Source organism: Ruania zhangjianzhongii (assembly GCF_008000995.1).
Lineage (GTDB): Bacteria > Actinomycetota > Actinomycetes > Actinomycetales > Beutenbergiaceae > Ruania > Ruania zhangjianzhongii.
In genome coordinates, this window is record NZ_CP042828.1 from 2514386 (window position 1) to 2570222 (window position 55837).

At 67.8% G+C, this 55837-nt stretch carries 62 protein-coding genes (2 of these 62 cut by a window edge); 32 read left to right on the top strand and 30 right to left on the bottom strand.

The window, feature by feature from the left end; translation table 11 throughout:
- The 4 genes from FU260_RS11665 to FU260_RS11680 all read left to right on the top strand — a co-directional run.
- A protein-coding gene (locus FU260_RS11665) for an ABC transporter substrate-binding protein (RefSeq protein WP_147917215.1) crosses the window boundary here: on the top strand, positions 1–414 show its final stretch. 870 nt of this gene lie to the left of the window's left edge; only the last 414 of its 1284 coding nucleotides appear in the window; its start codon lies beyond the left edge, outside the window; the stop codon is at positions 412–414.
- Positions 411–1340 (top strand): carbohydrate ABC transporter permease, encoded by a 930-nt coding sequence (locus FU260_RS11670; protein WP_147917216.1) that lies wholly within the window; start codon positions 411–413, stop codon positions 1338–1340. Before FU260_RS11665 ends, FU260_RS11670 begins: the two co-directional genes overlap by 4 nt.
- 13 nt (positions 1341–1353) lie before the next feature.
- On the top strand, positions 1354–2262 hold the full coding sequence (locus FU260_RS11675) for a carbohydrate ABC transporter permease (protein WP_210418266.1): 909 nt from the start codon (positions 1354–1356) through the stop codon (positions 2260–2262).
- Positions 2263–2337: 75 nt separating this feature from the next.
- A complete protein-coding gene (locus FU260_RS11680) occupies positions 2338–4524 on the top strand; it encodes an alpha-amylase family protein (RefSeq protein WP_147917217.1) in 2187 nt (728 codons plus the stop codon).
- 127 nt (positions 4525–4651) lie between these two features.
- On the opposite strand, the gene FU260_RS11685 is transcribed toward FU260_RS11680, so the two are convergent.
- Complete coding sequence (locus FU260_RS11685) at positions 4652–5236, bottom strand: VOC family protein (RefSeq protein ID WP_147917218.1); 585 nt, start codon at positions 5234–5236, stop codon at positions 4652–4654.
- Between the two features lie 358 nt (positions 5237–5594).
- Between FU260_RS11685 and FU260_RS24145 the strand changes: the two genes are divergently transcribed.
- Genes FU260_RS24145 through FU260_RS11710 form a run of 5 tightly spaced genes read left to right on the top strand, consistent with a single transcriptional unit; the run spans position 5595 to position 8146 of the window.
- Positions 5595–6221 carry a hypothetical protein gene (locus tag FU260_RS24145; protein WP_147917219.1) on the top strand — a complete coding sequence of 209 codons (627 nt, stop codon included), beginning with the start codon at positions 5595–5597 and terminating at the stop codon, positions 6219–6221.
- Between the two features lie 22 nt (positions 6222–6243).
- Positions 6244–6582, top strand: a complete 339-nt coding sequence (locus tag FU260_RS11695) for an ArsR/SmtB family transcription factor (RefSeq protein WP_147917220.1) — start codon at positions 6244–6246, stop codon at positions 6580–6582.
- Entirely contained in the window at positions 6579–7196 is a 618-nt protein-coding gene (locus FU260_RS11700; RefSeq protein WP_168211754.1) for an SRPBCC family protein, read from the top strand. The genes FU260_RS11695 and FU260_RS11700 overlap by 4 nt, the downstream gene beginning before the upstream one ends.
- A gap of 52 nt (positions 7197–7248) precedes the next feature.
- Complete coding sequence (locus tag FU260_RS11705) at positions 7249–7611, top strand: iron chaperone (RefSeq protein WP_168211755.1); 363 nt, start codon at positions 7249–7251, stop codon at positions 7609–7611.
- Between the two features lie 46 nt (positions 7612–7657).
- Positions 7658–8146, top strand: a complete 489-nt coding sequence (locus FU260_RS11710; protein WP_147917223.1) for an SRPBCC family protein — start codon at positions 7658–7660, stop codon at positions 8144–8146.
- Between the two features lie 57 nt (positions 8147–8203).
- On the opposite strand, the gene FU260_RS11715 is transcribed toward FU260_RS11710, so the two are convergent.
- Positions 8204–8554 (bottom strand): GNAT family N-acetyltransferase, encoded by a 351-nt coding sequence (locus FU260_RS11715; protein WP_235912208.1) that lies wholly within the window; start codon positions 8552–8554, stop codon positions 8204–8206.
- Positions 8555–8817: 263 nt separating this feature from the next.
- Here FU260_RS11715 and FU260_RS11720 point away from each other — a divergent pair, with 263 nt between their 5' ends.
- From FU260_RS11720 to FU260_RS11735, 4 genes are all read left to right on the top strand, one after another.
- Positions 8818–9321 carry a hypothetical protein gene (locus tag FU260_RS11720; RefSeq protein WP_147917225.1) on the top strand — a complete coding sequence of 168 codons (504 nt, stop codon included), beginning with the start codon at positions 8818–8820 and terminating at the stop codon, positions 9319–9321.
- Between the two features lie 435 nt (positions 9322–9756).
- Positions 9757–10524, top strand: a complete 768-nt coding sequence (locus tag FU260_RS11725) for an SDR family NAD(P)-dependent oxidoreductase (protein ID WP_147917226.1) — start codon at positions 9757–9759, stop codon at positions 10522–10524.
- 123 nt (positions 10525–10647) lie between these two features.
- Positions 10648–11580 carry an NAD-dependent epimerase/dehydratase family protein gene (locus tag FU260_RS11730; protein WP_147917227.1) on the top strand — a complete coding sequence of 311 codons (933 nt, stop codon included), beginning with the start codon at positions 10648–10650 and terminating at the stop codon, positions 11578–11580.
- Positions 11577–12509, top strand: coding sequence for an RNA polymerase sigma-70 factor (locus FU260_RS11735; protein ID WP_147917228.1), 933 nt, complete (start codon positions 11577–11579; stop codon positions 12507–12509). The genes FU260_RS11730 and FU260_RS11735 overlap by 4 nt, the downstream gene beginning before the upstream one ends.
- Positions 12510–12543: 34 nt before the next feature.
- Here FU260_RS11735 and FU260_RS11740 read toward each other — a convergent pair whose 3' ends face one another.
- Together FU260_RS11740 and FU260_RS11745 are read right to left on the bottom strand one after the other, a co-directional pair.
- On the bottom strand, positions 12544–13008 hold the full coding sequence (locus FU260_RS11740; protein WP_147917229.1) for a hypothetical protein: 465 nt from the start codon (positions 13006–13008) through the stop codon (positions 12544–12546).
- Positions 13009–13082: 74 nt separating this feature from the next.
- Positions 13083–13541 carry a GNAT family N-acetyltransferase gene (locus tag FU260_RS11745; protein WP_147917230.1) on the bottom strand — a complete coding sequence of 153 codons (459 nt, stop codon included), beginning with the start codon at positions 13539–13541 and terminating at the stop codon, positions 13083–13085.
- Positions 13542–13613: 72 nt separating this feature from the next.
- Here FU260_RS11745 and FU260_RS11750 point away from each other — a divergent pair, with 72 nt between their 5' ends.
- Positions 13614–13832 (top strand): hypothetical protein, encoded by a 219-nt coding sequence (locus tag FU260_RS11750; RefSeq protein WP_147917231.1) that lies wholly within the window; start codon positions 13614–13616, stop codon positions 13830–13832.
- Positions 13833–13860: 28 nt separating this feature from the next.
- On the opposite strand, the gene FU260_RS11755 is transcribed toward FU260_RS11750, so the two are convergent.
- Together FU260_RS11755 and FU260_RS11760 are read right to left on the bottom strand one after the other, a co-directional pair.
- On the bottom strand, positions 13861–14646 hold the full coding sequence (locus tag FU260_RS11755) for an alpha/beta fold hydrolase (RefSeq protein WP_147917232.1): 786 nt from the start codon (positions 14644–14646) through the stop codon (positions 13861–13863).
- The gene (locus tag FU260_RS11760; protein WP_147917233.1) at positions 14643–15314 is read right to left on the bottom strand and encodes a winged helix-turn-helix transcriptional regulator; all 672 of its coding nucleotides are present in this window, start codon (positions 15312–15314) and stop codon (positions 14643–14645) included. Before FU260_RS11760 ends, FU260_RS11755 begins: the two co-directional genes overlap by 4 nt.
- A 183-nt stretch (positions 15315–15497) precedes the next feature.
- Here FU260_RS11760 and FU260_RS11765 point away from each other — a divergent pair, with 183 nt between their 5' ends.
- Together FU260_RS11765 and FU260_RS11770 are read left to right on the top strand one after the other, a co-directional pair.
- Entirely contained in the window at positions 15498–15713 is a 216-nt protein-coding gene (locus FU260_RS11765; RefSeq protein ID WP_235912209.1) for a DUF899 family protein, read from the top strand.
- 97 nt (positions 15714–15810) lie between these two features.
- Complete coding sequence (locus FU260_RS11770) at positions 15811–16167, top strand: META domain-containing protein (protein ID WP_147917235.1); 357 nt, start codon at positions 15811–15813, stop codon at positions 16165–16167.
- A 19-nt stretch (positions 16168–16186) separates the two neighbouring features.
- On the opposite strand, the gene FU260_RS11775 is transcribed toward FU260_RS11770, so the two are convergent.
- On the bottom strand, positions 16187–16573 hold the full coding sequence (locus FU260_RS11775) for a cupin domain-containing protein (RefSeq protein ID WP_147917236.1): 387 nt from the start codon (positions 16571–16573) through the stop codon (positions 16187–16189).
- 83 nt (positions 16574–16656) lie between these two features.
- Here FU260_RS11775 and FU260_RS11780 point away from each other — a divergent pair, with 83 nt between their 5' ends.
- The 3 genes from FU260_RS11780 to uidA all read left to right on the top strand — a co-directional run bounded on the left by FU260_RS11780 (position 16657) and on the right by uidA (position 20468).
- Positions 16657–17037, top strand: coding sequence for a hypothetical protein (locus FU260_RS11780; RefSeq protein ID WP_147917237.1), 381 nt, complete (start codon positions 16657–16659; stop codon positions 17035–17037).
- Positions 17038–17272: 235 nt separating this feature from the next.
- Positions 17273–18628 (top strand): MFS transporter, encoded by a 1356-nt coding sequence (locus tag FU260_RS11785; RefSeq protein WP_168211756.1) that lies wholly within the window; start codon positions 17273–17275, stop codon positions 18626–18628.
- A 52-nt stretch (positions 18629–18680) separates the two neighbouring features.
- The gene (gene uidA, locus FU260_RS11790) at positions 18681–20468 is read left to right on the top strand and encodes a beta-glucuronidase (protein ID WP_147917239.1); all 1788 of its coding nucleotides are present in this window, start codon (positions 18681–18683) and stop codon (positions 20466–20468) included.
- A gap of 226 nt (positions 20469–20694) precedes the next feature.
- On the opposite strand, the gene FU260_RS11795 is transcribed toward uidA, so the two are convergent.
- Positions 20695–21453 carry an SDR family NAD(P)-dependent oxidoreductase gene (locus FU260_RS11795; protein WP_147917240.1) on the bottom strand — a complete coding sequence of 253 codons (759 nt, stop codon included), beginning with the start codon at positions 21451–21453 and terminating at the stop codon, positions 20695–20697.
- A 125-nt stretch (positions 21454–21578) separates the two neighbouring features.
- Here FU260_RS11795 and FU260_RS11800 point away from each other — a divergent pair, with 125 nt between their 5' ends.
- From FU260_RS11800 to FU260_RS11820, 5 genes are all read left to right on the top strand, one after another.
- Positions 21579–21989, top strand: coding sequence for a PPOX class F420-dependent oxidoreductase (locus FU260_RS11800; RefSeq protein WP_147917241.1), 411 nt, complete (start codon positions 21579–21581; stop codon positions 21987–21989).
- Between the two features lie 150 nt (positions 21990–22139).
- The gene (locus FU260_RS11805) at positions 22140–23771 is read left to right on the top strand and encodes an ABC transporter substrate-binding protein (RefSeq protein ID WP_147917242.1); all 1632 of its coding nucleotides are present in this window, start codon (positions 22140–22142) and stop codon (positions 23769–23771) included.
- Positions 23772–23774: 3 nt separating this feature from the next.
- Complete coding sequence (locus FU260_RS11810; protein WP_222847979.1) at positions 23775–24842, top strand: ABC transporter permease; 1068 nt, start codon at positions 23775–23777, stop codon at positions 24840–24842.
- Between the two features lies 1 nt (position 24843).
- Positions 24844–25881, top strand: a complete 1038-nt coding sequence (locus tag FU260_RS11815; RefSeq protein WP_147917243.1) for an ABC transporter permease — start codon at positions 24844–24846, stop codon at positions 25879–25881.
- A complete protein-coding gene (locus FU260_RS11820; RefSeq protein WP_147917244.1) occupies positions 25878–27584 on the top strand; it encodes an ABC transporter ATP-binding protein in 1707 nt (568 codons plus the stop codon). Before FU260_RS11815 ends, FU260_RS11820 begins: the two co-directional genes overlap by 4 nt.
- A 78-nt stretch (positions 27585–27662) precedes the next feature.
- On the opposite strand, the gene FU260_RS11825 is transcribed toward FU260_RS11820, so the two are convergent.
- Genes FU260_RS11825 through FU260_RS11855 form a run of 7 tightly spaced genes read right to left on the bottom strand, consistent with a single transcriptional unit; the run spans position 27663 to position 34127 of the window.
- Positions 27663–28064, bottom strand: coding sequence for a hypothetical protein (locus FU260_RS11825; protein ID WP_147917245.1), 402 nt, complete (start codon positions 28062–28064; stop codon positions 27663–27665).
- 51 nt (positions 28065–28115) lie between these two features.
- Positions 28116–29366 (bottom strand): MFS transporter, encoded by a 1251-nt coding sequence (locus FU260_RS11830; RefSeq protein WP_147917246.1) that lies wholly within the window; start codon positions 29364–29366, stop codon positions 28116–28118.
- Entirely contained in the window at positions 29350–30198 is an 849-nt protein-coding gene (locus tag FU260_RS11835) for an ABC transporter ATP-binding protein (protein WP_147917247.1), read from the bottom strand. Before FU260_RS11835 ends, FU260_RS11830 begins: the two co-directional genes overlap by 17 nt.
- Positions 30188–30940 carry an ABC transporter ATP-binding protein gene (locus tag FU260_RS11840; RefSeq protein ID WP_147917248.1) on the bottom strand — a complete coding sequence of 251 codons (753 nt, stop codon included), beginning with the start codon at positions 30938–30940 and terminating at the stop codon, positions 30188–30190. The genes FU260_RS11835 and FU260_RS11840 overlap by 11 nt, the downstream gene beginning before the upstream one ends.
- Complete coding sequence (locus FU260_RS11845; RefSeq protein WP_235912210.1) at positions 30940–32031, bottom strand: branched-chain amino acid ABC transporter permease; 1092 nt, start codon at positions 32029–32031, stop codon at positions 30940–30942. The genes FU260_RS11840 and FU260_RS11845 overlap by 1 nt, the downstream gene beginning before the upstream one ends.
- Positions 32015–32893: a branched-chain amino acid ABC transporter permease gene (locus FU260_RS11850; protein WP_147917249.1), complete on the bottom strand. Its 879-nt coding sequence runs from the start codon at positions 32891–32893 to the stop codon at positions 32015–32017. Before FU260_RS11850 ends, FU260_RS11845 begins: the two co-directional genes overlap by 17 nt.
- Positions 32894–32897: 4 nt before the next feature.
- The gene (locus tag FU260_RS11855; RefSeq protein WP_147917250.1) at positions 32898–34127 is read right to left on the bottom strand and encodes an amino acid ABC transporter substrate-binding protein; all 1230 of its coding nucleotides are present in this window, start codon (positions 34125–34127) and stop codon (positions 32898–32900) included.
- A 246-nt stretch (positions 34128–34373) separates the two neighbouring features.
- On the opposite strand from FU260_RS11855, the gene FU260_RS11860 reads away from it, so the two are divergent.
- The 4 genes from FU260_RS11860 (at position 34374) to FU260_RS11870 (ending at position 37755) form a co-directional block, all read left to right on the top strand.
- Complete coding sequence (locus tag FU260_RS11860; protein WP_147917251.1) at positions 34374–35648, top strand: M18 family aminopeptidase; 1275 nt, start codon at positions 34374–34376, stop codon at positions 35646–35648.
- 177 nt (positions 35649–35825) lie between these two features.
- Positions 35826–36443, top strand: coding sequence for a VOC family protein (locus FU260_RS11865; RefSeq protein WP_147917252.1), 618 nt, complete (start codon positions 35826–35828; stop codon positions 36441–36443).
- 137 nt (positions 36444–36580) lie between these two features.
- Positions 36581–37285: a hypothetical protein gene (locus tag FU260_RS23590; protein WP_168211757.1), complete on the top strand. Its 705-nt coding sequence runs from the start codon at positions 36581–36583 to the stop codon at positions 37283–37285.
- 32 nt (positions 37286–37317) lie between these two features.
- On the top strand, positions 37318–37755 hold the full coding sequence (locus FU260_RS11870) for an integrase core domain-containing protein (RefSeq protein WP_168211758.1): 438 nt from the start codon (positions 37318–37320) through the stop codon (positions 37753–37755).
- A gap of 101 nt (positions 37756–37856) precedes the next feature.
- Here FU260_RS11870 and FU260_RS11875 read toward each other — a convergent pair whose 3' ends face one another.
- The 7 genes from FU260_RS11875 to FU260_RS11905 form a co-directional block, all read right to left on the bottom strand.
- Complete coding sequence (locus FU260_RS11875; RefSeq protein WP_147917254.1) at positions 37857–38435, bottom strand: DUF805 domain-containing protein; 579 nt, start codon at positions 38433–38435, stop codon at positions 37857–37859.
- A gap of 229 nt (positions 38436–38664) precedes the next feature.
- Positions 38665–38994: a cupin domain-containing protein gene (locus tag FU260_RS11880; protein WP_147917255.1), complete on the bottom strand. Its 330-nt coding sequence runs from the start codon at positions 38992–38994 to the stop codon at positions 38665–38667.
- A gap of 184 nt (positions 38995–39178) precedes the next feature.
- Positions 39179–39568 (bottom strand): hypothetical protein, encoded by a 390-nt coding sequence (locus FU260_RS11885; protein ID WP_210418076.1) that lies wholly within the window; start codon positions 39566–39568, stop codon positions 39179–39181.
- 211 nt (positions 39569–39779) lie between these two features.
- The gene (locus FU260_RS11890) at positions 39780–40175 is read right to left on the bottom strand and encodes a hypothetical protein (protein WP_147917256.1); all 396 of its coding nucleotides are present in this window, start codon (positions 40173–40175) and stop codon (positions 39780–39782) included.
- Between the two features lie 182 nt (positions 40176–40357).
- Entirely contained in the window at positions 40358–40744 is a 387-nt protein-coding gene (locus FU260_RS11895) for a hypothetical protein (RefSeq protein ID WP_147917257.1), read from the bottom strand.
- 218 nt (positions 40745–40962) lie between these two features.
- Positions 40963–41781, bottom strand: a complete 819-nt coding sequence (locus tag FU260_RS11900; protein ID WP_147917258.1) for a hypothetical protein — start codon at positions 41779–41781, stop codon at positions 40963–40965.
- Positions 41782–41928: 147 nt separating this feature from the next.
- On the bottom strand, positions 41929–42459 hold the full coding sequence (locus FU260_RS11905; RefSeq protein ID WP_168211759.1) for an Ig-like domain-containing protein: 531 nt from the start codon (positions 42457–42459) through the stop codon (positions 41929–41931).
- A 127-nt stretch (positions 42460–42586) separates the two neighbouring features.
- Here FU260_RS11905 and FU260_RS11910 point away from each other — a divergent pair, with 127 nt between their 5' ends.
- The gene (locus tag FU260_RS11910) at positions 42587–43669 is read left to right on the top strand and encodes an IS110 family RNA-guided transposase (protein WP_147915652.1); all 1083 of its coding nucleotides are present in this window, start codon (positions 42587–42589) and stop codon (positions 43667–43669) included.
- Between the two features lie 281 nt (positions 43670–43950).
- Here the strand turns inward: FU260_RS11910 and FU260_RS11915 are convergent, their stop codons facing one another.
- From FU260_RS11915 to glnA, 3 genes are all read right to left on the bottom strand, one after another.
- Positions 43951–44916 (bottom strand): hypothetical protein, encoded by a 966-nt coding sequence (locus tag FU260_RS11915; RefSeq protein ID WP_147917260.1) that lies wholly within the window; start codon positions 44914–44916, stop codon positions 43951–43953.
- Between the two features lie 188 nt (positions 44917–45104).
- On the bottom strand, positions 45105–46514 hold the full coding sequence (mtr, locus tag FU260_RS11920) for a mycothione reductase (protein ID WP_147917261.1): 1410 nt from the start codon (positions 46512–46514) through the stop codon (positions 45105–45107).
- A 289-nt stretch (positions 46515–46803) separates the two neighbouring features.
- The gene (gene glnA, locus FU260_RS11925; RefSeq protein ID WP_147917262.1) at positions 46804–48228 is read right to left on the bottom strand and encodes a type I glutamate--ammonia ligase; all 1425 of its coding nucleotides are present in this window, start codon (positions 48226–48228) and stop codon (positions 46804–46806) included.
- Between the two features lie 166 nt (positions 48229–48394).
- Here glnA and FU260_RS11930 point away from each other — a divergent pair, with 166 nt between their 5' ends.
- On the top strand, positions 48395–48799 hold the full coding sequence (locus FU260_RS11930) for an RDD family protein (protein WP_147917263.1): 405 nt from the start codon (positions 48395–48397) through the stop codon (positions 48797–48799).
- 88 nt (positions 48800–48887) lie between these two features.
- The gene (locus FU260_RS11935; protein ID WP_147917264.1) at positions 48888–50057 is read left to right on the top strand and encodes an NAD(P)/FAD-dependent oxidoreductase; all 1170 of its coding nucleotides are present in this window, start codon (positions 48888–48890) and stop codon (positions 50055–50057) included.
- Between the two features lie 34 nt (positions 50058–50091).
- On the opposite strand, the gene FU260_RS11940 is transcribed toward FU260_RS11935, so the two are convergent.
- The 5 genes from FU260_RS11940 to lipB form a co-directional block, all read right to left on the bottom strand.
- Positions 50092–52068, bottom strand: a complete 1977-nt coding sequence (locus FU260_RS11940; RefSeq protein WP_187368390.1) for an APC family permease — start codon at positions 52066–52068, stop codon at positions 50092–50094.
- Positions 52069–52239: 171 nt separating this feature from the next.
- Positions 52240–52956 (bottom strand): DUF4191 domain-containing protein, encoded by a 717-nt coding sequence (locus FU260_RS11945; RefSeq protein WP_147917265.1) that lies wholly within the window; start codon positions 52954–52956, stop codon positions 52240–52242.
- 54 nt (positions 52957–53010) lie between these two features.
- Complete coding sequence (locus FU260_RS11950) at positions 53011–53664, bottom strand: hypothetical protein (protein ID WP_147917266.1); 654 nt, start codon at positions 53662–53664, stop codon at positions 53011–53013.
- A gap of 130 nt (positions 53665–53794) precedes the next feature.
- Entirely contained in the window at positions 53795–54796 is a 1002-nt protein-coding gene (locus FU260_RS11955) for a lipoyl synthase (RefSeq protein ID WP_147917267.1), read from the bottom strand.
- Between the two features lie 176 nt (positions 54797–54972).
- The gene (gene lipB / locus FU260_RS11960; protein ID WP_147917268.1) at positions 54973–55623 is read right to left on the bottom strand and encodes a lipoyl(octanoyl) transferase LipB; all 651 of its coding nucleotides are present in this window, start codon (positions 55621–55623) and stop codon (positions 54973–54975) included.
- 61 nt (positions 55624–55684) lie between these two features.
- On the opposite strand from lipB, the gene FU260_RS11965 reads away from it, so the two are divergent.
- Positions 55685–55837, top strand: partial view of a histidine phosphatase family protein gene (locus tag FU260_RS11965; protein WP_168211760.1) — the start only. 492 nt of this gene lie beyond the right edge of the window; the window shows 153 of its 645 coding nt (coding positions 1–153); its start codon is at positions 55685–55687; the stop codon falls past the right edge of the window.

Consider the following 55837-nt stretch of genomic DNA (forward strand, 5'->3'; position numbering starts at 1 on the left):
GTCACCGAGTTCGAGTGGGACATCGCTCCCGTCCCAGGGAACGTGAACCAGTACAGCGAGTCTTCGATGGCGCTGATGGTGATCCCGACGGCGGCGGCCAACCCCGATGGCGCCTGGGAGTTCCTCAAGTACATCACCGGCCCCGACGGCGGTCAGGCGATCGCAGAGCACCGTGTGGGTGTCCCGCTGAGTCGAACAGCCGCCGAGGCGCTGGAGGCCGGCGACACCGGACCGGCGAACATCCATCTGTTCATCGAAGCGGCCAACAACAACCGCAGTGTGCACTCCACCACGGCCACGGCAGCGGCGGTGGCGATCTACCGGCCGGAATTGGAACGCGCCTTGATCGGTGAGATCACCGTGGAGGAGGCACTGACCGGCGCTCGCGACCAGGTCGAAGCGACGCTGGCGTGAGCGTCATCGAACCCGACCTGGCACCGGCGCCGCCGGCCGGACGCGCACGCCGGCGGCGCCTGCGCCGTGCCGACCTCGCCGGCTGGGCGTTCATCGCCCCGCTGATCTTCGGCATCCTGGCGTTCCAGCTGGTGCCGATCGTCGTCTCGATCGTGGCGTCCTTCACGGACTGGGACGGCATCACCCCGCCGGCGTTCATCGGTGCGGACAACTACACCGGCCTCGCCCAGGACGACCTGTTCTGGACCACCCTGCGGAACACCGTGCTGTTCACGCTCGGGGTGATCCCGCTGACCACGGCGGGGGCACTGCTGCTCGCCGTGCTCTGCCAAGGCAAGTCCCGGGTGGCCAACGTGGTGTTCCGTACGGCCTACTTCACCCCGTACGTGACCAGCATCGTGGCGATCGGCCTGGTCTGGGGCAAGCTGCTGGCCCCCAGTGGCTTCTTCAACAGCGTGCTCGGCGTGGTGGGTATCGAGGGACCCAACTGGCTCACCGATGCCAACTGGGCCCTGCCCGCCGTCATCGTGATCTCCGCCTGGCAGGGCATCGGCTACCCGATGATCATTCTGCTCGGTGGCTTGCAGGGTATCGACGGCTCGATCGAGGAAGCCGCTCGGATCGACGGAGCGGGATCGGGCCGGCGCTTCTTCAGCATCACGCTGCCGCTGCTCACCCCGCAGCTCTTCTTCGTGCTGGTGACGCAGTTCATCACCTCGTTCCAGGTGTTCGCACTGATCTTTGTGCTCACCAGCGGTGGGCCCGGGAACGCGACGAATGTCTACATCTACTACCTGTATCAGAACGCCTTCACGTTCGGCAGGCTCGGCTACGCCTCGGCGATGGCCTGGATCCTGTTCATCATCATCGGTGCCGTCACGTTCCTTCAGCTTCGGCTGCAGAAGCGTTGGGTCTTCTACAACTGATCGGAGGTAAATCGTGACGCACACCATGACACCCGAGGCGGCCGCAGCACAGGAGCGCTCTGCCCGGTCCGCGGGGGCGCACCCGCAAGGTGCCCGCAGCGGACGGCCGCTGGCCCTGGCGGGCCGTGGCGGCAAGCTCATCCTGATGACGATGCTGGCAATCAGCTTCCTCACGCCGCTGACCTGGATGCTCTCCGCCTCGCTGAAGACCGAGCAGGACATCGCCGAGAACCCGATGGGGTTCATCCCGCAGACGTGGGAGTGGCAGAACTATGCCGCAGCGTTCGAATCGATCCGCCCGTTCTTCATCAACAGCGCCATGCTGGCCGCGATCAACGTGGTGGGCGTGCTGGCGATCGCCTCGATCGCCGGCTACGCCTTCGGACGGCTCACCTTCCGAGGCCGCGACCTGGCGTTCTCGCTCGTTCTGGCGACGGCGATCATCCCCGGGATCGTGCTGATCATCCCGCAGTACATCATCTTCCAACAGATCGGCTGGGTGGATACGTTCTTCCCGCTCTGGGTGCCACGGGTCCTCACCCCGGTGTTCGGCACCTTCTTGCTCCGCCAGGCGTTCATGACGCTGCCCAAGGAGCTCGAGGAGGCGGCCAAGCTCGACGGCCTGAACACGTTCAGCATCTACGCACGGATCATGCTGCCGCAGGTGAAGCCCGCCCTCGCGGCCGTCGGAGTGTTCACGTTCGTGGAGTCCTGGAACGACCTGTTCGGTCCGCTTATCTTCATCAACTCCACCGAGCGGCAGACCCTGCCGATCGCACTGGCTCAGTTCCAGGGAGAGTTCTTCTCCACCACCAACCTGCTGATGGCGGCCTCCACGATCACCGTGGTGCCGGTGATCGTGATCTACCTGATCGCACAGAAGTACTTCGTTCAAGGCATCGCCAGCAGCGGCCTCAAGTAAGCCCGACCACGTTCCGTTCCGACCCCGTGTGGGCCAGCACGTGCTGCCCGCATGCCCAACTAAGTAAGGACACTCATGACCGCCGACCAACCGTGGTATCGCACGAGCCGACGATGGGGACAGACCAACCTCGTGGAGATCGACCCGGACCGTTACGACGATGCGTGGTGGCGCACGTACTGGCGGCAGACGAGGATCGACGGCGTCATCGTCAACGCTGGCGGGATCGTTGCCTACTACCCTTCGAAGTTCGATCTGCACCACCGCGCGGTGAACATCTCCGAGGAGAACGACCTCTACGGGCGCATCGTCGCCTCAGCGCGGGACGAGGGACTGGCAGTGATCGCCAGGATGGACTCCAACCGGGTGGCCGAGGACTTCTTCCTCGCCCACCCGGAGTGGATGGCTCGGGACGCCAGTGGCGAGCCGTACCGCGCTGCGGACAAGTGGATCACCTGTGTGAACAGCGACTACTACAACGACTACCTGCTCGAGGTACTCGCCGAGATCACCCGCCGCTCTGCCCCGGACGGCTTCGCCGACAACAGCTGGGCCGGGCTGCCGCGGCGCAACATCTGCTACTGCGAGAACTGCGCCCGGATCTTCCGGGACACCAAGGGGAGCGCGCTGCCGGCGCACACCGACTGGGACGACCCGGTCTATCGCGACTGGGTGCGGTGGAACTACGACCGCCGGGTGGAGATCTGGCGGCTGAACAACGAGGCGACCCAGGCGGCAGGCGGTGAGCACTGCATCTGGATGGGGATGCTCAGTGGCGATCTGAAGAACGCCGCAGAACGGTTCAACGACCAGCGGCGGATCCTGCGCGGGGCACCCTTCGCCATGCTCGACCACCAGTTCCGCTGGCTGGGGGAGAGCTTCCACCAGAACGCGGAGGCGGGCAAGCGCATCCACGAGCTGGTCGGCTGGAACGCCGTGATGCCGGAGAGCACCCCGATGTACAGCCTCGGCCGGCCAGCGTTCCGGATCGCAGCGATGCCGAAGGCAGAAGCGCAGCTGTGGTCGGCGAACGGCTTCGCCGGTGGGATCCAGCCGTGGTGGCACCACATCGGTTCCCACCATGAGGACCGCCGCCAGTATGAGACCGCGCCGGCGATCTTCCAGTGGCACGAAAAGAACGAGGACGTCCTCTTCGACCGCACGCCGGTAGCCGACGTCGCGGTGGTCTGGTCCACCGAGAACACCGACTTCTTCGGCCGTGACCAGGCCGAGGAGCGCACGGCGAGCCCGTACCGGGGGGCGATCACCTCGCTGGTGCAGGCAGGGCTTACCTACGTGCCGGTGCACGCCGACGACGTCCGCGGGGCCATCGGCCGGTTCAGCCTGCTGCTCCTGCCGAACGTGGGTGCCCTGAGCGCCGACCAGGTGGCGGCAGTGCGCGAGTTCCACGCCGCCGGCGGGTCCGTGGTGGCGACCGGGGATACCTCGCTGTACGACGAGGACGGTGAGCGGCGCAGCGACTACGGGCTGGCCGACCTCCTAGGCGTCTCCGCAGGTGAGGAGGTGCACGGTCGCTGGGAGGCCACCGACCCGAACATCGAGACGGCGGGCAACCACACCTACCTGCGGTTGTTACCGGCCCGCAACACCGGCGGCGGCGGCATGGACGTGAGCGGGTCTCGGCCGGCCCGGCACCAGGCCCTGGCGGGCTTCGAGGAGACCGACATCGTGCCGTTCGGGGGATTCCTGCGCGAGGCGCGGGTGCACGAGGGTTTCGAGACGGTGGGCACGTTCATCCCGCGATTCCCGATCTATCCGCCGGAGACTTCATGGATGCACACGCCGGAAACAGACATCCCGGCTCTGGTGGTCAGCGACCGGGGCGACGCACGGACGGCGATGGTGCTCGCAGACCTGGACCGCTGCGCCGACCGTGACCAGCAGCCCGACGCCCGCGAGTTGCTCGCCCAGGTGGTGCGGTGGGCGATCGGGAGTGGCTCCAAGGTCTCCGCGCAGACGCCTGGGGGAGTCGCGGTGAATGCCTACGCTCAGCCTGGCCGCACGATCGTGCACCTGACGAACTCGCTCGCGACCACCACGTTGGCGGCGCGGCAGGACCAGGTGTACCCGGTGGGCCCGATCGAGGTGCGGGTCGCGAAGCCGGAGGGCGCCAGCGCCGTGCGGGCGGTGACGCTGCGCGTCGCGGAGGCGCAGGCTGACGCGGTCGACGACGGTGCAGCCATCCGGATCAGCCTCGATACAGTCGGCGCTCACGAGGTCCTGGTGATCGACTGGGCCTGAGCCCACACCAGGCCGACACGGCACTCCGCCGCTGAGGCATTTTCAGACTCCGAGGTCACGAGCGGTGACCTCGGAGTCTGAATCCGACTTCCGCGCCAGTGGGGGACGCGCGACGCGCTCGCCCACGTCATCCGACAAGTCGTTGGTCCAGCTCGTCGAGGAACGCCCGGGCTTCCGGCATTGCCGGGTCGGCCTGGCTGGCACGGCGTACTGCGCCTCGTAGAATCTTCGCAGCCTGAGCCGCGTCGCCCTTGCTGTCGGCCAGCACGATGGCGTTGAGGAGACTCTCCCGAAGCGGCGATGCCTCGGCACGTGGCTCCGGGGTTCCGTTGCGCATGATCCGGATCCAGTTGCCGGCCGGGTCGATCAGGCTGAACCCGGACCTGCCGCCGGCATTCTTGCGGGGTCGAGGACGGGTGATCCGTGGAAAGCCCGAGACCGGCAGCTTCCCGTAGCTGGCCCGAAGACCCGCGGCGAAGGTCTCGAAGAGCGGCTCTGGGTCAGGGACCACCACGCCGCACGTACTGTGCGAATCCTCAGCGCGATGCGCCTCGAGCCCGTAGTAGTGCAGCGGGAATCCGTGACCTTCCAGAGCCAGGTACGGATTCGGCCTGACCTGTCGATAGGTGACCTTGAAGCCGAGCGGGGAGTAGAACTCTGCGATCTGGTCAATGTCTGCGCACGGAAGCATCGGAATGACCTGCGGGTGCATGACTTCAGTCTGCCACCCGCCTGGTTCGAGGCGTCATTGCCGCGATCCACAGGTATCGACTGTTCCTCGCTCGCCCCGTCAGTCGGCGATCCTCGCTCGCCCGTTCAGTCGGCGATCCTCGCTCGCCCGTTCAGTCGGCGACCAGCTCGTAGACGTTGCCGTCCGGGCTTCGCGGGCAGTGTGTCCAACCCATGGCGACACGGCCTGGTCCCGGGTGAGCTCCGCCGTCGGAGGTAGTTTCCTGCGTTCGAGGCCAGGGACGGTGACCTCAGAGTCGGAGGGCGGCCTCGGCCGCTCGAGGGCCCGGTTCCGCGGTCGGACGGAGGAGAGCACCGGGGCGGTCTGGGAGAGTTGACGCATGGCAGCAGAGGTGCAGCTTGGCTCGACGCCGGCTCCCGAGGGGTTCGGTTCGGCGGCTCGGGGCATCGCGTTCTTCCCGGTCCTGATGAGTGGCTATGCCGTCTTCTACGCCGCCTGGTGGCCGTTCGCCTGGGGCATTCCTGGTTTTGCTGGGTCCCTGGTCGTGATCGCCCTCGCCGTGCTATTCGTCATCCGCGGAGCCACGCAAATCCGTCATGCCGCACTGTTCCCGAACCACCCGACGCCCGAAGACCGACGAATCGGCAAAGCGATGGGGGTACTCAACAGCGTCACGCATCCGGTCTGGATGCTCGGCTCGATCGTGCTCCTCGTCCTTGGGCAGGGCAGGTGGGTGCTCCCGCTGATGGTGTTTGTCATCGGCGCCCACTTCGTGCCCATGGCTCGCATCCTCGGACGAAGGGTCGACTATCTGCTCGGCCCGGTCGCGATGGCCGCTGCCGTTGTCGCCGGGGTGTTCGCCCTCGATGAGCAGGTGTCGTGGCTGGTGGTGTTCGCGGTGGCGGGTACCGGTGGCACGCTGGCGACTCTCTGCTACGCGCTCTACATGTCTCGGGCGTATCGGCGGCTCTGTGAGCGCGCTGGCGTTCCGTTCCACCTTATTTAACAGAAACTGTTATATTCGTTGCGTGGAAGCTCTCGCCGTCTTAGCCGATCCGGCTCGTCGCCGCATCGTGGAGTACCTCGGGGACAGCGAGGTGCCCGCCGGTGAGCTTGCCGAGGTGATGGACGCGGAGTTCGGACTCGTTCAGCCAGCCACCTCGCGACATCTGCGGCGACTGCGTGAGGTGGGCCTCGTGCACTCCCGCCCCGACGGCTCGCGACGCCTTTACTCCCTCGATCCCAGTGCTCTGCGCGAGATCGACCGCTGGCTCGATCAGTTCCGAGGGCTGTGGAGCGATGCCCTGTCCGCTCTCGACGCCGAGGTGCGCCGAGGAAAGTCGTCAACGAGAGACCAGGCCAGTTGAATATCGTCGACGAGATCAACAGCGTGATCCGCAAGATCACGACCAGCGGCGACTCGCATCGGGTCGTTCTGGAGCGCGGCTTCGACACCGACGCCGCTGACCTGTGGGACGCGTGCACGAGTTCCCAGCGACTCTCGCGCTGGTTCGAGCCGGTGCGCGGCGATCTCGCACTTGGTGGCAGGTACTCGCTCACGAGCAGCGGCACGGAGGGCGACATCCTGCGATGCGAGCCCACTCGGCACCTGACGATCACGTGGGAGTACCAGGGGAATGTCAGCCACGTCGATGTCGACCTCATCCCGGCTGGGATAGAGCGGACGGTGCTCCGCCTGACCCACCATGTTCCGCCCGGTGACCACTGGGAGACCTATGGTCCAGCGGCAACGGGTGTCGGGTGGGAAGAGGCGCTGCGGACCCTGTCGCTGCATCTCGCCGGCGACGCCCGAGGTGCCACTGAGGAGATGGAGGAGTTCGCGGGCACACCCGAGGGTCAGCAGCTGATCCGTCGGGTGGCCGATGCTTGGGGTGGGGCAGACCATGAGGCGGGAACACCTGCTGGCGATGCGCACGCGCGAGCAGCCAGGACGGCGGCGTTCTACCTGGGGCGCGCATGAAGCCACCAGCTTCTCCTCGTAAAGCGCTCGACTACTAGAGAGGACCAGAATGATGGCTGAGAAGGCGACGAGCATTGATGAGTACCTTGACGGGATCGATCCGGCGTTCCGACCGGAGCTCGAGCGGATCCGTGCGCTGGTGACCGAGGTCGTGCCGAGCGTCGAAGAATCGATCAGTTACCGCATGCCGACACTGAAGTACAAGAACCGCGCACTGGTGTACTTCACGGCATCGAAGAACCACATGACCCTCTTCCCTTCATCCTGGGCGATCGAAGAGTTCCAGGACCGGCTGGCGGACTACAAGCGGACTGAACACGGGATTCAGTTCACGCTGGAGAAGCCACTGCCCACTGAGCTGATCGAGGACCTCGTCCGGTACCACGCACGCCAGATCGACGCCGACCGGCACTGAGCACTCCCCGGACAGGGGTCCACGGAGGAACCTGGAGAACGCCACGATGAAGTACACGATCCCGATCGAGATCGCGCTGCCACGGGAGAAGGTCGTTCAGCTACTCGAGGACCCCGCACACCGACCGAAGTGGCTACGAGGCTTGGTGTCGCACGAGCCGTTACGTGGTGTGGACGGGCAGGTCGGCACCGAGTCACGGGTCGTGTTCCAGTCGGGGCAGCAGTCCATGGAGTGCACCGAGACCATCACGCGCCGGGAACCGGCGAGCCTGCACGGTATCTCGGCGGACCGTGTGGTCTATTTCGCGCGTGAGATCGTTGCGGATGGCATGTGGAGTGCCGCTCGTGAACAGCTGACTGCGACCGGCCCGGAGAGCACGCTCTGGGTGAGCGAGAACGAATACCGGTTCAGCGGCCTGATGCGAGTGGTGGCTCCGTTCATGCGCGGTGCCTTCATCAAGCAGTCACGACAGCATATGCAGGACTTCAAGGCGTTCAGCGAGCACGGAACAGACATCCGCGAAGCGGAAGGCTGACCGCCTAACCCCGTTCGGACGGTCAACGCCGTCCGCGGCCGACGCCTGTCGCCGGCATCACCCGGCCGGACGGCTCGCCGTCGTCGTGGTGCGCGCTCCGAGCAGCTGGTCGAAGACCTGCTCTCCGGTCGGTTCGAATCCGCAGCGCAGGTAGAAGCCCTCTGGCCCACCCTCGCCCGGTGCCCACAGGACCGTGATCCGGTCCCGCCCCCGGCTCTGGGCCTCGCGGGCGACCCCCTCGACCGCGAACCGCCCGACGCCCCGCCCTTGCTGGTCGGCGGCGACATTCAGCCGCCAGATCCCGCAACGAAAGGCCGCGAGCTCGTTCTCGGGGTCGAAGTTGGCCATGACGAACCCGACGACGACGTCCCCGTCGAGGATCGCCCTCGGCCACGCCGTGGGTGTCACATAGGCCTCGGCGACCGAGTGCGCGATCGGGGCGACGAAGCGATCCTGACCGCTACTGTCCGTGCGGGAAGGGAACCATCAGGGTCGACGGGACACCGAGGTCACCAGAGTGGGTAGCCAGACGGATCCGTCGCGACATGCGTCATTGCCCCGATCAGCATGATCTGGATATGTGAGAACGCGGGCGGATCTGGACCAACTGTTTCATACTGACAACAGCGGATTGAATGCTGGCGCAGCCGATGTCGACGGAGCGAGCGAAGATGAGTACCTCCAACTTTGAGTTCACCTTCGAGGTGGCTGAACTGAACGACACTGCCGTGGATGCGATTGAGCTCCACTATGACTGTGTCGAGTCGACGCACGGACGCACGACAGAGTTGACTCTGTTGGTTCCCGGGATGAACGCGACCGATGCAGCCAGTGAAGCGATCAACCGGATTTTGGCTGCTGGGGTCACCGTCCGTCGGCTAGTCGATGATCTGGTCACCAGGACTGAGATTGCCGAGCGTGCGGACGTTACGTCTCAAGCGGTGGGCCTATGGGCCCGTGGCGAGCGGAAGCGCGGCGTGTCCTTTCCTGAGCCTTACGTGTATGCAGGGAGCGTCAGGCTGTGGCTCTGGGGCGAGGTGGCGACCTATCTGCGAGCGGCCCACGTTCCGATCGACGAGGGCGTGCAGTATCCAGGTCGGGCGGAGACTCTCCGGATCGCCGGGCTGATTGCCGACCTTCTGGCGGGTCATCGCCCGGTCACCGCTGCTGGTTAGGCGGTTCCAGGCTGGAGGGCCTGGGCGACGGCCACCGGACTCATGCCTAGGCACGTCGGGCGTGGCTTCGTCACACACGTATCGAATACCCCGGGTCTACCAGCTGAGGTCGCGGCTGGATGAGCGATCCTCTACGGCTGAGTTCCGCCGTCGGAGGCACTCGTATGCGTGAGGGAGGTCGACGGTGACCGTGATCAGCGCCTGACGCGAGGAGATGCCTTCCGGCTCGAGCGGCCACGACTCGTTGTCTCCAGAACCCGACCGGCTACTCACCGCGGTGCCGCCAACAGGGTCCGCAGAACGGCCTCGGCTTTGTCCGGCTCACACCTCGCCCACCGCGGCTCCGCCCTTGTCACAGTCGGCCGCATCATCCGGTCTCGGGTGTTGACGACCGGTTCGCAGGGACGAACCGGTCCCGAACGCGAGGAGATGTGCATGAGCGAGCAGGCAACACACCAGACAGTCGCTCTGGTGACCGGAGCCAATAAGGGCATCGGCCGGGCCGCGGCCGAACAACTCGCAGCGCGAGGTATGACCGTGCTGATCGGCGCCCGAGACGCCGAGCGCGGCAGTGCAGCAGCAGCATCGCTGGCCGCAACCGGCGCCCGAGTGCACGCGCTCACCCTGGACGTGACCGACCCCGGTACGGCAGAACGCGCGGCGCGGCAGATCGAGGAGCGCTTTGGCCGGCTCGATGTCCTGATCAACAACGCCGGGATCACCGGTTCCGGGCAGGTGTCGCCCGATGATGCCTATGACCAGGTGCCGAGCTCGGTCGATCTGGACATGGTCCGGACCGTGTTCGAGACCAATGTGTTCGGGGTGATCACCGTGACGAACGCCATGCTGCCGCTGTTGCGGCGATCGCCTCGGGCGCGCATCGTCAACGTCGCCAGTCACGCTGCCTCGCTGGCAATGAACAGCGATCCGACGGGACCGCTGGCCGGCCTGCTGCCATCGGCGGCCTACTCACCCTCCAAGAGCGCGCTGACCGCGCTCACGGTGCAGTACGCCAACGAGCTGCGATCCGATGGCATCCTGGTCAACGCTGTCGCCCCCGGCTTCGTCGCCACCGACAGCAACGACCACACCGGATACCTGTCGGTCGCAGAGGGCGCCGCAGCCCTGGTGCGGATGGCCACGCTCGGCGCGGACGGGCCGACCGCGGGTTTCGTCAGCGAGCAGGGCCCGGTGCCGTGGTGAACACCGCCGATGGCGGCGCTGCTACTGACGCCGACGGCAGCACGCGGGGCTCCATGTCACAGCCGAGCGCCCCATCTGGTCCTGCTGATGACAGCGGAAACCAGAGTTGAGAAGGAAGACCTTATGCACGTGTTCGTAGCAGGCGGGACCGGTGTGCTGGGACAGCGGCTGGTGGCGCAGCTGGTTGCCCGTGGCCATCAGGTGACCGCAACGACGACGAGCAGGACCAAGCTCGTTCTCGTGAAGCGGCTGGGCGCCGAGGGCGTGGTGATGAACGGGTTGGACGCCTCCTCGGTCGGACAGGCCGTGGCGGCTGCGCGGCCGGACGCGATTGCCCACCAGATGACGGCAATCTCCGTGACGCACGCCGGCAAGCCGGACCTGAAGCACCCGGACCGCTGGATGGCCACCACCATCCGGCTGCGCATCGAAGGCACCGACCATCTGCTGGCCGCAGCCGAGGCAGCCGCCGTGCCCCACGTGGTCGCGCAGAGCTACGCCAGCTGGAACGGCATCCGCCAGGGTGGCTGGGTCAAGACCGAAGAGGACCCACTGGACCCCGAAGAGGGCACGATCGCCCACGCGGGGGCCGAGGCGATCCGGCACGTCGAGGACGCCGTCGGAAAGGCTGACGGTGCGGTGCTCCGCTACGGTGGTCTGTACGGCCCGGGCGCCACCGACGACCAGGTCGAACTCATCCGCAAGCGCCAGTTCCCACTCGTCGGCGCCGGCACCGGCTACTTCTCCTGGGTGCATCTCGACGACGCCGCAAGCGCGACCGTGCTGGCCCTGGAGCAGGAGGCGCGAGGCGTGTTCAACATCGTTGACGACGAGCCCGCCCCGGTCAGCCAGTGGCTGCCCTACCTGGCCGAGAGTGCGGGCGCGAAGCCGCCGATGCGCATTCCTCGATGGCTGGCCCGGCCGCTGGCCGGTGATGCGGCAGTGACGATGATGACCCAGGGCCGTGGCTTCTCCAACGCCAAGGCCAAGCGGGAGCTCGGCTGGCAGTTGCGTTACCCCTCCTGGCGCCAGGGCTTCAAGGCTGAGCTGGCATGAGGCCGGCGGAGCGCGCGGAGCAGTTCGAGCAGCTGCGTCCGTTGCTGTTCTCGATCGCCTACCGGATGCTGGGCAGCGTGACCGAGGCCGAGGACGCGGTGCAGGACAGCTGGCTGCGGTGGGATGCCTCCGACACGACGCCCGACTCGCCGAAAGCATTCCTCTCGGCCGTGGTGACCAGGGTCTCGATCAACGTGCTCAACTCGGCACGGGTGCGCCGCGAGCAATACGTCGGGCCGTGGTTTCCGGAGCCCTTGCTCGACGACCCGTATGGCGACCCGGAGCGTTCCGCCGAGCTCGCCGACTCACTGTCCACGGCGGCGCTGGTGCTGTTGGAAAGACTCAGCCCGTTGGAGCGTGCGGTGTTCGTGCTGCGGGAAGTGTTCCATGTCGACTACGGCGAGATCGCCGCTGCAGTAGACCGGTCCGAGGCGGCCTGCCGCCAGCTCGCGGTGCGGGCCCGGCGGCACATGGACGCGGGTAAGCCCCGGTTCGAGGCCGACCGGCAGAAGCGGACGAAGCTCGCCGAGCGATTCTTCGATGCCTTCACCCACGGCCACCTGGACACCCTGCAGGAGCTCCTCGCCGCGGACGTCCAGATCGTCGCCGACAGCGGTGGCAAGGCCCCACGATGGGGCAGCGGCGTGTTCGGCGCCAAGAACGTGGCGCGGCTGCTCGCCGGGCTGGCCCCACCCTTCGCCGCGACCGGTGGCATCATCGAGCCGCACCAGGTCAACGGCCAGCCGGGCGCCATCCTGCGCGACCGGGACGGCAACGTCATCAACACCCTCGCCCTCGACATCGCCGAGGACCAGGTCCAGACCATCCGCGCGGTCATCAACCCCGACAAGCTCGGACACCTCGGGCCGGTGGCGGACGTCTGGTCAGTCCTTCGTGAGACGCGGCAGGCCCGCAAGGAGCTGCGCTGAGCACACCGCGCCGTGGCCAGAACAGGTGAAGTCCTCAGCCGGGGCCAGTACCGGGTCGATCCTTCGGGTGCGGTGGTTGGTGCGGACTGGTCTGCGGGAAGCGCCGGCGATCCTCCCGCACCTCGCGAGCCCAGTGGGGGTAGAAGGCATCCGGGATCGGGATGAAGACCAGCACCCAGTACAGCAGTGGGACAACCAGCAGGCCGAGCAGGATGGCTCCAGTGAGAGTGGTGACCGCGATCACGTCCGTGCCGACGAGCTCCAGCCCGAAGGCATTCCGCGGCAGCGCGATCGCACCGAAGGCAACGAGGCCGAACCCACAGGTGGGCCCGCCGAAGATGACCATCCGCTCGCTGTGGATGCTGTGGGTAGGAGGGCCCGGTGTGTACATCCAACGTCGAGCGCGGTACGAACCACCGCGCCGGGCCCAGATGGTGACGGCAAGGATGATCAGCCCTGCCGCGAGGAAGACCAGCGTCCCCACTTCTCGCTGCGACATGGGGCGAGTCTGTCAGACCAGGGCGGCTCCGCCCCGCCGTCGGAAGGGGAGGGGTGGGCCTCCTGGGATGCCGCTCAGCGCCCGTAGCGGTCCAGGCGCTGCCATGGCCAGTCGGCCGCGATCCACTCCACCAGCGCATCGGCGAGCGGGACGTCCAGCTCGGCATGGCTGGCCCGCACCCAGGACTGCACCGAGACGTCGTCATCCTCCGACGGCGAGGGGTACAGGTACACGCACCCGATCACGTCCGCACCGGCCGGGTCGAGCACCGTGAACGTGAAGCCCTTGCGCTCGGTGAAGTGCCGGGCGTGCCGCTCCAGATCGGCGAGATTCCGCTCGAGCGAGTACCCCTCCGGCGGCGGCCAGGATCCGTCCGGGTACCCGGGGGTGGACCGGATGTGCTCCACGCTGGACATCCACGCGGCCAGATCGCCCTCGTTGTGCTGCGGGCCCAAGGGTTCGAGCCGGAACCGGTCGGTGACCAGCTCGGTGGGCGGGACGAAGCCTTCCGGGATGAACCCCTCTGTTGCCATGCTCGGACGGTATCCGCGTGCCACCGCAACGCAACGGAAATTTGCCAGCCCCGCGGTTGCTACGGTCACCCCATGCAGAAGAGACGACCGATGCTGGCCCTGTTCGGCGCCCTGCTGTTCTGGGTGGGCCTCGCCGCGACGGTGATCTTCGCCGCCGCCGTGATCTACCTCGTGGCGACCGGTTCGAGTGCCGACGGGATCATCTTCGCCTTGACCCTGCCGCCGCTGGTGATCGGCTGGCTGATGGTGCGCCGCAGCAATGTGCCGTTCGGGGACGCGATCAACCTCTGACGATCTCGGGCCCTCACCTGGAGAGGCATCAGATCAGGCAGAACTCGCGGATCGCGCTGACCAAGGTCCCGGTGCTGAGGCCGTGCCAGTCGCCGGGGAGCGAACGATGCTCCGCCCGCGGCGCATGGGTTCCCACCCGCGCGGCGAAGTCGGTGAGCAGGGGAGGGCTCGCCTGGCTGGACAGGGCGAGCGTCGGCGCGGCGACCAAGGCGAGCAGGTCGTCGGTGACCGTGTTCGAGAGGGTGGTGTCGTAGCGGATGGTGCCGGCCGCCGGCGCGAGCGCCGCCCGCATCGGTGCCAGCTGCTCGATCACCTCGTCCGGCATGCCCTGGAACTCGTGGAAGATCCGGATCGCCTCTGCACCGTCGCCAGCCTCGACCAGCGTAGTGAGCTGCGCCTCCAGCTCGTTCACCCCGGGCAGCGGGCCCAGCGGTGGCTCGAGGACGACGAGCCGGTCGATCGGGGCGCCGTTCGCGGCAGCGTAGAGAGCGAGGGTGCCGCCGGAGGACAGGCCGTAGACATTCACCGGGGAGATCGCTGCCGCTTCGATGACGGCGACCAGATCCCCGGCCTCGCGGGCCGGACTCCACGGCGGGGTGTCGCCGGAGTCGCCCTTGCCGCGGCGGTCATAGGTGATCACCGTGAACATCTCGGCCAGCGGGTCGATCAGCTCCGCAGACGGGCTGGTCGCGCGGCCGAAGAGCACAGCGTCCACCAGGACGAGACCCGGTCCGGTGCCTTGGTGCTGCCAATGGATCGGCGTGCCGTCGGCCGAGATTGTCACGCTCTCGACGGCGGAGCTGGGGTTGGTCATGACGCTTTCCCTTCGTAGGCCGCATCTGGGTCGAGGGGGACGTGGAAGATGCGCACAAAGTCTTCGAAGAGGGAGTGCGGGCCGTCGAGGCTGATGCGACCATCGGCGAGGACCTCCTCGGTGGTGACGAGCCGGCCGAGGAGCTCACGCAGGCCCCCGTTCGCGTGAATCGTCAGATCGGACGGGTCGGCGACGCCCTCGCCGACCTTGATCTGCGCCGCATCCACCCGGGTGTGCGCTGCAGCCGTACCTGCGCGGACCGAGAAGGTGCGGGTGGCCGGCGCCTGGCCGGGAACGAACGCCGACTGCAGCGCCGCAGCCAATGAGGAGGAGGTCAGGACATCACCGTCGGCCGGGACGAGCATGCGCCGAGCTCCCCAGCGCCCGAGCGCGTCCAAGATCGGCCGCAGGCCTTCGCCGTAGTCCGACAGCGCATAGGTGACCCCGCGCTCCGGCGCCGCATCGAGCCGGCGCTCGACCACTCCGGCGGCCTCCAGCTCGCGCAGCCGCGTGGTGAGCACGTTGCTCGGAATGCCCGGGTTGGCCTGCCGAAGCTCGGTGAACCGCTGCGGCGAGACCATCACGGTGCGGAGGATGAGCAGCGCCCACCGCTCGCCGAGGATGGAGGCGGCCTTGGCCAGGCCGCAGAACTGTCCGTAGTCCTTCACAGCACTGAACCGTAGACATTCTGGTGCAGATTGACAACCATGCTTGTATGAACGAACTGACCGCAAGGCCGCCGGAAGTTCCTCGGACCGACTGGCAGGACGCCGTCTGGAGCCTTCGCAAAGCCGAGCAGGACCATATGCGCCGCGGGCTGCCCAGCGCCGCAAACTCCCGATGGGCAGGACGTGTTCCAGACGTATGCCACCACCGGCCGCGGCACGGAGACGCACTCCTACCACTGGAGCCTGCTGGACCTGACCGCCTACGGGCGCCAAGAGACGTGGGAGTCCTCTCCGCTGGGCTGGCCGCAGACAGCGCCGTACGAGTGGCGGACCGTCGACGGCGTCCCGCTCGCTGCTCATCACCGCGGCGGTGGGTCGTGCTGCGGGTCGGGCGAGTAACGTACGGCGGCGGAGGTCTTCTTCGGCGATCGAGGTGGCGGACGGTGGCCTTGGCGTAGGAAGAGTGCCTCAGTCCGCACAGCGAGGAGGAACCTGCATGGCCACCATCCGCCGTCTGCTCGCTGTGGTCACCGTCTGTGTGCTCGCGTTGTTCGCCGCCGGCTGCGGCGCCGTGTCGAGCTCGCCCGAAGGCACCTGGACCGGGGACGAGGGCACCGAGCTGGAGCTGACGGTCGAAGGCCTGGTCACCGGCACTGACGGGTGCAACCACCTGAGCGGCACCTGGGAGCAGGACGGAGAGACTGTCACCTTCTCCGGGATGGTCGGCACCCTGATGGCCTGTATGGACGTCGACGTCTGGCTGACCGGCCCCGCCACGGCCACGATCGACGGCGACACGATGGTGGTGTTCAACTCCGAGGGCGCCGAGCTCGGCGAGCTGCAGCGGTCCTGAGCTGCGCCAGCGATCAAGGTCACTGGTCCAGATAGTCGGTGGACCACGGGCCGACGGCAGTACCGACCAGCACGGTCTCTTCCTCAGCGCCGTCGAAGTGGACGGCACCACCCGGCACGTAGAGGAAGCTCCCCGCCGGGTAGCGCCGGACCGCGTCCCGGTCGAGCCGGTCACCGTAGCCGAGCCGCAACTCACCGCGGGCAACCACCAGGTGCGCATCGGCCGAGTGGGAGTGCGGCGCATCCCAGAAGCCCGCCGGGATGAAGAACGCGTAGGTGAACGTCACCCCGGGCCGCCGGGCACCCACCAGCGTCGCTGACCGAGTGCCGTCCGGGTGGGTCTGCTCCCAGCTGATGTCGTCGACAGTGGTGGCCAAGGCCGGCGGGATGTCCGGGGAGTTCGTCATTCTCGGCAGTCCTTCGATCGTGCTCCATCGCATGCCGTCGCTGAGCGTGCGGCCCCGCCATTATGGCCAGCACAGTTAGGCTCATGCACATGCTTTCCGTGGTGCTCGGCGCAGCCGGGCTGCTGCTCGGCGGGCTCACGGTGTGGTTCCGCAGCGGCACCTCACGGGCTGCGCGGTGGTGGGTGCGCACCGACCGGAGCCCCTCGCGCAAGGCTGCCGAATCGGTCGCCCTGCTCCTGGTGCCGTACTTCGCCCAGTTCACGCTGGTGCTCGCGATCGCTGCCCTGCCGGTGTTCCACGAGGTCTTCGCGGCCGCAGTGCTGCTGGTCGAGTTCATCCTCGGCGCGATCTTCGTCTCCCCGCTGCGCTACCGGCGCCTGCTGCCGTTGTGGATGTACCCGGCGTGGCTACGCCCCGAACGTGAACGCGAGCAGGACGAGCTCCGCCGTCTGCGGGAGTTCTGACCGGGATCACTAGGCGAGCCCTACGCGCCACCTCCCGGCAAAAGGTGGCAACTCACACCCGCTGAATGGCAAGTCCCGGCAACTTTGCCATTCCCACTGGCAAGTGTTGGCAACCGCTGACTTCCGCTATTTGCTCGGGTTCACTCTCGATGCACACCAACGAGGGCATGTGTTCAGACATCCCGCCAGTAAAGAGGCTCGGCGCAGCAGCGAAATGGGCCGCGGAAGGAACACGATGAGCACCATCAACCACAGGTCAGGCGATTCCGGTTACGCGGTCGGCACACCTGCACCCGCGCCGGAGGAACCGCCGGTGAACAAGCGAGGACGCGGCCGGGCGGTTACCGCACTGGGCTTCTCCCAGGCCGTGGACAACTCCGAGAGCGGCCTGATCAACACATTCTTCCCGCTGATCCGGGACGCCTTCAGCCTCAATTACTCGGCACTCGGAGTCCTTTCTTCGCTGTCCATGTTCGCGCGTATGCTTTTCGGCCCGATCTGGGCGATGGCTGCGGACAGATACGGGCGCAAGAAGGTGCTCATTATCGTCACCGGCGGCTGGGGACTGTGGACCATTGCCGCCGGATTCGCACCCAACTATCCGCTCTTGGTCACGCTCTATGCGATCTCAGTGATCGGCACCGTCGCCTCCGAACCGATCCTCAACGGCCTCCTGCCGGACCTGTTCCGCAAGAGTGAGCGCGGCAAGGCCTATGGCCTGGTCCGTGGGATCGGCGGCGGCGTGGGCATCGTCGTCGGCCCGGTGATCGGGCAGTTCGGCGCAGACCCGGACGGTTGGCGCTACGCCATGTGGGCGATGGGCGCGATCTCGGTACTGTCCGGGCTACTGATCTGGATGTGGGTACACGAGGTGCAAAAGAGCGCCTCGGCCACGGAGGAGATGCTCACCGAAGCCGGCAAGTTCCGCATCTCCGAGGCCGTGAAGCTGTTCAAGATCCCCACTGTCGCGATGATCGCGGTGATGCTGCCACTGGTCACCTCACTGATCCTGCTGCGGTTCTACTCCACGTTCGTGGTGGATGAGCGCGGCTTCAACGTGGTCACCGCCTCCTACGTGATGGCCGTGTTCTCCGTGGGCGCGATGATCTCGGCGGTGGTGGGTGGCCGGCTCGGCGACTTCTTCTCCCGCCGCTTCGGCAGCAAGGGCCGGGTGATGCTGATGCAGATCTACCTGATCAGCTGGTCTGTGATCGTGTTCGTCACCACTCAGATCAACTTCGGCTCGGACGCGATGGTCTACGTGATGACGTTCCTTATGGGCCTGGTGTTCTCCATCGGCTTCTCCGGCTGCGTGCTGCCGATGGTCTCCACCGTGGTGCCGGCCCAGCTCGGCGCGACCGCGTTCGCGTTCCTGTTCTCCCTGGTGCAGGGCTTCCTCACCGCCGTGATCACGCTGGTGATCGGCCGGGTGGCGGACGCGCTCGGCCTCGAGACCACGATGCTGTACCTGGTGGTGCTCCCCTACGCGCTGAACGCCGTGCTCTGGTTCGCCTTCTACCGCATCTACCCGCGGGACGTGGAACGCCAGGACGCGCGCACCGATCAGTTCGCCCGCACCGGCACCCTCTGATCCCCTGAACTCAGCCCGACCACCTCAACCTCCGCCGTCGAAAGGACCCCCGATGCGACCCCAGGACAGCCCCACCCGTGAGACCAAGCGGCTGGACGGCCGCTGGCACTTCCTCGCCGACCCCGCCGGCGCCGGCCGCGCCGAGCGCTGGTTCGCCACGCCGCTCCAGGCGCGCGATGGCGTCGAGGAGATGCCCGTCCCCGCCTCCTACAACGACCTGACCACCCGACCCGACCTGCGCGATCACATCGGCGAGGTCTGGTACCAGCGCGAGGTGCGCATCCCGCGCGGCTGGGCCGGGGAACGGATCCTGCTCCGGCTGGAGTCGGCCACCCACCGGGCCACAGTCTGGGTGGGGGAGACCGAGCTCGGTTCGCACGAGGGCGGCTACCTGCCCTTCGATGTGGACCTCACCGATCATGCCCGCGCCGGCGAGCTGGTACGGGTGAGCGTGGCCGTGGACAACCGGCTCACCTGGCAGTCCATCCCGCCGGGCGTGGTGGAGGACACCGACGCCGGCCCGCGGCAGCGCTACTGGCACGACTTCTTCAACTACGCCGGCCTGCACCGCTCGGTCTGGCTGCACTCGCTGCCGCAGACCCGGATCGAGGACATCACGGTGCTGCCGGACCTGGACGGAGACACCGGGCTGGTGGACTACGCGGTGGAGCACAGTGGCCAGGGCAGCGTGAGCGTGCAGGTGCTGGATGCCTCGGGAGCGGTGGTCGCTTCCGACGACGGCGCAGCCGGGGTGATCAGGATCGCCGGCGTGCACCCGTGGGAAGTGGGGGAGGGCTACCAGTACACGTTGCGGGTCACGCTCAGCTCCGATGGTGAGGTGGCCGATGTCTACGACCAGCGGTTCGGGGTGCGCACTGTGGCGATCGAGGGCGCGCAGATCCTTCTCAACGGTGAGCCGGTGTATCTGACCGGGTTCGGCATGCACGAGGACCATGTGGCCCGCGGCAAGGGGTATGACGACGCGTCCTGGAAGCTGGACTTCGAGCTGCTGGACTGGATCGGCGCGAACTCGCTGCGCACCTCGCACTACCCGTACGCCGAGGACGTGATGGACTACGCCGACGCGCACGGCATCCTGGTGATCGACGAGGCTCCCGCGGTGGGCCTGAACATGGCCATCGGCGGCGGCATCTTCGGCGGCCAGGGCTACACCACCTTCTCCCCGGACACCGCTAACGAGGCCACCCGGGCGAACCACGCCCAGGTGCTCACCGAGCTGTACCAGCGGGACAAGAACCGCCCGAGCGTGATCGTCTGGTCGATCGCGAACGAGCCGGAGTCGGACACCGACGCCTCCTATGACTACTTTGCGCCGTTGTTCGCGCACATGCGTTCCCTGGACTCCCGCCGGCCGGTCGGATACGTGAACGTGATGCTCTCCCCGTACGGCAAGGACAAGCTGGCCGGCCTGTGCGACCTGTACATGCTGAACCGGTACTACGGCTGGTACGTGGACTCCGGCGACCTCGACAACGCGATGCTGCACCTGCGCGACGAGCTCGGCCAGTGGGCGCAGGACGGGAAGCCGATCCTGATGACCGAGTACGGTGCGGACACTCTCGCCGGGCTGCACAGTCTCGATGGCGCGACCTGGAGCGAGGAGTACCAGCAGGACCTGCTCGAGGCCACGCACGCGGTGTTCGACGAGGTCGAGGAGTTCGTCGGCGAGCACATCTGGAACTTCGCCGACTTCCAGACCACCAAGGGCATCATGCGCGTGGACGGCAACAAGAAGGGCGTGTTCACCCGCGACCGGCGCCCGAAGGCGGCAGCGCACCGGGTGCGGGAGCGGTGGACGCGGATTCGCGGGCGGGCCTGATGCCGAGCGCTTCCGCGGAAGTGGTCCTCGGGGGGGCGGGCACGTACCCGAACGTCCGGTCCGGCAGGGTGTTTGGCCCCCGACACCCACCACAACTGGGGGTTCGCCGCTACAGGCGGACGCCTCCAGTCCGGCAGGGTGTTTGGCCCCCGACACCCACCACAACTGGCGGTTCACGACCGACGGCGGAGCTCACCCGTGCGCGCATGGGTCGCCGGGGTGGGGCTCACGCGCCGGTCAGGTAGCCACCGTCGACCGGGAGGGTGACCCCGGTGATGAAGCCAGCGCGGTCGCTGAGGAGCGCGGCGACGGCGAAGCCGACCTCTTCGGGCTCGCCGACCCGCTTCATCGCTTGCGGAGCGATCAGTCCGTCCACGAAATCCTTCGGAGAGGCGTCCATCAACGGCGTCCGGATGGCGTTCGGGGCCACGGCGTTGATGCGCACACCGCGGCCGCTGTACTCCAGCGCGGCGTTCTTGGTCAGCCCGACGATGCCGTGCTTGCTGGCGGTGTACGGGCTGATCAGGTCCACACCGGTGAGCCCAGCCACCGAGGCGACGTTTACGATCGAGCCGGCACCGGCCGTGAGCATCTGCGGGATCGCGTGCTTCAGGCCGAGGAAGACGCCCTTGAGGTTGATGCCGATGACCTGGTCGAACTCCTCCGGACTCACCTCGGCGAGAGGCTTGTGAATGGCGATACCGGCATTGTTGACGGCGAAGTCCAAGGCGCCGAAGATCTCCACTGTGCGCTGCACCAGCGCGGCGACCTCATCGCTGGAGGTGACGTCCGCCGGCACCCATTCCGCGCGCCCGCCGCCGGCGCGGATGGCCTCGACGGTCTCCTGCCCACCCGCGGCGGCCGACGGCAGGTCCGAGACCACCACCTGGGCACCCTCCCGGGCCAGCTCCCGGGCGATCCCACGGCCAATACCTCCGGCCGATCCGGTGACGAATCCCGACTTTCCTTCGACCAGCAGTGCCACGTTCGCTCCTCCCATAGACCACATATAGATGCATACGCATCTACTTTGGTCAACACCGCGGGCACGGTGTTATTCCCACGGGCGTGGGACTGCGAACCCCGAGGCCACAGTGCTACACCTGGCAGATGGAGATCAACGACGCCCTCAAGTTCGTCCGGAAGAACCACCACGCGGTGCTGGCCACACGGCGCAGTCACGGTGAGATCCAGCAGTCCCCGGTGCTCGCCGTCGCCGACGAAGCCGGCCGGGTGCTGATCAGCACCCGGGAGACTGCGATGAAGGTGCGCCACCTTCGGCGCGAGCCCCGCGCCTGGCTCTGTGCGTTGCCGGACACCTTTTTCGGTGCCTGGGTGCAGATCACCGGAGGCGTGCAGATCGTCTCGCTCCCCGAGGCGATGGACCTGCTCATCGACTACTACCGGCTCGCCAACGGCGAGCACGAGGACTGGGACGAGTACCGGGCGGCGATGGAGGAGGAGAAGCGCTGCGTCGTCGTGATCACCCCGGAACAGGTGGGGCCGACGATCAGCGGATGATCCAGCTCGCGGCGCCCGGATCAGCGGACGATCCGGCGGGCGGCCAACCGGATCTGATCCGACCCACCCTCGCCGCGCCCGCTGGTGGCACCCAGGTGGCTGTGTTAGACAGTGACGCGTAATGATCACATTGCCGTGAAGGGACTACCCATGCCCCCCGTTGGACAACGACGCCGCGCAGCCGGGCTGATCGCCACTGCCGGTGCCCTGGCCCTGGTGCTCACCTCCTGCGCCGATACCGAAGACATCGATGGCGGCGGTGACGGTGACGGGGGTGGGAACATCTCCGTCGGCACCACCGACACTGTCACCAACCTGGACCCGGCCGGCTCCTACGACCACGGCTCCACCGCGATCCACACCCAGGTGTACCCGTACCTGATGAACACTCCGTACGGCAGCCCGGATGTGGAGCCTGGTATCGCCGAATCGGCCGAGTTCACCTCACCGACCGAGTTCACCGTGACGCTGCCCGAGGGCCTGACGTTCGCGAACGGCAACGAGCTGACCGGCTCGGACGTGAAGTTCAGCTTCGACCGGATGCTCGGCATTGCCGACCCGAACGGCCCGTCCTCGCTACTGGCGAACCTGGACAGTACGGAACTGGTGGACGACCTCACCGTCACCTTCCACCTGACGAATCCGAACGATCAGATCTTCCCGCAGGTGCTGTCCTCCTCAGCCGGCCCGATCGTGGACGAGGATGTGTTCGCCGAGAACGAGCTCACCCCGGCCGAGGAGATCGTGGAGGGCAACGCGTTCGCCGGCCAGTACGTGATCACCGACTACAGCGAGAACGAACTGGTGCAGTTCGCCCCGTTCGAGGACTACCAGGGCCTGCTCGGCCCGGCGGAGAACGACGGCGTCACGCTCAGCTACTACACCAACGAGACCGACATGAAGCTCGCCGTCCAGGAAGGCACCATCGACGTGGCCGGCCGCTCGCTCGGCCCCACCGACCTGGAGGACCTCTCCGGTAACGAGAACCTCACCATCCATGACGGCCCCGGTGGGGAGATCCGCTACCTGGTGTTCAACTTCAACACCCAGCCCTTCGGCGCGGAGACGAACAACGCCGATGAGGACAAGGCCCTGGCCGTGCGGCAGGCGATCGCGCACCTGATCGACCGCCAGCCGCTGTCCGAGGAGATCTACGCCGGCTCGTACACCCCCTTGTACTCCTACGTGCCCGAAGGCCTCACTGGAGCCACCCAACCGCTGATGGAGCTCTACGGTGACGGTGAGGGCGGACCGGCCCCGGACCGCGCCGTGCAGGTGCTCGAGGACGCCGGGGTCGACACACCGGTCACCTTGAACCTGCAGTACAACTCCGACCACTACGGCAACTCCTCCGACGAGGAGTACGCGATGATCGAGAGCCAGCTGGAGGCCGACGGGCTGTTCGATGTCAACCTCTCCCAGACCCTCTGGGACACCTACAACACCCAGCGCACCCAGGACGCCTACCCGGTACACCAGCTCGGCTGGTTCCCGGACTACTCCGACGCCGACACCTACCTCACGCCTTTCTTCCTGCCAGAGAACTTCCTGGTGAACCACTACGAGAACGACGAGGTCACCGAGCTGATCCAGGCCCAGGCCACCACCGAGGACGAAGAAGAACGCGCCGGGATGATCGAGGACGTGCAGGCGGCCGTGGCCGAGGACCTGTCCACGTTGCCGTTCCTGCAGGGCGCGCAGGTGGCGGTCGCGCAGCAGGACATCGAAGGTGTGACGTTGGACGCGTCCTTCAAGCTCCGTTTCGCCCCGATGCACCGCTGACCGTTGACGATCGCCGACGAGAGGACGGTCGGAGCCAGCAAGGCGCCTGGCTCCGGCCTCGGCCGCTACATCCTCATCCGCTTCCTGCTGATCATCCCGACCGTGTTCATCCTGGTCACCCTGGTGTTCTTCATGATGCGGGTGGTCGGAGACCCGATCAGCGCCTCGATGGGCGGCCGGCTCACCCCGGCCCAGCTGGCTGAACGCCTGGCCGAAGCCGGCTACGACCGGCCGGTGATCGTGCAGTACGGGGAGTATCTGGGCCAGATCTTCACCGGTGACTTCGGCCGCACGCTCACCGACAACCGGGCGATCGGTGACATCCTCGCCAACTACGGCGCCGCCACCCTGGAGCTGGTGCTCTACGCCATGGTGGTGGCGCTGGTGGTGGGGATCCCGTTCGGGATGCTGGCCGCCTACCTGCGCGACCGGTGGCCGGACGCGGTGCTGCGGATCTTCGCGATCCTGTGCTACGCGACCCCGGTGTTCTTCGCCGGACTGCTGCTGAAGCTGGTGTTCTCGGTGTGGCTGGGCTGGCTCCCGCTGTCCGGCCGAGCGAGCCCCCAGGTACAGCTGGTCCTGGACCGGATCGCCGGCTCCAGCGGGATCAACCTGCTCGACGCACTCCGCACCGGCCGGTGGGACCTGATCTCCGACGTGCTCGCCCACGCCGTGCTGCCGGCGATCGCCCTGGGTCTGCTGACCGCCGGGGTGTTCCTCCGGCTGGTGCGGACCAACGTGATCGGCACCCTCGGCCGGGACTACGTCGACGCCGCACGCTCGCGCGGGGTGAAGGAGTCCCGGCTGGTGCGCAAGCACGCCTACAAGCCGGCGCTGATCCCGATCATCACCGTGATGGGGATGCAGATCGCGATGATGCTGGGTGGGGCGGTGCTCACCGAGACGACCTTCCAGTGGCGCGGACTGGGTTTCGAGCTGGTGCGCTATCTCGGCGCACGAGACTTCGTCGCCGTGCAGGGGATCGTGGCTTTGCTGGCGGTGATCGTGGCGGTGACGAACTTCATCGTGGACGTGGTCGCTGCGCTGATCGACCCGAGGGTGAGGTACTGAGATGAACGAGACGTCCCTCTCCGCACGCCTGCCGGTGATCCGCCAGCTGCGCCAGTCGGTGGGGCTGCAGCGGGGCATGCTGGTGGCCGGCCTCGGGCTCAGCCTGATGTTCGTGCTGATGGCCGTGCTGGCACCGGTGATCACTCCGTACCGGTACAACCAGCTCGCCGACGACGCGGGCAACTTCGCCCGCCAGGCACCCCCCGGCGACGGTCACCTGTGGGGCACCACCGTGGGCGGTTACGACGTGTTCTCCCGGGTGATCTGGGGTGCCCAGACCGCGCTGTCCACAGTGGTTATCGCTGTGGTGGCAGCCCTGTTCGTCGGTGTGCTGCTCGGTCTGCTCTCCGGGTATCTGGGCGGTTGGCTGGACCGGGTGCTGGTCACCATCGCCGACGCGGTCTACGCGTTCCCCACGCTGCTGCTGGCGATCGTCATCTCGATCATGATCTCCGGTGGGCAGTCCTCGAAGTGGGGCGGCATCATCGCCGCGGCGTTGGCGCTGACGGTGGTGTTCATCCCGCAGTACTTCCGGGTGGTGCGTGCCGAGGCAGTCCGGTTGAAGGCGGAGCCGTTCGTGGAGGCCGCCCAGGTGATCGGCACCCCGACGGGGCGGATCCTGTCCCGGCACGTGCTGCGCAACGCCACCCGTTCACTCCCGCTGATCATCACCCTGAACGCCTCCGAGGCGATCATCACCCTCGCCGGACTGGGTTTCCTCGGGTTCGGCATCGTGCCGACGGCGGCCGCCGAGTGGGGCTACGACCTGAACCGGGCGATCTCGGACGTGGCCTCCGGGATCTGGTGGACCGGCGTGTTCCCCGGTGCGGCCATCGTGCTGCTGGTGCTCGGTATCACCCTGGTGGGGGAGAGCCTGAACGACCTGGCCGACCCACGGCTGCGGATCCGCCGCCGGGTGATCGGCGGGGCGAGCATCGAACCGGTCACCGAGCCGGAGCTGGACGCCGCGGCAGGCGAGCAGCCCAGCTCCGCCGAGGACACCGTCGAGACGGACCGGCCCGAGGGAGAGCAACGATGACCCAGCCGACCCCTACCCCCGGTGCGGGACCTGGCCAGGCCGGCTCCGCCGTCGTCGATATCCGGAACCTGCAGATCACCTTTGCCACCGACGCTGCACCGGTGCACGCGGTCAAGGGGGTGGATCTGGCGGTCCGGCCCGGGGAGGTGCTCGCCGTGGTGGGCGAGTCCGGATCCGGCAAGACGGTCACCGGCAAGTCCGTGCTCGGGCTGCTGCCGGAGACCGCGACAGTGGAGGGCGCCGTGCTGCTCGATGGCCGGGATGTGGTCACGCTGTCCCGTGCGGACCTGCGGGCGATCCGGGGCAGGGATGCGGCGATGGTGTTCCAGGAACCGTCCTCGGCGCTGAACCCGGTGTACCCGGTCGGCTGGCAGATTGCCGAAGGGCTGCGGGCGCACGGCACGCACTCGAAGAAGCAGGCCCGCGCGAAGGCGATCGAGGTGCTCGACCGGGTGGGCATCCCCGAGCCGGAGAAGCGGATCGACCACTACCCGCACCAGTTCTCCGGCGGGCAGAAGCAGCGGATCGTGATCGCGATGGCGCTGGTGCTCGGGCCCAAGGTGATCGTGGCCGACGAGCCGACCACGGCGCTCGACGTCACCGTGCAGGCGGAGATCCTGGACCTGCTCCGCCGGGTGCGCACCGAGTTCGGCACGTCGATCGTGCTGATCACGCACAACATGGGCGTGGTGGCCGACCTTGCCGACCGGGTGGCGGTGATGTACCAGGGCCGGGTGGTGGAAGAGGCCCCAGCGCGGGAGCTGTTCGCCGCACCGGAGCACGAGTACACCCGGGCGCTGCTCGCCGCTGTGCCGAGACTCCGGGCCGAGAGCGCGGCGCGTGCGGCTGAGCCGGTTCCGGAACAGCATTCCGGCGACGGCGGAGCTCCCCTGGTGCAGGCCAGTGGCCTGGAGGTGGTCTACCCGGGGCGGTTGGGCCGGCCCGGGTTCCACGCGGTGAAGAATGCCTCGTTCGCGATCAGCCCCGGGGAGGTGCTCGGGCTGGTGGGGGAGTCCGGCTCGGGTAAGACCACCATCGGGCGCGCGATCGCCGGGCTGACCTCGGCCACCGGCGGATCACTGCAGGTACTCGGGCACGAGATGGTCGGTTTCCGGGAGCGCCAGTTCCGACCGCTTCGGGCCCGGATCGGGTTCGTGTTCCAGGATCCGGCGACCTCGTTCAACCCGTTGCTGACCATCGAGGACTGCATCGCCGAACCGTTGGCCGTGCACACCTCCGCCGATCCGCGAGAGGTGCGCACCCGGGTGGGCGAGCTGCTCGATGCCGTGCACCTGCCGCAGCATTTCGCTGCACGGTACCCGCACGAGCTCTCCGGTGGGCAGCGGCAGCGCGCCAGCCTGGCCCGGGCGCTGGCCCTGGACCCGGTGCTGCTGGTGGCCGATGAACCGACCTCCGCCCTGGACGTGTCCGTGCAGGCCCGCGTGCTCGAGGTGTTCACCGAGCTGCAGGAACGGCTCGGGTTCGCCACGCTGTTCATCAGCCACGACCTGGCGGTGGTAGGGATGCTCGCGCAACGCATCGCCGTGCTGTACCGCGGGGAGCTGGTGGAGATGGGGGAGTGTCGGCAGGTGCTCACCGACCCGCAGCACCCCTACACGCAGCGGCTGCTGGCGTCGGTGCCGGTGCCGGACCCGGTGGAGCAGGAGCGGCGTCGGGAGGCGCTGGCCGGGTTGGCGGAGTGAGGGCTGGGTCGGCGCGCGGCGGTGACGCGCGGTGGTCGCGCGTGGCGGTGACGCTCGACGCTCCCGCGTGAGCGTCTGTCAGCGCGCGCCCTGCGGTACCGACCGCACCTGCTCCCATCCGGGCCGATATGCGATCAGGTGGTGGGAACCCACGTCGAAGCGCGTCTTCTCGGTCAGCCGCGCCAGGTATTTCTCCTCCCAGCCGTAGAACTGCTGGCCCTCGGCCAGCTGCACCCGGTAGGTGATCCGGTACAGCCGGCGGTTGTTCACCTGCCGGTACTGGTACTTCAGGTCGGTCACCACCCCGTGCGCCATCGGGGCGCCCTCGAACGTCGGGTCCAGCGTGGCCTGGTTCCGACGCCGCCTTCGGACGATGAGCACGATGACGCCGACCACGACCGCGACCATCACGAGGTTGGCGAGGATCAGGATGGGCAGGGACATCGACGACGAGGTGGTGGACAGCAGCGGGAAAGACACCGCGTCAGGTTACGCCGGATGGCCCTGTGGATCCGTGATTCTCGGGGAGCATCAGGCCTGGATCGAGTGCCGGCGCCCTACGCCCAGTCCCAGGCCGGCCGTCACAGCACCCACAGCGATGATCAGCGGAAGCACCGCCAGCACGTGCACCTCGAAGACGAAACCGGCGGTGAGAAGTCCGATCGCGGCGATCGTGTACCCGACGGCCTGCGCCATCGAGGACAGCCGCGGCGCGGTGCGCAGATCGGCAGCCCGGATCGCGAGCAGGGAGAGGATGGCGACGAATGCGCTACCGGTGCCGAGCCCGATCAGCGCCACCCAGAGCAGGACCGCCGTAGGGGCGAGCCACAGCCCCAGCGCCCCCGCGGTGATCACCAGCCCGGGCACTGTGGCGGCAAGCCGCTCATCGGTGCCCACCCGCATCAGGACCGGGGTGAGCAGGCTCCCGAGGATCCCGGCCAGCTGGAGCGCGAACATGTGCCATCCGGCGTGGGCCGGGTCGATACCCAGGTGCTGCTCGACGCTCGGGATCCAGGAGAAGGCGGTGTAGAAGGCCACCGACTGCATCCCCATGTACGCGGCCAGCCGCCACGCCGGCGCGGAGCGCCACAGGGTTCCAGAGTGGCGGGAGCCAGGCCGTGGTGCTGGTTCCGCCGCAGCGGCGACCGGCGTGTCTGCCGGTGGGACCGACGAGGCAGGTGCCGGCCCCTGCCCGGGCGAGTCCCGCCGTCGCCAGGTGCGTGGTAGCCAGACCAGCAGCGCAAGCACCGCGACCACGGCCCAGCAGCCCAGCGCCAGGCGCCAGCCGAGCTCGCTGCTGGCGGCGAGGGGGACCGCGAGTGCTGCGGCCAGGCCGGCGAACAGGCGCAGGATGGCGACATAGGATCCGGTCACCCAGGACGCGGACCCGGAGAAGTCCCGCTTCACGATCACCGGAACGGTCACGTTCAGCACGGCCAGTGCGGCGCCGAGCAGCACCGTGCCGAGCCAGAGGTTGCCCGCCCATCCCGGCCAGGACCGGATCAGCAGCGCCAGCGCCAGACCGGTCAGCGCGCCGACGGTGGTTCGCTCTATTCCGAATCGCTCCACCAGGTGGTGCACCCCGCCGGACGTTGCGGCGAAGACCATCACCGGCAGCGCCGTCAGCAGGCCGAGCGTCGGGCCGGAGAGGCCGAGGTCGGTGCCGATCAGGGGCAGCACCGGACCGGTGGCGGTCAGAGCGGGGCGAAGGTTCGCCGCCAGGATGGCGATTCCCAGCAGCAGCACCCAGCTAGGGACCGGCCGGTTAGGTGGTCGGGTCATCCGGTGCCGCTGAGGCCTCCGCCGCTGGGGAATCCTCTGTTGCCTGCGCCGGTGAGGCTGCGGTGGGGGATTGCACGGTCGTGGACTCCGAACTGGCGGACTCCCCGGGGCGGCCGCCGAGGTAGAGGTCGCTCAGCTTCGGATCGGCCAGCAGTTCCGGGGCGGGAGCGGTGGCGAACACCGTGCCAAGGTCGAGCACGCAGCCGATATCGGCCATCTCCAGGGCACGGCGAGCGTTCTGTTCCACGAGCAGCACCGCCACGCCGTGCTGACGCATCCGGTCGACCTCCTCGAAGACGGCGCCGGTGCGTTTCGGGTCCAGCCCCATCGACGGCTCGTCCAGCAGCACCACATCGGGATTGACCATCAGCGCGCGAGCGAACTCGACCTGCTTCTGCTGCCCACCGGAGAGCAGGCCGGCAGTCTCGTTCCACCGCTCGTGCAGGATCGGAAACACGTTGGTGACGCTCTCCAGGCGCTCCGGGAGCGCGTTCTTGTCCCGCACCGTGTACGCGCCGAGCATCACGTTCTCGCCCACGGTCATCTCCCGGAACACGCTGTGCCCCTGGAGCACGTGCGAGAGCCCGCGGCGGAGCAGCTCCTGCGGTTTGCGACCGGTGACGTCATCGCCGTTCAGCCGGACTGCACCTGATCGCGGCTTCAGCATCCCGCTGGCCACCTTGAGCACAGTGGACTTGCCGGCCCCGTTGGGTCCGACCAGGCACACGACCGTGCCGCGTTGGACGCTGATGGACAGCCCCCGCAGCACGAGCGCGGCCTTGCCGTAGCCCGCCTCGATCTCGGACAGCTCGAGAACAACCTCAGACGCCAAGGTAAGCCTCCAGAACCTTCGGATCGGACTGAACGGTGGCTGCGGTACCGGCGGCGATCGGTGCGCCCCGGTCGAAGACCACGATGTGGTCACACAGTTTCATGATCAGGTCCATGTTGTGTTCGATGACGATGAAGGTGACGCCTTCGGAGTTGAGCTGGCGAATGAGGTCGGCGATCCGCTCGATCAGCGAGGGGTTCACCCCACCGGCCGGCTCGTCCAACATCACCAACGGCGGCTCGGCCATCAGCGTCGAGGCCAGCTCGAGCAGCTTCTGCTGCCCGTAGGACAGATCGCGTGCCTCGGCGTCCTCCAGGTGCTCGATACCCACCCGGGTCAGCAGTGAGCGGGCCCGGTCGATCGTTTCCGGATCACGGGTTCGGCCCAGGTAGGCGCGCAGCGACCGCGGCTGTACCGCGACCAGCATGTTGTCCAGCACGCTCATCCGGGGGAATACCCGGCACAGCTGGAACGTGCGCCCCAGACCCGCGCGGGCGATCGCATGCGGTGCCCAGCCGGTGACGGCGCGCTCACGCAGGTGGACCGAACCGGAGTCCGGCTTGATCATCCCGGTCACGCAGTTGAAGAAGGTGGTCTTCCCGGAACCGTTCGGACCGATGAGGCCGTTGATCTTGCCCTCGTGGAACTCCACCGTGGCGTTGTTGACGGCGTGCACGCCACCGAACGATTTCCGCAGCTTGTCGGTGCGGAGCACACTGGGGACAGTGGTGGTCTGAGTCATCAGTCCTTCCCTCCAGCTGTACCGGCGCGTTGCGCGCGGAGCTCTTCGGCGGAGAGCTCACGGATCGATGTGGACTGGGGTCTGAACCGGTTGATCAGCTGCTGGATGCCGGTGAGCGCTCCATCGGGGAGGAAGAGCACCACGAGCGCGAGCAGCAGGCCGGTGGCGACCAGGTGGAACTGCGACTGCCCGAAGCTGAGCAGGAAGTATTCCTGACCGGCTCCGACCAGCAGCGCCCCCAGCAACGGTCCGAACAGGAACCGCAGACCGCCGAGCAACGCCATCAGCACGATCTGCACGCTGAGGACGACGTCGAACTGGTAGAGCGGATCCAGGTCACCGAACCAGAGCGCGTACAGCCCACCGACGATTCCGACCCCGAAGGCGGAGAGGACGAAGGCGACCAGCTTCAGCGAGCCGATCGGCGAGCCGAGGGAGGAGGCTTTGTCCTCGTCCTCGCGGATACCCTTCAGCGCACTGCCGAACCGGGAGTGGTTGATGAAGTTCCAACCGAGCAGCAGGACTGCCAGCAGCGCCAGGAAGATGTAGTAGAACGTCTCATGGTGCTGGGGGCGGAGCATGTCCGGGAACGGCCGGGGGACGGTGAGTCCGTCCGAGCCGCCGGTGACCGTGGACCAGCCCTGGAAGATTAGCTGCAGCACCAAGATCAGTGCGATCGTGACGATCACGAAGGACGCCCCGCGCAGCCGCAGGGCGGCAAAGCCGACCGGTATGGCGATGACGGCGGTCCCGACAGCGGCCAGCAGGACTGCGCCGAAGCTGGGCACGGGGGTGTGCATGACGATCAGCGCGGTTCCATAGGCGCCCAGGCCGTAGAACGCGATGTGACCGAGGGAGATGTAGCCGGTGAAGGAGCCCATGAAGCTCCAGGCCGTGGCGAAGGTCGCATAGCTGAGGATGAGCACCCCAGCGCTGGTCATGTACGGGTTCGGCGAGATGCTTGGCCAGAGCAGCAGGAGTAGGACGACCACGACGATGGCGACGACGGCCTGTCGAGGGCTGCTGAGCCAGGCGGGTAGCAGCCCCTTTCGTTTGGTCGCGAGTGGCAGCGTGCTAGAAGCGTTGGGCAAGGCGTCCTCCAAAGAATCCGTGCGGACGGACCATGAGGGTCAGGAAGAGGGCAGCGTAGAAGATCGTCTGTGCCCAGGTGGGGCCCATCGGGATCTCCAGCAGCACCTGGGTCAGACCCAGGGCCACCGCGGCGATCGCTGCGCCGGGGATGCTGCCCAGGCCGCCGACCACGATGATCGCCAGCAAGGGTCCGATCCAGTGCCAGTGCAACGACGGCCAGATGGTGGCCTGCAAGGACAGTGCCGCACCACCCACGGCCGCAGTGGCGAGGCTGATGCCGAAGCCCAGACCGGCGGTGCGGTTCGTGTCGATCCCGACCAGCTGAGCCGCCTCGGGGTTCTGGATGGTGGCGCGCAGCGCACGGCCGAACCGGGTCTTCTTCATCACCAGGTACAGCACGAACAGGCTCACGGCTGCCAGGGCGAAGGAGATGATCTGCACCACGGGCACCGAGGCGCCGAACAGGTTCAGGCTGTCGGTGCCGTAGGGGAGAGCGATCCGGCGCTGGGTGCCGCTGTACAGGAGTCCGATCAGGCCTTCGATGATCATCGCGATCGCGAAGGTGAGCAGCACGGACATCATGGTCAGCGTGGACGGCTTGAGCCGCGCGATGAGGAACCGCTGCATCGCGTACCCGATGAGGAAGAACGCCGGCACGGTGATGACCAGCGAGAGCATCGGGTCCAGGCCGGTGATCGTGGTGAACCGCCAGGCGATGTAGGCACCGAGGACGATGAACCCCGCGTGGGCGATCATCACCACCCGCATGATGCCGAAGTAGAGCGTGAGCCCCGCTGCTAGGAGGGCATACAGCCCTCCCTGCAGCAGGCCCAGGATGACGCTCTGGAAGACGAGGGCCATCGACTCACCACTCCGGCTTCGGGTAGACCAGGTCCGCCTGCGTACCCTCGTCACCGTCAGCGAGAACGATCTGGATCTCGTCGTCGATGTACTGCAGGATCATGTGCGCGCTCTGCGGGCGACCGGCCTCGTCCCAGCTCAGCGGGCCGACCACCGTGTCGACGGTGTTCTCGCGCAGCCAGTCGATGAGCTGCTGCTGGCACTCACCCTGTTCCGCGCAGCCGACGGCCTCGACCGCGGCCGCCACCACCTGGCCGGTGGTGAAGGCGTTCGCCTCGTCCTCCTGCGGAGCCTCGCCGTGCAGCTCGGTGTGCGCTTCGACGAACTCCTCGTTCGACGGGTAGGGCGCATCGTTGGAGTAGCCGGTGGGCGCGAGGATGCCGTTCACTTCGCTGATCGCATCGGGGAACTCAGGGTTCGTGGGCGCGGTGCTGAACGCGGCCATCCGCGGCTGGTAGTCCAGCTGCTGCAGGGCGATGATCAGGTTGACCGCGTCCTGGTACTGGGTGCCGCCGACCACCAGGTCGGGGTCGGCGTTGGCGATCGCTGCGGCAATGGCGTCAAAGTCGGTGGCGTTCGGCGGGTAGACCTCGTCCACCACCACCTCGACGCCGGCCTCGACCAGCTGGTCCCGCAGACCGTAGGCGGTGCCCTGGGCGAACGGGTCGTCCATCGAGGCGAACCCGACCGTCTCCGGGCGCTCACCCTCCGGCATCGCCATGATGTACTCGAACAGCAGGTTGTAGTGGTCCTCGGCGACAGCGGGTGCCGCGTAGAACAGGTTCTCGAACCCGTTGGTGAAGACTTCCTCGGCAGCACCTGCGGGCTCGACGAAGAGCATGCCGTACTCCTCGGCTACGCGCGCCGCCGGCACCACGAGGCGGGTGGAGAACGGGCCGAACACCAGGTCCACCTGGTCCTGAGCGATCAGCGACTCGTAGTCGGAGACCACACGGGCCGGGTCGGAGGCGTCGTCGACGATGCTCAGCTCCACCTGCCGGCCGAGGAGACCACCGTTGTCGTTGATCACCTGCGCCCAGGTCTCATACCCTCGCTGCACACCCATACCGGGCTCGGCGAAGTCGCCGGACAGCGGCAGCGAGATGCCGATCTGGATCGGGTCGTCGCCGCCTTCCCCGCCCTCACCCTCACCGGATGAGCCACCACATGCGGTGAGCACCAGAGCAGACGCCGTGGCGACGGCCGCCACTGTGACACGTGTCTTGCGGGACATACTGCCTCCTTGCTAGGCCCGTGCGCGAGAACGGATTCCGCGCGACTGTACGCGGGAATTGAAAGCGCTTTCCGGTACAGTAGGTGAGCAACGGAGCGCAACGCAAGTTGCGCCGTCGATAGTTACCTTTCTGAGATCAACGATGTGGGGCCGGAGCGGAGGCGCTGCGGCGCGGGTTGCTTCGGTCGGGCCAGCGGTGGCGGCGCGGGTCTCAACCGGTCACGGCAGCCATGATTGGATGGCCGGATGGACCAGTTGGCCGAGTACATCGACGACCTGGCGGCGTTCATCACCGCGTCGCCCTCCTCCTACCATGCGGCGGCGGAGGCGGCCCGGCGCCTCGACGATGACGGGTTCACCCCGCTCGCCGAAGATCAGGAGTGGCCCGCGCAGCCGGGTGGCTATTACGTCCTGCGCGACGGCGCTCTGATCGCCTGGCTGCAGCCGGCCGCGGCCGGTCCCACCACGCCCTTCCGGGTGCTCGGCGCGCACACCGACTCCCCGGGTTTCAAGCTGAAGCCGCGGCCGAGCACGGGTTCGCGCGGCTGGTTGCAGGCCGGGGTGGAGGTCTACGGCGGCCCACTGCTGAATTCCTGGCTGGATCGCGAACTGGAGCTGGCCGGGCGGATCGTGCTTCGTGATGGGACACAGCGTCTGGTGCGGACGGGGCCGATGCTGCGCATCCCGCAGCTGGCGATCCACCTGGACCGGGAGGTGAACAACGGGCTCGCACTGGACAAGCAGCGGCACGTCCAGCCGGTCTGGGGTGCGGGTGAGGACGGCGATCTGCTCGGGGTGATCGGTCAGTTTGCCGGGGTGGACGCCGCCGAGATCGGCGGGTACGACCTGCTCACCGCAGACACGCAGGCACCGGCCCGGTTCGGTCATGACGCTGCCCTGTTCGCCGCCGGCCGGATGGACAACCTGGTGTCCGTGCACGCAGGGGTGCGCGCGTTGATCGCCGCCGCTCATCAGGGCGGCGCTGGCGGGCAGATCAGCGTGCTCGCGGCCTTCGACCACGAAGAGCTCGGCTCGCAGACCCGGTCCGGGGCATCGGGTCCGATCCTGGATGACGTGCTGACCCGGGTCGAGGAGAACCTGGGCGCCACCCGTTCCCAGCAGCGGCAGGCCTACGCCGGCTCCTGGTGTCTGTCCGCCGACTGCGGGCATGCGGTCCACCCGAACTACCCGGAGCGGCACGACCCGGCAAACCAGCCGGTGGCCGGCGGGGGAGTGCTGCTGAAGATCAACGCCAACCAGCGCTATGCGACCGACGCCACCGGCGCGGCACTGATGGCCCGGCTGGCCGCACGCTCCGGCGCCCCGGTGCAGGAGTTCGTCTCCAACAACACCGTGCCGTGCGGCTCCACGATCGGTCCGTTGACCGCTACCCGGCTGGGCATCCGGACCGTGGACGTGGGAGTGCCGTTGCTGTCCATGCACTCGGCCCGAGAGCTCGTGCACACTGCCGACGCCGTGGCACTGGGTGATCTGGCCGGGGCGTTCTTCGCCGGCGCCTGATACGAGCCACTCACCAGCCCCGCCAGCGGGGCAGTGCCTTCTTCCTTGCCGCAGAGTGATCACGAATCGAGAAGCAGGGCGGCAGGGCTTGTTCGTAGCGTGTGAGTCAGCCGGAGAGAACGCGGGCGCAGAGCTCGCCGGACACGCCGGATCACACGCACCGAACGGATGAATCCGATGACTCGCATCACGTCTTTGACCTTGGTTTCCACCGACCCCGCCGGCACCGCCGCTGTGTGCTCCGCGCTCGGTGTGGCCGACCGGATCCACGCCACCGGAGACCCCGAGCCGAGCGAGGGGTACCGCGGCTACGGCATCTCCCTGGTGACCGAGCAGCCCGGTAACGTGGATGCGCTCGTTGCGGCAGCGGTCGACGCCGGAGCAACAGTTCTCCAGGAGCCCGCTAAGTCGTTCTGGGGGTACGGGGCGATCGTGGCGTCCGTGGACGGCGCGATCTGGCGGTTCGGCACGTCCTCGAAGAAGCACATGGGCGCTGCCGCGCCGGAGTTCAAGGACCTGGTACTGCTGCTCGGCGTGGACGACGTCAAGGCCAGCAAACAGTTCTACGCCGGCCGCGGTTTCGAGGCGGGGCGCAGCTTTGGCGGCAAGTATGCCGAGTTCCCCGCCTCCGGTGAAGGGATCACACTGGCGCTCTACCCCCGCAAGGCCGCGGCCAAGGAGATCGGGGCAGATCCGGCGGGCTCCGGGTCGCACCGGCTGGTGATCGGCACCGACGGTCCGGCGTTCACCGACGCAGACGACTACATCTGGGAGACCGCGCAGGTTTCGGTCTGATCCCCCCTCCCTCCCACCCAGCCGGTCGTCATGTCAGGGGTGCGCCTGAGCGCACTGTGAAGGCTCACGAGATCGGTAGCGGTGGAAGTCTCACCACATCGGTGACACCGGAGGGGTCTTGCCCTTGATGCTGGGGCATGACCAGAGATGGGGTACCGGTGGGTCCGGAGCTGGCGGCGTTGGTGGCGCGGTATGTGGGTGGGGAGTCGTTCAACGTGCGTGCGGAGTGCGCGCGGATCGGGACAACGACGAAGACGTTCTATAAGTACCGCAAACGCTATGCCGAGGAGGGTGTCGAGGGTTCTTTCCGCGTTCTCGTCGTCCGCGCGGTAACCCGCGGGCGGTCAGGCCAGCGGTCCAGGACGCGGTGGTGCTGGCTCGCAAGGAACTCGATGATGGGGCTGGGACCCGGCGCGGACCAGATCGGTTACTGGCTCCAGGACCACCCCGACCGGTGGGACAGCGTCCAGCCGCTGCCCTCACGCGCCACGATCAACCGGATCCTGGAGCGTCGCGGAATGATCGTGGCGATACCGCAGCGTCGCCCCCGTCGCTCCTGGCGCCGGTTCGAGGCCGAGGCCTCTAACACCCGATGGCAGATGGACGGGTTCGAGTGGGACCTGGCCGACGGGCACACGGTAGTGGTACTGGAACTGCTCGATGACTGCTCCCGCTACGACCTGGCCCTGACCGCGGTCCGCAGCGAGAACTCCCTCGATGTCTGGAACACCGTTGCTGGGGCCCTGAGCGAACATGGCATCCCGCGCCTGTTCCTGACGATAACGGCAGCGCGTTCTCCGGACGCCGCCGCGGCTGGACCAGCCGACTGGAGGAGAACCTGACCGCGGTAGGGGTGTGTGCCATCACCAGCAGCGTGAGGCACCCTCAAACCTGCGGCAAGGACGAACGAGCCCACCAGACGGTACTGAAGTGGCTGCGCAAGCAACCCCGTGCCGAGAACATCGCCGACCTGCAAACCCAGCTCGACCAGTACCGCCAGCACTACAACCACAAGCGTCGCAAGAAACACCTAGCCGGGCTCACTCCGGCCCAGCGCTACGCCCTCGGCCCGCTAGATGGGCCCGGCACCAACAGCGCTGCGAACACCCCGATGATCACCCGCGCGAGGGTCTCGGCCAGCGGGTGTCTGGCAGTAAACCGCGAACAATTCAGCGTGGGCCGCAAACACGCCGGTCAACCCGCCCTGGTCATCCGCCAGAACCGACACCTGGCCGTCTTCATCGGTAACCAACTCACCACCCAGATCACCCTCACCGGTCACCCTGGCTACCGCCGCAGGAACCCGTCATAGTGTTACCGAAGTCAAATGACAAAGTGTCACCGATGTCACGAGACACCACAGTGCGCCTGAGCGCACGGTTGACATGACGACCCGGTGGGAGGGGCGGGGGACTAGATCAGACGCGGTGCGGGTGCAAGGCCGTACTCATTGGCGAACGGCTTCGACGGCAGTGCGCAGAGGACGAGCAAGATGATTCCCCCGACGGTGGGGACGAAGGTGATCAGGTAGAGCCAGCCGCTCTGCCCCATGTCATGCAGGCGCCGAACCGTGACAGCGACCGTGGGGACCAGCAAGCCGAGGATCACGATCAGGGTGTAGAAGCCCAGGAGGCCGGCCAGCGGGGACCCTTCGAACCGAAGATTGGACACGCTGACGACAACTGCGGCAAGCAGCCACGGCACCCCCAGAACGAGGAGGTACGCCAGCGCCCACCACCAGTACTCCGGCCGGGTGGCGCGACCCTGGAAGGTGGCGTACTTGGAAAGCACCTCTTTGACCGCGCCCGGCAGGCTCAGCCCGGCAGGGGTGGGGATCTGCGGTGCGGAGAAGGCTGGGTAGGAGGCGTACGGCGAGCCGTAGCCGGGCGCGGGATTCTGACCGGCCACGGAGCCGTACTCGCCCGGCGACCCGTAGCCGCCCGGGGACCCGTAGCCGCCCGGGCCACCGGGCGGTGGCGGTGCGGGCTGCATTCCGGGGATCTGACCGGGCTGCGACCATGGCGAAGGGGCCGAACCCGAACCCGAGCCCGGGCCGGCGCTGGCGTGCGGTGCGGGCGTGCCGCACTGGGGGCAGATCTGACCAGAGGTGACTGGAGCGCCGCAGGTCGCACAGTTCATCGCTTGGCTACTCCAGTTCCCCGCCGGTGCCACGTCGATACACCGCTGCTGGGCAGCAGCCTACTGTGCGGGTTTGGCCAGGTCAGCGTTTCGCGACGGTGAGCAGGAATGCGGTATCGCTGACCGCCTGCACGCTGTGCCGCTCGTCCGGGATGGCGAGGAAGTCGCCGTCGCGTCCTTCCCAGGAGACGTCGCCCGCGGTGAGGGTGAGGCGGCCGTTGATCACCAGGATGGTGGCGTCACCCGGGCTCTCGTGCTCGGCGAGCTCGGTGCCCTCGGTCATCGCGATCACCGTCTGACGCAGCCGCTTCTCGTGGCCCCCGTACACGGTCTCTGCGGCGCGGCCACTGCTGGCCTCGGCCGCACGGCGACCGACCTGCCGCGCCATGGCGTCCAAACTGGGCTTCTGCACGGGCTCCTCCTGGGTCGACATCTGCACCCCATTGAACCGCACACCGCCCCGGCGTGCCCCCGTACCCGCCCGGCGCGCGCATCCAGCCGCGCATACAGCCGCGCATACAGACGGAGGCAAGCTCCGGTGTCGGAGGTGGGTTGTGCCCTACCTCGGATACCGGAACTTACCTCCGACAACTCGGTCAGGGAGTGCGCAGGGAAATCGAGTTGATCGGGGTCAGGTTGAAGACCTGCGAGAACCCGGCCGAGATGAAGGCGCAGTCGGTTCCGTCGCTGCCGTAGCAGACATCGATGGCGGCGCCACCGGTCTGGTTGTTGAAGATCCGGTGGTCCCCGTACTGGTTGTAGATCCGGTGCACGCCGTAGGACCAGAAGACGTGCGACGGGTTGCCCCCGTTCCAGGATTCGTCCGGGTAGATGCAGACCGCACCCGAGGGGCAACCCGTGTCCGGGGCCGGTGGCGTGGCCGGGATGGCCTGCGCCGCGCCGGACAGCCCGACGAATGCGGTCATGGTCAGTGCCACCGTGGCCAGCAGGCCGGTGGCGGCGTTGCGGATTCGCTTCACGGACATCGCCGCGTGCTCCTTTGTGGTTGGCTTCTGCTTGCACCACTGACGCTGCCGGAGGCCACTTTCACTCCAGTTACGGGCGATGACAGCGACCCGGTCCGGACATGACTGAGGGGCCGACCATCTCCGGTCAGCCCCTCAGCGTCCCCCTCGGACGTCGCGCGTGGCGCGTTCAGAAATGACTCTGCACGGCGCCGCTTTCTTCTCGCTTACATCAGCGCTGCGGGAACAGAGACACCGAGTTGATCGGCGTCAGGTTCTCGTCCGTCCATGTCCCGGCCGGAATCGTGACGGTCCAGCTGGAGCCGTCCGAGTCCGGGCTCAGCACTGCATGCGCGCCCCCGGTCTGGTTGTTGAAAACGCGGTGGTCGCCGTACTGGTTGTAGATGCGGTGAGCGTCGTAGGACCAGAAGACGTACGTCGGGTCGCCACCGTTCCAGCCGGTGCCGGGATAGACGCACACGGCGCCGGAGGGGCAACCGGTGTCCGGTGGGGGCGGCCGGTCTGGGACTGCCTGTGCCGCGCCGGACAGCCCGACGAAAGCGGTCATGGTCAGTGCCACCGTGGCCAGCAGGCCGGTGGCGGCGTTGCGGATTCGCTTCACGGACATTGCCGTTCGCTCCTCATCAGTTGGTTCTTGCTTGCACCACTGACGCTCCCGAAGACCACTTTCACCACAGTTACAGGCAATGACAGTGGTTCCCCGTGCGCGGGCACCACTGAGGGGCCGACCCATCCGGCCGGCCCCTCAGTTGCCCCCTGGTTCTTGCGCCCGGAACGAGCGCTGCTCTCTCAGCCGACGTCGTACAGGCTCACGGCGTTGATCGGCGTGAGGTTGGTATCGGTGAAGCTTCCGGGCGCCACGTAGTTGATGGGGGTGTCGCCGTCGCTGGTCCGGCTCAGGCTGGCCCAGGCATTCCCGGTCTGGTTGTTGTAGATCCGGTGCTCGCCGTACTGGTTGTAGATCCGGTGGTCGCCATAGGACCAGAACACATGTGACGGGTCGCCACCGTTCCAGTCGTCGTCCGGGTAGATGCACACGGCACCAGACGGGCACCCGTACATGGAGGCTGTGACGTCGGCCTGGGCCGCCCCGGAGACGCCGACGAGCGCGGTGGTAGTCAGGGCAGCACTGGCGAGCACGCCAGTGAGGGTCTTGCGGATTCGGTGGGTGGTCATTTCGCGGTTCTCCATTCGAGCGCATCGCTCGTGGTGGGGTGACGACGTCGATCGTGTGCTGACTCGATCGGCCGTCATTGCCCGCCCCACGCTCCGCGGTGGCTATTACACGGCCCTTACATCGAGCCACTCCACGGGGGAGTACGCGGCCGCATGCGGGCCACTCCACGGGTGGCCGCTGTGACTTCCCGGCCGCCCGAAGGGAGTACATGACAAGCTCAGGGGCGGTGGCGCCCGAGCATGAGAACCGTGCCACCGAGGTAGCCGGTGGTATCGCGTAGCGCCTGAAGGATCGGGCCGGTAGCCCCCTCCTCGGCCGCGCGGATCAACCGATCGCGCGGTTCCCTCTGCCCGTCCGCCAGCCGCTCCGAAAGCCCTGCCGCCCACTGCTGCAGGCTGACCGCGTCATCGCGGACCCTGGGGACACGCGCCTCCACAGTGTCGGTGATCAGCTGGTCCAGGGGCGTCGCGCCCGCACGCACGGGCGCGGAGGTGATCACGCCCCGGCTCAGGTCCGGCAGAAACGAGTACTTGTGCGGGCCGTTGCTGACAGCGTCGAACTCGGAGGGGAGCACCGCGACCGAGCGGTCGAGGATCGCTCCGCTCTGATACGCCTGGTCGAGCTCGGCGTTGGTGGCGAAGCCAGGTGCGGTGTAGACGGACAGGCCAGCGGTGTAGCCGAGCGCGACTGCGTCCTCATAGCCACGCATCGCGTGGAACTGGTTGGAGGTGGTGTCCGCCGCAAACCGGTAATGCTCCTTCATCCAGTACGCCCAGGTGCAGTGCGGCCGACCGCCGGGGGAGCCGCACGGGCCCACCGGATGGAGCGCGGAGACGTGGAACGAGCGCTTGAACTGCAGGAACAGGGAGAAGTCGACAGCCACCAGGTTCGCGTCATAGCCCACGGTGTTCTCCGTGATCAGCGACGGCAGCACCGGTGCGCCGGTGATCGCGGCACCGAGTCGGGTGAGCAGCTGCTCCGCCTCGCGGATGACGGCGTAGCCGTAGGCGAACTCACTGAACTGAGCGTCAGGCATCAGGACTCAGGATCGGTCGGGATATACACGCAGGGGAGTGTAGCGGTGGGTGAGGCGCGGCTGCTGTCCTCGCTACCATCCGGACACCGCAAACCCACGCTCGCCGGCCGACGCCCTGGTGGGTGCGGCCGGCGAGGGTGAGAGGGGTCAGCGCCCGCCGAGTAGTGAGCCGAGCCAGTCGAGCAGCTCGCGCAGCATGCGCTGGAGGAAGTCCCAGATCGATTCCGGAGCGTCTTCGGGGGCGACGACGGTGAGGTCCAGCTCGACCGAGCCTTCGGTGAAGTTGGCGCTCTCGCCGTAGACCAGGCCGATGGTGTACTCACCCGGTGCGGTGCCTTCGGGGATCGTCACCTCGGTACTGAAGGAGCCGTCCTCGGTGACGCGCACGGGGTCACCGACCGGTTCGCCGTCGACGATCACCTGCAGGTTCCCCTGCGGCTGGCCGTCGTTACCCTCGAGTGCGGTGACGCGACCGTCCAGAGTGAGGCTGTCACCGGCCTCGAGCTCATCCGTCTCGGGGTACGCCGCCAGCTCGACCGGCGCCTTGACGACCTGGAGTTTGGCGGAGGCTTCGGCGCCGGTGTGGCCCTCGCCGGTGTAGGTGGCGCGGAACCAGTAGCCACCGTGGTTGAGCGGGTAGCCGTGCACGGAGCCGAAGTCCGCAGTGGTGACCGGCACACTAGACGGTATGTAGTGACCTGTCCGGCGTGGAGGGGTTGCGGGCCGGGGCCTCTCTCACACATGTTCGTGGGTTACCGAGCAGGGGCCGCCTGCTCGGCCTATCCGACAGTTGTGGGAGGCCCCGGTGTTTACCGAGCGTACGAGTGTGGGGCTCGACGTGCACGCAAGGTCGGTCGTTGCTGCAGCGATCGATGGCGTCACGGGCGAGTTCTTCCGAACTAGATTGACGCCTTCGCATGAGGAGATCCGATCCTGGGTGAACGACCTGCCTGGCCCGGCGGCGGTCGCTTATGAGGCTGGCCCGACAGGGTTCGGGTTGTATCGGCATCTGATGGCGACTGGGATCCGGTGCGAGGTGGTGGCGCCGTCGAAGTTGCAGCGCCCCAGTGGCGATCGTGTGAAGACCGATGCCAGGGACGCGGTGCATCTGGCGCGGTTGCTCCGGCTGGATGAGTTCACCGCCGTGAGGGTCCCGACCGTGGACGAGGAAAATGCTCGTGATCTGGTCCGTGCTCGTGAGGACGCCCGTGGTGATCTGATGCGGGCTCGCCACCGGCTCTCCAAGCTGCTGCTGCGCCATGGGCTCGTCTATTCCGATGGGCGGGCCTGGACCGGCGTGCATGAGGCGTGGCTACGCCGACAGCGGTTCGAGTCGCACGCACTGCAGTTGACTTATGAGTCTGACTTCGAGGCTGTGTTGACGGTCCAGGCGCGCCGGGACCGCCTCAATGAAGCGATCGCGGCGATGGCCGCGGACAGTGAATTCACTCCGATCGTGCGACGCCTTGGCTGCCTGCGCGGGATCGGCGACCTGACCGGACTGGCCCTGGCGGTCGAGGTTGGCGACTGGCACCGCTTCACCGGAAACAGCATCGGCTCGTTCGTCGGCCTTGTCCCTTCGGAGTACTCCTCCGGTGCCTCCCGGGTCCAGGGCTCGATCACCAAGACCGGCAACACTCACGTGCGGCGGCTCCTGGTCGAAGCCGCCTGGCACCACCGAGCCCGCTACGTGATCGGCAAGACCATCCAGGACCGCTGGGAACTGGCCCCACCGGCTGCCCGGGCCCGTGGCGATGCCGGGAACCGGCGCCTGCACCAGCGCTGGAACACCTTCCGCGAACGCCGCAAGCGCCACGTGGTCGCCAACGTCGCCATCGCCCGAGAACTGGCCGGCTGGTGCTGGTCCCTGGCAGTACTCGAGGAATAGTCCCCACAGACCGCTTCGCCGACCAACGCGGTGGGAGCAGCGCGTGGAGCGACCCGCGACACAGCTATGAGCAACCGGGCCCCTGGGCCAGGCCACGCTCGACCCTAGACACGCGGACCGCTCCTGCCGAACACCCCGTCCTGCGGTAACCAACCCGCGCATATCAGTCTGACCGCGCGTCGCCAACGACACGCTCACCACCTACCCAGGCCGGCGAAGCAGAGGCGCCCGCCCCCAGTAACGGGGGACGGGCGCCTCACCCTGCCACTTGACAAAAACGGCTACATATCAGCTGACCCGTCGACCACGTCCGCGCTCACGGTGCGCCCGTTCAGCAGGAAGCTCACCGTGCCCGAGGTGACCGGATCGCCGTCGACGGTCTCTACCGCGGCCACCAACTCACCCGTGGAGCCGTAGACCATCTCGGCATCCTGCACGCGCACCACGGTCTCGCTCGTCGCCGGGTTCACCGTGGTGGTCAGCGCGAAGGAGGCGGCGTTGAAGTTCCCGTGCCGCGGGAGGGTCAGCTCCACGGTGTGCTCTCCGGGCTGCCAGGACTCGGGCGCGGTGAACTCCGTCACGAACCCACCGTCGTCGCCCACCCGCACCGGGTCACCGACCGGTTCGCCGTCGACGACGAGCTGCAGGCTGCCCTGAGGCTGGCCCTCGTGGTCGGGCTGAGCGGTGAGCCGGCCCTCGATCGCGACCGCCTCGCCCGGGACAGCCTCCGGGGCGATCGTGGCCTCAAGGGCCGGATCGGCGGGGCTCACCTGGAGTTTGGCGGAGGCTTCGGCGTCGGTGTGGCCCTCGCCGGTGTAGGTGGCGCGGAACCAGTAGCCGCCGGTGTTCAGCGGGTAGCCGTGCACGGAGCCGAAGTCCGCAGTGGTGACCGGCACACTGGCTGACCCGTCGACCACGTCCGCGCTCAGGGTGCGCCCGTTCAGCAGGAAGCTCACCGTGCCCGAGGTGACCGGATCGCCGTCGACGGTCCCCACCGCAGCCACCAGCTCACCCGTGGAGCCGTAGACCATCTCGGTGGCCTGAAGACTCACCACAGCCTCGGCCACCGCCGGTGACTCGGTGAGGTCCCGGGTGATGGCCGGCGCAGCCAGTGCCTGGCCGGGTGCTGGTGCAGGGGCAGCGTGGGCGCCCGGCACCACGATCATCGATGCGGCAACTGCCGCGGCCACCGTGCCGGCGATCCGGGCCGGCCGGGGAAGGTGGTGCCGCTTCGCGGGCACGCTCATCTCGGTACTCCTTGGTGGAAGTCACGGCACAGCGCGGGACTTGCGGCCCGGGTGCCCTGTCATCCCGACAGTAGAGGCGGTGTTGGAGGCACTCCAAGCCGTTGGCCAAGAGTTCATCAATGCGTCACCAAGGGCGACGGCGCAGGCCGGGGTGGCAGTCCGGCCTGGCGGGTGCGGGTGTGGCTAGGTCAGGAGAAGTCGAGCCCGAGGAGAGCGTTCTCGGTGACCTCGGCCAGCGCCGGGTGGATCCAGTACTGCTTGGTGGCCACCTCGCGCACGTCCAGATCGAACGCCAGCACGGTGATCATCTGGTGGATCAGCGTGGCGGCCTGCGGGCCCAGGTAGTGGGCGCCGAGGAGCTTGCCGGTGTCCCGGTCGGCCACCAGCTTGCAGATTCCGGTGGTGTCCTCCATCGCCCAGCCGTAGGCCACATCGCCATAGTTCTGCACCTTGACCGTGACCGCATAGCCCTGGCCGCGCGCCTCGGCCTCGGTCAGGCCGACGGTGGCGATCTGCGGGTGGGTGAAGATCGCGGACGGCACGTGCTCGTGTGGCATCGCCTGCAGGTCCTCGGGATGGAGCAGATTGTGCCGGACGGCGCGCATCTCGGCGTTGGCGACGTGCTTGAGCATGTACGGGGAGGACACGTCCCCGAGTGCCCACACGCCGTCGGCAGTAGTGGACCGGCCGTACTGGTCGACCTGCACGCCGCCCTGGTCGGTCATCGCGATGCCACCGGCCGCGAGGTCGAGCCGGTCGCCGTTCGGGATCCGCCCGGTGGCCACCAGAAGCACGTCGGCGGTGACCGTAGCGCCGTCGTCCAGGCGCACGCTCACCCCCTGCTCGGACTCGTCGGCGCCGACCACCGTGCGGCCGCGCAGGACCGTGAAGCGCTCCGCGGCGAGGTTGTTGAAACGCTCGTGCAGATCGGCGTCCAGGTGGCGCAGCAGCGGGGAGCGGGAGACGACGGTGACCTCGACCCCCAGGGCGTCGAAGACGTGCGCGAACTCCATCGCGATGAACCCGCCGCCGACGATCACCAGCGACTTCGGCAGCTCGGGCAACCGCATGATGTCGTCGTTGGTGTGATAGTGCACGCCGGAGGCGGTGATCGCCTCCGGGATGAACGGCCGGGAGCCGGCAGCGATGACGATCTGGTCGCCGGAGATGATCTTCTCGTCCGCTCCCTGCCCGGTGCGCAAGGTGCGTGCACCGACGAACACGGCGTGCTGGTCGTAGACATCGATGTTCGGTGTCTCGGGGCCGCGGCGGTAGGCCTCCCCACCCGCGGCAATCAGATCGATGCGCTGGTCGAAGATGCGGGTGCCGATACCCGGCCAGTCGACGGCGTTGACCTGGGCGTCGAGGCCGAGCCGGCCGGACTGGGCGGTCTCCAGGGCGACATCGGCCGCGTACACGTGCATCTTGGTGGGAATGCAGCCCACGTTCAGGCAGGTACCGCCGAAGGTGCCCTCCTCGACGATGGCGATCGACCGGTCGTCGAACTCCGGGCCGGGGATCGAGTTTCCCGATCCGGTACCGATGATGATCAGATCGTAGCGGGCGTCTACTGCGATGTCGGGTGCCGGGCTAGCCATAGTTTGACACTATCCGCTCGCGCGGGCGCTTCCGGACGGCCGGCGGCGGGCGCGTGGCGGGTAGACCAGACTCGTCGGAGGTACCTTCCACGATCGGAGGCAAGCTGTAACCTCCCTCGGATCGTGCAAGGTACCTCCGACGGGCGAACGTCAGCGGGGCTCGGCTACGCGGGACCTCGTTCCTCGGCCCCACTCCGCCTCACTCCTCACAAATCTGTACCTGTGACGATTTGCTTGCGGGGCTCGGCTACGCGGGACCTCGTTCCTCGGCCCCACTGCGCCTCACTCCTCACAAATCGTAGTAAAGCTCGAACTCGTGGGGGTGTGGGCGCACGCGCACGGCATCCACCTCATTGGTGCGCTTGTACTCGATCCAGGTGTCGATCAGGTCCGGGGTGAACACATCACCCTCGGTGAGATAGTCGAAATCTGCCTCGAGGGCGTTCAGCGCGCCGGTGAGGGAGTCCGGCACCTGCTCGATGTCCGCGTGCTCCTCCGGCGGCAGCTCATACAGGTCCTTGTCGATCGGCTCCGGCGGCTCGATCCGGTTCTTCACCCCGTCGATCCCGGCCATCAGCATCGCCGCGAACGCCAGGTACGGGTTCGACGAGGGGTCCGGTACCCGGTACTCCACCCGCTTTGCCTTCGGCGAGGCCCCGGTCACCGGAATCCGGATACACGCGGACCGGTTCCGCGCCGAGTACACCAGGTTGACCGGCGCTTCGAACCCGGGAACCAGGCGGTGATAAGAGTTCAGCGAAGGGTTGGTGAACGCCAGCAGGCTCGGCGCGTGCCGGAGCAGCCCGCCGATGTACCAGCGCGCCATGTCGGAGAGACCGCCGTAGCCGCGCTCGTCGTAGAACAGCGGCTCGCCGCCGGCCCACAAGCTCTGGTGGGAGTGCATCCCGGACCCGTTGTCCCCGAAGATCGGCTTCGGCATGAACGTGGCCGACTTGCCGGCGTTCCAGGCCACGTTCTTGATGATGTACTTGAACTTCATCAGATCGTCGGCCGCCGAACGCAGCGTGTTGAACCGGTAGTTGATCTCCTGCTGCCCGGCGGTGCCCACCTCGTGGTGCGCCCGCTCGACCTCGAGGCCCGCGGCCTGCATCACGGTGACCATCTCATCCCGCAGGTCGGCCATCTGGTCGTTCGGGGAGACGGGGAAGTAGCCGCCCTTGTACCGGGTCTTGTAGCCGCGGTTGCCGCCGTCCTCGTCCCGGCCGGTGTTCCACGCGGCCTCGTTGGAGTTGATGAAGTAAAAACTCGCCTCGGGGCTGGTCTGGAACCGGACGTCGTCAAAGATGTAGAACTCTGCCTCGGCCCCGAAGAACACCGTGTCCGCGATACCGGTGGAGGTCAGGTACGCCTCGGCCTTGGCCGCGATGTTGCGCGGGTCGCGCGAGTACGGCTCGTCGGTGAACGGGTCCACGATGGAGAAGTTGACCACCAGGGTCTTCTCCTTGCGGAACGGGTCCACGAACGCGCTGGTCACGTCGGGTACCAACTTCATGTCCGACTCGTGGATCGCCTGGAAGCCGCGGATGGAGGAGCCGTCGAACATCAGGCCCTCGGTGAACGCCTCGCCGGTGAACGCCTCGACCGGGATGTTGAAGTGCTGCATCACCCCCGGGAGGTCGCAGAAGCGCACGTCGACGAACTTGACGTCCTGCTCCTTCGTGAAGGCGATGGCCTCCTCGGCACTACTGAACATCCGTTGCTCCTCGGTGTTGGTGTGTTGCCGCACACGCTATTGCGACGGCGTTTCTGCGCCGTCACCGCAATGTGTCGGCAATGTTAACCGCACCTAGGTGAGCCGTGGGCGCGGCGACCTTCATCTGGACACTCACCTTCCGCCGTCGACGGCGTAACCTGGCCTGGTGAGTGACGTCACCCAGGATCGGGGTTCTCAGGCCTCCCGCGGCTCGCGGGCAGACGAGGACGCGCCGCAGTTCCCGGGCTACTGGGGCCGGCGGATCGCGGCGATCTGCATCGACTGGGCGCTGGCCTCGGCGATCAGCGCCGGTTTCTTCGCCTACGACCCGATGGCCACCCTGGCGGTCTTCGGCCTGATGACGTTCCTGCTCGTCGGCACCGCCGGCACCACGATCGGGCACCGGATCCTCGGGGTGGGGATGCGCACGCTGGCCGGCGGCCTGCCCGGTCCGCTGCGCGGACTGGCGCGCACGGTGGGGGTGCTGCTGGTGATCCCGGCGGTGGTCACCGACCCGGTCGGTCGCAGCCTGCACGACCGGTGGTCCGGGACGCAGGTCGTGCGGCTGTAGAGGCGGCGAGCACCCACCGGCACGCGCGCGCTCACATCGACCGCTGGTTTCACCCTGATCGGCGCCCACACGGGCGTACAGTTCGGCCATGACCGGAAGCAGACAGCGGGTGGTGATCCTCGGCGCCGGGTTCGGCGGCCTTGAGGTGGCATCGATGCTCTCCCAGGCGCTGGGCGACGAGGCGGAGACCACCCTCGTCGACCGCGCGGAGAGTTTCGTGTTCGGGTTCTCCAAGCTCGACTTCATGTTCGGCCACACCGAGGCCGAGCATGTGCGGCTGCCCTACGCCGACGCGGCCCATCCCGGTGTGCGGATGGTGCGCGCCGAGGTGCTCGGTATCGATCCGGTGGCGCGCACTGTCACCCTCAGCTCCGGTGAGCTCGCCGCGGACATCCTGGTCATCGCCCTGGGCGCTGACCTCGATCCGGCTGCGACCCCCGGACTGGTGGAAGCCGGGCACGAGTTCTACACGGTCCCCGGTGCCGAGGCGGCTCGCGATGCGCTGCAGGCGTTCGACGGCGGCCGGGTGGTGGTCGCGGTGACGTCCACGCCGTTCAAGTGCCCGCCCGCGCCGAGCGAGACGGCGCTGCTGCTGCACGACTTCCTCACCGAACGGGGGCTGCGGGACAAGTCGACGATCGACCTGGTGATGCCGTTGCCGAAGCCGGTGCCGCCCTCGCCGGCAGCGTCCGAGGTGATCCTCGCGGCGTTCGAGGAGCGGGGGATCGGTTGGCATCCCGGCCAGCTGGTGCGCTCGGTGGACCCGGCGGCGCGCACGGTTGCGCTGGGCGACGGTGGCGAGATGGCGTTCGATCTGCTGCTCGCGGCTCCGAAGCATCACGCGCCTCAGGTGGTGGTCGACGCTGGCCTGACCGAGGACGGCTGGATCCCGGTGGACCGGCGCACGTTGCGCACCAGATTCGACGGTGTCTTCGCGGTCGGGGACGTCACCAGCGTCGGCACACCCAAGGCCGGGGTCTTCTCCGAGGGGCAGGCCGCAGTGGTCGCCGAGCAGATCATCGAGCAGGTGCGGGGAGGATCGTCTGCGGCCGAATACGGGGGCCAGGGAGTCTGCTTGATGGAGTTCGGTGGCGGGCAGGTGGCGAAGGTGGACGTGACCTTTGCCCCGGACCGTGCGCCGTACGGCGGAATGGTCGGGCCATCGGTGGAGAACGCCCAGGAGAAGCAGTCGTTCGGCGCCGAGCGGGCCCGCAGGTGGTTCGGGCGCGACTGGGTTCCGGTGCCCGCACGCAAGTAGTCGGTGCGTGCAGGTGGTCTCCCCGCGCTCTCTGCTACCCCACGTGCACCCGAGGGCGTTGACTGATATCCGGTTCGGCTCGGCGCAGGATCTCGCGCGTGACCGGGGCGATCTCGCCGGCTCCGAGGACCAGGAAGCGGAGCAAGTTGGTGAGCGGGTTCCCCTCCGTCCAGCCGAAGTACATCTGCGGTACCTCCGCAGTGATGTTCCGCAGGTACAGCAGAACCGAGGCGATGGAGTTCGGTATGGCCGGGCCGTGCACCTCGAGGACCCGGTACCCGTGCCGGGTCGTGCCGTGGACGTTGAGTTCGGTCTCGAACTCGGACGAGTCCTCGACGACCACCTCCAGGAAGAAGACATTGGCGTCTGCGGGCAGGTGGTGAACGACGGTGACCGCAGCGAGCTTCTCCCGGTAGGTGAGCGTCCCCTGCTCGCGGGGATCGCGGGCGATGAGGTACAACGGCCCCTGCTCCAGGGCGACCCGGAACTCTACTGCCGTGGCGGCCAGGCGGACCCCGGTTGCGTGCAGCTCGAACGAACGTCGGGCCCTGGAGGCGAAGGAGATCACCAGGAGGCCACCGATGAAGATCCCGGCGGTGCGGATACCGTCGGGACGCTCCACGATATTGGCAACCGTGGTGTAGACGAACACCAGGGTGATCAGGGCGAAGCCCACCGTGGCTCGCCGCTGTCCCTGCTTCCGGGCAGAGAGCATCACGGCGACGGCTGCCGAGCTGATCAGGACCAGCACTCCGGTGGCATAGGCGCCGCCCTGGGCGTTCACGTCCGCGTCGAAGGCCACGGTGACGGCGAAAGCGACCGCCAGCAGCACCAGCACGAGGGGGCGGGAGGCCCGGGCCCACGGTGGCGCCATGCCGTATCGCGGCAGAAAGCGTGGCACCAGGTTCAGCAGTCCGGCCATGGCCGAGGCTCCGGCGAACCAGAGGATCGTGATCGTGCTGAGGTCGTAGACGGTCCCGAACCCCTCGCCCACCTGCTCATGGGCCAGATAGGCCAGTGCTCGCCCGGTGGCCTGGCCGCCGGGTTGGAACTCCTGGCCGGGGATCAGCAGCACAGTGGCGAAGTTGGAGGTCAGCAGGAAGGCGCTCATGATCACCGCGGCCGTGCTCAGCAGGCGTGTGGTGCCCCGGATGCGGCCCTCCGGGCGGTCCTCAGTGTCTCGGGCCGCACCGCGCACCTGGGGCATGACGGCGACCCCGGTCTCGAATCCGGAGAGTCCGAGGGCGAGTTTCGGGAACACCAGGAGGGCCAGTGCCACCGCGATCACCGGGTTGCCGTGAGCTGTGGTGACAGCCGTCCACCAGTCGCCGATGACGAGCGGCTGACCAAGCACCTGGATCAGGCAGATAAGGATCAGTACTGCGGTCAGCGCCAGGTAGGCCCCGACCACGAGTACCGCCAGGCCGATCGCCTCCCGGAAGCCGCGGAGGAACACGACGCCCAGCGCACCCAGTAGCCCCAAGGTGATGCCCACCTCATGGCCGGCGAGTCCGGCAGGCATGAAGGGGTTGTGGATCAGGTGTGCGGTGGCGTCGGCCGTCGACAGCGTCATGGTGATCATGAAGTCGGTCATCGCGAACCCGAGGAGCGTCAGCACGAGAAGTTTCCCGCGCCAGTGCGGCAGCAGGCGTTCGAGCATCGCGATCGAGCCCGCCCCGTGCGGGCTCTCTCGCGCCACCCGCCGGTACACCGGCAAAGCTCCGAGCACGGTGACCAGCACCAGCACGAGGGTAGCCAGCGGGGACAGCACGCCGACGGCCAGTGCGGCGATCGCCGGCTGGTAGCCGAGCGTGGAGAAGTAGTCGACGCCGGTCAGGCACATCACCCGCCACCACCGGTGCCGCAGATCCTTCTCGCCGGCACGCGCGAAGGGCCCATGGCGCAGGCCACGAAACTCGGGCAGGTCGTGCAACAGCCATTGCCGGAGCCTCGCACCGCCTGAGGGCTTCGGCCGACGGAACCGATCCGGAGATCGGCCCAGCGAGGTCACGGCGCAGTCCTGCGGATGACTTTCGCTCGTATCGCTCGTGCCTCACCGGGCCGTGCGTTCATGGCCCTATCTTCGAGCTAACCGGCAGAACGTGCCATCCGTGCGCTCAGCAGGGTCGTCGACAGCGATCCGGTCGTTGCTCGACAACCTCCCTGCGCAGCCGGTCAGTCGTCAGCGGCCGCGCATACCCTTGCGGTCCGGGCGGGCACGGCGCGGGTCCACGCCCTTCGGGATCGGCAGCGCGTGCGACTTCAGCGCGCGCAGCCGCTTGGATACCTCGGCGGTCTCGTTCTTGGTCAACTGGGGCTTCTGCTTGCGCACCTTCGAGGCGATCTTCGGCAGCGGGATCTGGCCCTCGTCCCGGCCGCACTGCAGCAGCACGATCGGCACGTTCGGTACGATCCGCGCCACCCGCTTGCGCTCACTCTCGAGCAGCTTGGGTACCCGGTGTGCCGGTCCTTCGGCGATCAGCACCACACCCGGGCGGCCGACGGCCCGAAACACCATGTCCTGGTGGCGCGGGTCGATCGCCACCGGTTCCTCCTCGATGTTCCACCCCCGCTTGATCGTGCCGAGCGCGGCGGAGACGGCGCCGGGCTCACCCTCGATCCGGCGGTAGGCCACGGTCTCGGCGCGGCGGGCGAGCACAAACATCGCCGCCAGGAGACCGAACGGCACCGACATCAGTGCGAAGTAGACCACCTGGTCGAAGAGCAGGCCGATGGCCACCCCGATGGCGACCACACCGAGGAAGATGCCGAGCAGCACGAACGTGATCGACGGTTGGGCCCGCCGCACCATCTGGAAGACTTCCCAGATCTGGTGGTACCAACGCTTCTTCTTCGGCTTGGGCGCCGCGCCCGCATCTGTGGTGTTCTTCTTCGCCATGATGGGTCCCAGCCTACCGGTCCGCCGACGCCCCGATGGCGCTGTGCGCCGGGCTCACAGACTGGAGTGGAGGGCGGCGTGGACGAGCGCGTCGGCAGCCGGCGGATCGGCGGCAGCGTCCACCGAGGCGAGGACGACGCCCGGCCTGATCTGCTGCCACCAGCTACCCCGGACCAGTAGCACCAGGGCGCACCCGTTCAAGGCGTTCACCCCGGCACCGGTCTGTGCCGCCACCGCGTGCACCGCAGTGTTCACCACGGCCCAGTCGATCACGTCCTGGCCGCCGCGGGCGGCCTGCAACTGTTGGTCCACCCACCGGCGTGGGCTCGGCCGGACCGCTCGCGCAGCGGCCTGCAGGGCGGGGCGTTCCTGGAGTGCGGCGAACCGGGGCGGATCGGCTGCCGCCGTCAGTTCTGCGCGCAGTCGACGGGTCACCTTGCCCCAGCTCTCGGTCACCTGGTCCGGGCGGAGCAGCTGGCGCCGGCACTCGAGCTCGACCAGCTCCCGCCACCAGGCGTGCCACTCGATCCCGGCAGCCTGCTGGTCCACGTCCAGCGCGATCGGCGCCGGGGGGTCGGTGAGCGGCGGAGGCACGTCGTCGCTGGCGGGCACCGCCAGCCCCGCGCCGTCCCGCACGCGCAGCGCGAGGTGCAGCACGTCGCTCACCTCGACGGCGAACCGCCAGGAGCGTGTGCCTGCCAGCTTCATCGGTCGGCTGGTTTCGGGTCAAGGCGAGTTCCGCAAGGCCTCACCGAGCCAGCAGGCCTCACCGTGCGAGCCCGTCTCACGGGGCCAGCAGGCCTCACCGTGCGAGCCCGTCTCACCGTGCGAGCCCGTCTCACCGGGCCAGCAGGGAGGCAGCCTCCTGGCGGGCGGTGACCGGCTCCGCGAGGTGTGCCAGCGCCTCCGGGATCGTCTGCCCCCGGCGGGCCATCGCCTGGCCCCACAGCCGACCGGCACGATAGGAGGAGCGCACCAGAGGTCCGGCCATCACACCGAGGAACCCGATCCGCTCCGCCTCTTCGGACAGCGCCACGAACTCCTCCGGCTTCACCCACCGGTCCACCGGGTGGTGGCGCAGCGAGGGCCGCAAGTACTGGGTGATGGTGATCAGGTCACAGCCGGCGTCGTGCAGCTGCTCCAGCGCGTCCACGGACTCCTCGTAGGTCTCGCCCATGCCGAGGATCAGGTTGGACTTGGTGACGAAACCGTCCTCGTGGGCGGCGGTGAGTACCTGCAGGGACCGCTCGAACCGGAACCCGGGGCGGATCCGCTTGAAGATCCGCGGCACCGTCTCCAGGTTGTGTGCGAGCACCTCCGGCCGGGAGGAGAACACCTCGGCCAGCTGGTCCGGATCGGCGTTGAAGTCCGGGATGAGCAGCTCGACGCCGGTGCCCGGGTTGACCTGGTGGATCTGCCGGACGGTCTCGGCGTACAGCCAGGCTCCGCCGTCCTCCAGATCGTCCCGTGCCACCCCCGTGACCGTGGAGTAGCGCAGACCCATCGCTTGTACAGATGCGGCCACGCGGCGCGGCTCGTCCGCGTCGAAAGCGGCTGGCTTCCCGGTGTCGATCTGGCAGAAGTCGCACCGCCGGGTGCACTGGTCCCCGCCGATCAGGAAGGTCGCTTCGCGATCCTCCCAACACTCGAAGATGTTCGGACAGCCCGCCTCCTGGCAGACCGTGTTCAGACCCTCGCGCTGCACCAGCGAACGGAGCTCGGTGTACTCCGGGCCCATCGTGGCGCGGGTCTTGATCCAGGAGGGCTTCTTCTCGATCGGGACCGCCGCGTTGCGGGCCTCGACGCGAAGCATCTTGCGTCCTTCAGGAGCGACAGCCATTTCTCGCTTACCTTCCATCGGGGGCTTACGCCTCACCCTATGCCGGGGTCTGCCCGAATGCGCCAAGGGGACCACATGGTGACCAGACCCCCGGCCCACCCGCCCCTACTGCGGTCGTCATGTCAGAGGTGCGATATGGCGCACCCCTGACATGACGACCCGGAGGGAAATGGGGGTCATGCCGCTACCCGGGCTAACAGTGGGCTCAGGGCTTGCTGCAGGTGCGGCTCGAAGGCATCCGCGCAGTCGGTCACCGAGATCTGTCCACCGGTCAGTGCAGAAATGGACGTGACACCGGCGTCGGTGATCCCGCAGGGCACGATCGAGGAGTAGGCGGCCAGCTGCGGGCAGGCATTGATGGCCACCCCGTGCATGGTCACCCCGCGGGCCACTCGCACCCCGATCGCGGCGATCTTGCGGTCCTGCGCTCCGTCCTGTCCGCGCACCCACGCCCCGCTACGCCCCTCGACCCGTTCAGCGGTGATGCCCCAGTGCGCGCAGGTGTCGATCACCGCCTGCTCCAGAGCCCGCACGTAGGCGACCACGTCCACCGGTTCGGCCAGCCGCACGATCGGGTAGGCCACCAGCTGGCCGGGGCCGTGCCAGGTGATCCGGCCGCCGCGGTCCACGTCCACCACCGGGGTGCCGTCCGTGGGCCGGTCCCACTTCGCCGTGCGCCGCCCGGCGGTGTACACCGAGGCGTGCTCGAGCAGCAGCGTGGTGTCGGCTCCGCCGTCCACTACGGCGCCGTGCAGATCCCGTTGCCGGTCCCACGCCTCGTGGTAGTCGATGAGCGATTCTCCCAGACCCCACCGGTGGATCATCATGGCGTCCACTGTATGCCCAGTGCGCCGCCGGTCTGCCGGTGACAGGGGTAGCGTTCACCAGGTGAGCGATCTCCAGTGCGCGGCCCGGTTCCTGGTGGTCCGCCATGCCGCGGCCGCCTACCCGGATCCGGACCCGGTGGGTGGCCCGGACCTCGGCCTGACCGCGAACGGACGTGCGCAGGCGAGAGCGCTCGCCGAACGACTGGCGGGGGAG

Bases quoted from the DNA above. Each gene is read 5' to 3' on its own strand.
- FU260_RS11680 (WP_147917217.1), top strand. From the start codon at position 2,338: ATGACCGCCGACCAACCGTGGTATCGCACGAGCCGACGATGGGGACAG.
- FU260_RS11685 (WP_147917218.1), bottom strand. From the start codon at position 5,236: ATGCACCCGCAGGTCATTCCGATGCTTCCGTGCGCAGACATTGACCAG.
- FU260_RS24145 (WP_147917219.1), top strand. From the start codon at position 5,595: ATGGCAGCAGAGGTGCAGCTTGGCTCGACGCCGGCTCCCGAGGGGTTC.
- FU260_RS11705 (WP_168211755.1), top strand. From the start codon at position 7,249: ATGGCTGAGAAGGCGACGAGCATTGATGAGTACCTTGACGGGATCGAT.
- FU260_RS11710 (WP_147917223.1), top strand. From the start codon at position 7,658: ATGAAGTACACGATCCCGATCGAGATCGCGCTGCCACGGGAGAAGGTC.
- FU260_RS11720 (WP_147917225.1), top strand. From the start codon at position 8,818: ATGAGTACCTCCAACTTTGAGTTCACCTTCGAGGTGGCTGAACTGAAC.
- FU260_RS11725 (WP_147917226.1), top strand. From the start codon at position 9,757: ATGAGCGAGCAGGCAACACACCAGACAGTCGCTCTGGTGACCGGAGCC.
- FU260_RS11730 (WP_147917227.1), top strand. From the start codon at position 10,648: ATGCACGTGTTCGTAGCAGGCGGGACCGGTGTGCTGGGACAGCGGCTG.
- FU260_RS11735 (WP_147917228.1), top strand. From the start codon at position 11,577: ATGAGGCCGGCGGAGCGCGCGGAGCAGTTCGAGCAGCTGCGTCCGTTG.
- FU260_RS11740 (WP_147917229.1), bottom strand. From the start codon at position 13,008: ATGTCGCAGCGAGAAGTGGGGACGCTGGTCTTCCTCGCGGCAGGGCTG.
- FU260_RS11745 (WP_147917230.1), bottom strand. From the start codon at position 13,541: ATGGCAACAGAGGGGTTCATCCCGGAAGGCTTCGTCCCGCCCACCGAG.
- FU260_RS11750 (WP_147917231.1), top strand. From the start codon at position 13,614: ATGCAGAAGAGACGACCGATGCTGGCCCTGTTCGGCGCCCTGCTGTTC.
- FU260_RS11755 (WP_147917232.1), bottom strand. From the start codon at position 14,646: ATGACCAACCCCAGCTCCGCCGTCGAGAGCGTGACAATCTCGGCCGAC.
- FU260_RS11770 (WP_147917235.1), top strand. From the start codon at position 15,811: ATGGCCACCATCCGCCGTCTGCTCGCTGTGGTCACCGTCTGTGTGCTC.
- FU260_RS11775 (WP_147917236.1), bottom strand. From the start codon at position 16,573: ATGACGAACTCCCCGGACATCCCGCCGGCCTTGGCCACCACTGTCGAC.
- FU260_RS11780 (WP_147917237.1), top strand. From the start codon at position 16,657: ATGCACATGCTTTCCGTGGTGCTCGGCGCAGCCGGGCTGCTGCTCGGC.
- FU260_RS11785 (WP_168211756.1), top strand. From the start codon at position 17,273: ATGAGCACCATCAACCACAGGTCAGGCGATTCCGGTTACGCGGTCGGC.
- uidA (WP_147917239.1), top strand. From the start codon at position 18,681: ATGCGACCCCAGGACAGCCCCACCCGTGAGACCAAGCGGCTGGACGGC.
- FU260_RS11800 (WP_147917241.1), top strand. From the start codon at position 21,579: ATGGAGATCAACGACGCCCTCAAGTTCGTCCGGAAGAACCACCACGCG.
- FU260_RS11805 (WP_147917242.1), top strand. From the start codon at position 22,140: ATGCCCCCCGTTGGACAACGACGCCGCGCAGCCGGGCTGATCGCCACT.
- FU260_RS11815 (WP_147917243.1), top strand. From the start codon at position 24,844: ATGAACGAGACGTCCCTCTCCGCACGCCTGCCGGTGATCCGCCAGCTG.
- FU260_RS11820 (WP_147917244.1), top strand. From the start codon at position 25,878: ATGACCCAGCCGACCCCTACCCCCGGTGCGGGACCTGGCCAGGCCGGC.
- FU260_RS11830 (WP_147917246.1), bottom strand. From the start codon at position 29,366: ATGACCCGACCACCTAACCGGCCGGTCCCTAGCTGGGTGCTGCTGCTG.
- FU260_RS11840 (WP_147917248.1), bottom strand. From the start codon at position 30,940: ATGACTCAGACCACCACTGTCCCCAGTGTGCTCCGCACCGACAAGCTG.
- FU260_RS11850 (WP_147917249.1), bottom strand. From the start codon at position 32,893: ATGGCCCTCGTCTTCCAGAGCGTCATCCTGGGCCTGCTGCAGGGAGGG.
- FU260_RS11855 (WP_147917250.1), bottom strand. From the start codon at position 34,127: ATGTCCCGCAAGACACGTGTCACAGTGGCGGCCGTCGCCACGGCGTCT.
- FU260_RS11860 (WP_147917251.1), top strand. From the start codon at position 34,374: ATGGACCAGTTGGCCGAGTACATCGACGACCTGGCGGCGTTCATCACC.
- FU260_RS11865 (WP_147917252.1), top strand. From the start codon at position 35,826: ATGACTCGCATCACGTCTTTGACCTTGGTTTCCACCGACCCCGCCGGC.
- FU260_RS23590 (WP_168211757.1), top strand. From the start codon at position 36,581: ATGACCAGAGATGGGGTACCGGTGGGTCCGGAGCTGGCGGCGTTGGTG.
- FU260_RS11875 (WP_147917254.1), bottom strand. From the start codon at position 38,435: ATGCAGCCCGCACCGCCACCGCCCGGTGGCCCGGGCGGCTACGGGTCC.
- FU260_RS11885 (WP_210418076.1), bottom strand. From the start codon at position 39,568: ATGTCCGTGAAGCGAATCCGCAACGCCGCCACCGGCCTGCTGGCCACG.
- FU260_RS11890 (WP_147917256.1), bottom strand. From the start codon at position 40,175: ATGTCCGTGAAGCGAATCCGCAACGCCGCCACCGGCCTGCTGGCCACG.
- FU260_RS11895 (WP_147917257.1), bottom strand. From the start codon at position 40,744: ATGACCACCCACCGAATCCGCAAGACCCTCACTGGCGTGCTCGCCAGT.
- FU260_RS11900 (WP_147917258.1), bottom strand. From the start codon at position 41,781: ATGCCTGACGCTCAGTTCAGTGAGTTCGCCTACGGCTACGCCGTCATC.
- FU260_RS11915 (WP_147917260.1), bottom strand. From the start codon at position 44,916: ATGAGCGTGCCCGCGAAGCGGCACCACCTTCCCCGGCCGGCCCGGATC.
- mtr (WP_147917261.1), bottom strand. From the start codon at position 46,514: ATGGCTAGCCCGGCACCCGACATCGCAGTAGACGCCCGCTACGATCTG.
- glnA (WP_147917262.1), bottom strand. From the start codon at position 48,228: ATGTTCAGTAGTGCCGAGGAGGCCATCGCCTTCACGAAGGAGCAGGAC.
- FU260_RS11935 (WP_147917264.1), top strand. From the start codon at position 48,888: ATGACCGGAAGCAGACAGCGGGTGGTGATCCTCGGCGCCGGGTTCGGC.
- FU260_RS11945 (WP_147917265.1), bottom strand. From the start codon at position 52,956: ATGGCGAAGAAGAACACCACAGATGCGGGCGCGGCGCCCAAGCCGAAG.
- FU260_RS11950 (WP_147917266.1), bottom strand. From the start codon at position 53,664: ATGAAGCTGGCAGGCACACGCTCCTGGCGGTTCGCCGTCGAGGTGAGC.
- FU260_RS11955 (WP_147917267.1), bottom strand. From the start codon at position 54,796: ATGGCTGTCGCTCCTGAAGGACGCAAGATGCTTCGCGTCGAGGCCCGC.
- lipB (WP_147917268.1), bottom strand. From the start codon at position 55,623: ATGATGATCCACCGGTGGGGTCTGGGAGAATCGCTCATCGACTACCAC.